Origin of the sequence: Microbacterium sp. str. 'China' (assembly GCF_002993305.1) — a bacterium.
GTDB classification, from domain to species: Bacteria; Actinomycetota; Actinomycetes; order Actinomycetales; family Microbacteriaceae; genus Microbacterium; species Microbacterium paraoxydans.
The window spans coordinates 3,310,772-3,364,791 of record NZ_CP027434.1; the positions used below are offsets into that span (position 1 = coordinate 3,310,772).

Annotated in this window: 60 protein-coding genes (2 of these 60 running past the window's edge); 20 read left to right on the plus strand and 40 right to left on the minus strand. The window is 70.7% G+C overall.

Annotated elements, in window-relative coordinates; translation table 11 throughout:
• A protein-coding gene (locus C6C15_RS16075) for an MMPL family transporter (protein WP_199787665.1) crosses the window boundary here: on the plus strand, nucleotides 1–675 show its final stretch. 1,395 nt of this gene lie to the left of the window's left edge; only the last 675 of its 2,070 coding nucleotides appear in the window; its start codon lies off the left edge, out of view; the stop codon is at nucleotides 673–675.
• Between the two features lie 24 nt (nucleotides 676–699).
• On the opposite strand, the gene C6C15_RS16080 is transcribed toward C6C15_RS16075, so the two are convergent.
• Genes C6C15_RS16080 through C6C15_RS16090 form a run of 3 tightly spaced genes read right to left on the minus strand, consistent with a single transcriptional unit; the run spans nucleotide 700 to nucleotide 2,721 of the window.
• On the minus strand, nucleotides 700–1,260 hold the full coding sequence (locus C6C15_RS16080; RefSeq protein WP_105950625.1) for a dihydrofolate reductase family protein: 561 nt from the start codon (nucleotides 1,258–1,260) through the stop codon (nucleotides 700–702).
• Entirely contained in the window at nucleotides 1,257–1,871 is a 615-nt protein-coding gene (locus C6C15_RS16085; RefSeq protein ID WP_105950626.1) for a DUF1684 domain-containing protein, read from the minus strand. Before C6C15_RS16085 ends, C6C15_RS16080 begins: the two co-directional genes overlap by 4 nt.
• 40 nt (nucleotides 1,872–1,911) lie before the next feature.
• On the minus strand, nucleotides 1,912–2,721 hold the full coding sequence (locus tag C6C15_RS16090) for a sugar nucleotide-binding protein (protein ID WP_105950627.1): 810 nt from the start codon (nucleotides 2,719–2,721) through the stop codon (nucleotides 1,912–1,914).
• A 50-nt stretch (nucleotides 2,722–2,771) separates the two neighbouring features.
• Between C6C15_RS16090 and C6C15_RS16095 the strand changes: the two genes are divergently transcribed.
• Nucleotides 2,772–3,797 (plus strand): FUSC family protein, encoded by a 1,026-nt coding sequence (locus C6C15_RS16095; RefSeq protein ID WP_199787666.1) that lies wholly within the window; start codon nucleotides 2,772–2,774, stop codon nucleotides 3,795–3,797.
• Nucleotides 3,798–3,853: 56 nt separating this feature from the next.
• On the opposite strand, the gene C6C15_RS16100 is transcribed toward C6C15_RS16095, so the two are convergent.
• Nucleotides 3,854–4,507: an MIP/aquaporin family protein gene (locus C6C15_RS16100; protein ID WP_105950628.1), complete on the minus strand. Its 654-nt coding sequence runs from the start codon at nucleotides 4,505–4,507 to the stop codon at nucleotides 3,854–3,856.
• 171 nt (nucleotides 4,508–4,678) lie between these two features.
• Here C6C15_RS16100 and C6C15_RS16105 point away from each other — a divergent pair, with 171 nt between their 5' ends.
• On the plus strand, nucleotides 4,679–6,034 hold the full coding sequence (locus C6C15_RS16105) for an APC family permease (RefSeq protein ID WP_060922932.1): 1,356 nt from the start codon (nucleotides 4,679–4,681) through the stop codon (nucleotides 6,032–6,034).
• Nucleotides 6,021–6,230 carry a hypothetical protein gene (locus C6C15_RS16110; RefSeq protein ID WP_062637928.1) on the plus strand — a complete coding sequence of 70 codons (210 nt, stop codon included), beginning with the start codon at nucleotides 6,021–6,023 and terminating at the stop codon, nucleotides 6,228–6,230. The genes C6C15_RS16105 and C6C15_RS16110 overlap by 14 nt, the downstream gene beginning before the upstream one ends.
• Nucleotides 6,231–6,246: 16 nt before the next feature.
• Here C6C15_RS16110 and corA read toward each other — a convergent pair whose 3' ends face one another.
• Complete coding sequence (gene corA / locus C6C15_RS16115) at nucleotides 6,247–7,263, minus strand: magnesium/cobalt transporter CorA (RefSeq protein ID WP_060922933.1); 1,017 nt, start codon at nucleotides 7,261–7,263, stop codon at nucleotides 6,247–6,249.
• Nucleotides 7,264–7,292: 29 nt separating this feature from the next.
• Entirely contained in the window at nucleotides 7,293–8,573 is a 1,281-nt protein-coding gene (locus C6C15_RS16120; RefSeq protein ID WP_105950629.1) for a serine hydrolase domain-containing protein, read from the minus strand.
• Between the two features lie 85 nt (nucleotides 8,574–8,658).
• Here C6C15_RS16120 and C6C15_RS16125 point away from each other — a divergent pair, with 85 nt between their 5' ends.
• Nucleotides 8,659–8,973, plus strand: coding sequence for a DUF2470 domain-containing protein (locus tag C6C15_RS16125; RefSeq protein ID WP_199787667.1), 315 nt, complete (start codon nucleotides 8,659–8,661; stop codon nucleotides 8,971–8,973).
• 57 nt (nucleotides 8,974–9,030) lie between these two features.
• Nucleotides 9,031–9,678, plus strand: a complete 648-nt coding sequence (locus C6C15_RS16130) for a biliverdin-producing heme oxygenase (RefSeq protein ID WP_060922936.1) — start codon at nucleotides 9,031–9,033, stop codon at nucleotides 9,676–9,678.
• Between the two features lie 12 nt (nucleotides 9,679–9,690).
• Here C6C15_RS16130 and C6C15_RS16135 read toward each other — a convergent pair whose 3' ends face one another.
• Nucleotides 9,691–11,100, minus strand: coding sequence for an ATP-dependent DNA helicase (locus tag C6C15_RS16135; RefSeq protein ID WP_199787668.1), 1,410 nt, complete (start codon nucleotides 11,098–11,100; stop codon nucleotides 9,691–9,693).
• A gap of 117 nt (nucleotides 11,101–11,217) precedes the next feature.
• Here C6C15_RS16135 and C6C15_RS16140 point away from each other — a divergent pair, with 117 nt between their 5' ends.
• Complete coding sequence (locus C6C15_RS16140) at nucleotides 11,218–12,288, plus strand: hypothetical protein (RefSeq protein ID WP_105950631.1); 1,071 nt, start codon at nucleotides 11,218–11,220, stop codon at nucleotides 12,286–12,288.
• Nucleotides 12,289–12,301: 13 nt separating this feature from the next.
• On the opposite strand, the gene C6C15_RS16145 is transcribed toward C6C15_RS16140, so the two are convergent.
• The 17 genes from C6C15_RS16145 to C6C15_RS16230 all read right to left on the minus strand — a co-directional run bounded on the left by C6C15_RS16145 (nucleotide 12,302) and on the right by C6C15_RS16230 (nucleotide 28,522).
• The gene (locus C6C15_RS16145) at nucleotides 12,302–14,314 is read right to left on the minus strand and encodes a cytochrome c oxidase assembly protein (RefSeq protein ID WP_105950632.1); all 2,013 of its coding nucleotides are present in this window, start codon (nucleotides 14,312–14,314) and stop codon (nucleotides 12,302–12,304) included.
• Between the two features lie 82 nt (nucleotides 14,315–14,396).
• Nucleotides 14,397–14,684 (minus strand): HU family DNA-binding protein, encoded by a 288-nt coding sequence (locus C6C15_RS16150; protein ID WP_017203554.1) that lies wholly within the window; start codon nucleotides 14,682–14,684, stop codon nucleotides 14,397–14,399.
• A gap of 326 nt (nucleotides 14,685–15,010) precedes the next feature.
• Entirely contained in the window at nucleotides 15,011–15,316 is a 306-nt protein-coding gene (gene rpsN / locus C6C15_RS16155) for a 30S ribosomal protein S14 (RefSeq protein WP_017829734.1), read from the minus strand.
• Between the two features lie 3 nt (nucleotides 15,317–15,319).
• Nucleotides 15,320–15,490: a 50S ribosomal protein L33 gene (gene rpmG / locus C6C15_RS16160; protein ID WP_017203558.1), complete on the minus strand. Its 171-nt coding sequence runs from the start codon at nucleotides 15,488–15,490 to the stop codon at nucleotides 15,320–15,322.
• Nucleotides 15,490–15,726 (minus strand): 50S ribosomal protein L28, encoded by a 237-nt coding sequence (gene rpmB, locus C6C15_RS16165; RefSeq protein WP_025102729.1) that lies wholly within the window; start codon nucleotides 15,724–15,726, stop codon nucleotides 15,490–15,492. Before rpmB ends, rpmG begins: the two co-directional genes overlap by 1 nt.
• Before the next feature lie 191 nt (nucleotides 15,727–15,917).
• On the minus strand, nucleotides 15,918–16,640 hold the full coding sequence (locus C6C15_RS16170) for a DNA-3-methyladenine glycosylase (RefSeq protein WP_267893818.1): 723 nt from the start codon (nucleotides 16,638–16,640) through the stop codon (nucleotides 15,918–15,920).
• A gap of 1 nt (nucleotide 16,641) precedes the next feature.
• On the minus strand, nucleotides 16,642–18,489 hold the full coding sequence (locus tag C6C15_RS16175) for a hypothetical protein (protein ID WP_234024172.1): 1,848 nt from the start codon (nucleotides 18,487–18,489) through the stop codon (nucleotides 16,642–16,644).
• Nucleotides 18,479–19,291 (minus strand): TIGR03943 family putative permease subunit, encoded by an 813-nt coding sequence (locus C6C15_RS16185; RefSeq protein WP_105950634.1) that lies wholly within the window; start codon nucleotides 19,289–19,291, stop codon nucleotides 18,479–18,481. Before C6C15_RS16185 ends, C6C15_RS16175 begins: the two co-directional genes overlap by 11 nt.
• On the minus strand, nucleotides 19,284–20,324 hold the full coding sequence (locus C6C15_RS16190) for a permease (RefSeq protein WP_060923446.1): 1,041 nt from the start codon (nucleotides 20,322–20,324) through the stop codon (nucleotides 19,284–19,286). Before C6C15_RS16190 ends, C6C15_RS16185 begins: the two co-directional genes overlap by 8 nt.
• Nucleotides 20,321–20,737, minus strand: coding sequence for a Fur family transcriptional regulator (locus tag C6C15_RS16195; protein ID WP_025102734.1), 417 nt, complete (start codon nucleotides 20,735–20,737; stop codon nucleotides 20,321–20,323). The genes C6C15_RS16190 and C6C15_RS16195 overlap by 4 nt, the downstream gene beginning before the upstream one ends.
• A 119-nt stretch (nucleotides 20,738–20,856) precedes the next feature.
• Complete coding sequence (locus tag C6C15_RS16200) at nucleotides 20,857–21,729, minus strand: metal ABC transporter permease (RefSeq protein WP_370670668.1); 873 nt, start codon at nucleotides 21,727–21,729, stop codon at nucleotides 20,857–20,859.
• Nucleotides 21,726–22,577: a metal ABC transporter ATP-binding protein gene (locus C6C15_RS16205; RefSeq protein ID WP_374206604.1), complete on the minus strand. Its 852-nt coding sequence runs from the start codon at nucleotides 22,575–22,577 to the stop codon at nucleotides 21,726–21,728. Before C6C15_RS16205 ends, C6C15_RS16200 begins: the two co-directional genes overlap by 4 nt.
• Complete coding sequence (locus C6C15_RS16210) at nucleotides 22,574–23,581, minus strand: metal ABC transporter substrate-binding protein (RefSeq protein WP_060923444.1); 1,008 nt, start codon at nucleotides 23,579–23,581, stop codon at nucleotides 22,574–22,576. The genes C6C15_RS16205 and C6C15_RS16210 overlap by 4 nt, the downstream gene beginning before the upstream one ends.
• Before the next feature lie 64 nt (nucleotides 23,582–23,645).
• The gene (locus C6C15_RS16215; RefSeq protein ID WP_105950635.1) at nucleotides 23,646–25,337 is read right to left on the minus strand and encodes a glycoside hydrolase family 13 protein; all 1,692 of its coding nucleotides are present in this window, start codon (nucleotides 25,335–25,337) and stop codon (nucleotides 23,646–23,648) included.
• A 37-nt stretch (nucleotides 25,338–25,374) separates the two neighbouring features.
• The gene (locus tag C6C15_RS16220; RefSeq protein ID WP_085605188.1) at nucleotides 25,375–26,253 is read right to left on the minus strand and encodes a carbohydrate ABC transporter permease; all 879 of its coding nucleotides are present in this window, start codon (nucleotides 26,251–26,253) and stop codon (nucleotides 25,375–25,377) included.
• Nucleotides 26,253–27,197: a carbohydrate ABC transporter permease gene (locus tag C6C15_RS16225; RefSeq protein ID WP_172400071.1), complete on the minus strand. Its 945-nt coding sequence runs from the start codon at nucleotides 27,195–27,197 to the stop codon at nucleotides 26,253–26,255. The genes C6C15_RS16220 and C6C15_RS16225 overlap by 1 nt, the downstream gene beginning before the upstream one ends.
• Nucleotides 27,194–28,522, minus strand: coding sequence for an ABC transporter substrate-binding protein (locus C6C15_RS16230; protein WP_199787669.1), 1,329 nt, complete (start codon nucleotides 28,520–28,522; stop codon nucleotides 27,194–27,196). The genes C6C15_RS16225 and C6C15_RS16230 overlap by 4 nt, the downstream gene beginning before the upstream one ends.
• 93 nt (nucleotides 28,523–28,615) lie before the next feature.
• On the opposite strand from C6C15_RS16230, the gene C6C15_RS16235 reads away from it, so the two are divergent.
• The gene (locus tag C6C15_RS16235; RefSeq protein WP_105950636.1) at nucleotides 28,616–29,830 is read left to right on the plus strand and encodes an ROK family protein; all 1,215 of its coding nucleotides are present in this window, start codon (nucleotides 28,616–28,618) and stop codon (nucleotides 29,828–29,830) included.
• A 337-nt stretch (nucleotides 29,831–30,167) separates the two neighbouring features.
• On the opposite strand, the gene C6C15_RS16240 is transcribed toward C6C15_RS16235, so the two are convergent.
• The 6 genes from C6C15_RS16240 to C6C15_RS16265 all read right to left on the minus strand — a co-directional run bounded on the left by C6C15_RS16240 (nucleotide 30,168) and on the right by C6C15_RS16265 (nucleotide 36,297).
• Entirely contained in the window at nucleotides 30,168–30,839 is a 672-nt protein-coding gene (locus C6C15_RS16240) for an ArsR/SmtB family transcription factor (RefSeq protein WP_199787670.1), read from the minus strand.
• Nucleotides 30,840–30,856: 17 nt separating this feature from the next.
• Nucleotides 30,857–31,480 (minus strand): flavin reductase family protein, encoded by a 624-nt coding sequence (locus tag C6C15_RS16245; protein ID WP_101847998.1) that lies wholly within the window; start codon nucleotides 31,478–31,480, stop codon nucleotides 30,857–30,859.
• A gap of 52 nt (nucleotides 31,481–31,532) precedes the next feature.
• Nucleotides 31,533–32,897, minus strand: a complete 1,365-nt coding sequence (locus C6C15_RS16250; protein ID WP_025102745.1) for a dihydrolipoamide acetyltransferase family protein — start codon at nucleotides 32,895–32,897, stop codon at nucleotides 31,533–31,535.
• A gap of 122 nt (nucleotides 32,898–33,019) precedes the next feature.
• Nucleotides 33,020–33,985: an alpha-ketoacid dehydrogenase subunit beta gene (locus C6C15_RS16255; RefSeq protein WP_105950862.1), complete on the minus strand. Its 966-nt coding sequence runs from the start codon at nucleotides 33,983–33,985 to the stop codon at nucleotides 33,020–33,022.
• 11 nt (nucleotides 33,986–33,996) lie between these two features.
• The gene (locus C6C15_RS16260; RefSeq protein WP_060922588.1) at nucleotides 33,997–35,124 is read right to left on the minus strand and encodes a thiamine pyrophosphate-dependent dehydrogenase E1 component subunit alpha; all 1,128 of its coding nucleotides are present in this window, start codon (nucleotides 35,122–35,124) and stop codon (nucleotides 33,997–33,999) included.
• Nucleotides 35,125–35,229: 105 nt separating this feature from the next.
• Nucleotides 35,230–36,297: a histidinol-phosphate transaminase gene (locus tag C6C15_RS16265; protein WP_060922582.1), complete on the minus strand. Its 1,068-nt coding sequence runs from the start codon at nucleotides 36,295–36,297 to the stop codon at nucleotides 35,230–35,232.
• 67 nt (nucleotides 36,298–36,364) lie between these two features.
• Here C6C15_RS16265 and C6C15_RS16270 point away from each other — a divergent pair, with 67 nt between their 5' ends.
• From C6C15_RS16270 to C6C15_RS16280, 3 genes are read left to right on the plus strand one after another with little or no spacing between them, the layout of a single operon-like run.
• Nucleotides 36,365–36,571, plus strand: coding sequence for a ribbon-helix-helix protein, CopG family (locus C6C15_RS16270; RefSeq protein ID WP_060922581.1), 207 nt, complete (start codon nucleotides 36,365–36,367; stop codon nucleotides 36,569–36,571).
• A 3-nt stretch (nucleotides 36,572–36,574) separates the two neighbouring features.
• A complete protein-coding gene (locus tag C6C15_RS16275) occupies nucleotides 36,575–36,958 on the plus strand; it encodes a type II toxin-antitoxin system death-on-curing family toxin (protein ID WP_082750084.1) in 384 nt (127 codons plus the stop codon).
• A gap of 34 nt (nucleotides 36,959–36,992) precedes the next feature.
• On the plus strand, nucleotides 36,993–37,397 hold the full coding sequence (locus C6C15_RS16280; RefSeq protein WP_060922580.1) for a phage holin family protein: 405 nt from the start codon (nucleotides 36,993–36,995) through the stop codon (nucleotides 37,395–37,397).
• 25 nt (nucleotides 37,398–37,422) lie between these two features.
• On the opposite strand, the gene C6C15_RS16285 is transcribed toward C6C15_RS16280, so the two are convergent.
• A complete protein-coding gene (locus C6C15_RS16285; RefSeq protein WP_105950637.1) occupies nucleotides 37,423–38,718 on the minus strand; it encodes a hypothetical protein in 1,296 nt (431 codons plus the stop codon).
• Nucleotides 38,715–38,969: a hypothetical protein gene (locus C6C15_RS16290; RefSeq protein ID WP_105950638.1), complete on the minus strand. Its 255-nt coding sequence runs from the start codon at nucleotides 38,967–38,969 to the stop codon at nucleotides 38,715–38,717. The genes C6C15_RS16285 and C6C15_RS16290 overlap by 4 nt, the downstream gene beginning before the upstream one ends.
• Before the next feature lie 165 nt (nucleotides 38,970–39,134).
• On the opposite strand from C6C15_RS16290, the gene C6C15_RS16295 reads away from it, so the two are divergent.
• Nucleotides 39,135–39,656, plus strand: coding sequence for a low molecular weight protein-tyrosine-phosphatase (locus tag C6C15_RS16295; protein ID WP_199787671.1), 522 nt, complete (start codon nucleotides 39,135–39,137; stop codon nucleotides 39,654–39,656).
• A gap of 14 nt (nucleotides 39,657–39,670) precedes the next feature.
• Nucleotides 39,671–41,053, plus strand: coding sequence for an adenylosuccinate lyase (gene purB / locus C6C15_RS16300; RefSeq protein WP_060922576.1), 1,383 nt, complete (start codon nucleotides 39,671–39,673; stop codon nucleotides 41,051–41,053).
• Nucleotides 41,054–41,057: 4 nt separating this feature from the next.
• On the opposite strand, the gene C6C15_RS16305 is transcribed toward purB, so the two are convergent.
• From C6C15_RS16305 to C6C15_RS16315, 3 genes are read right to left on the minus strand one after another with little or no spacing between them, the layout of a single operon-like run.
• The gene (locus tag C6C15_RS16305; protein ID WP_105950640.1) at nucleotides 41,058–42,491 is read right to left on the minus strand and encodes an MFS transporter; all 1,434 of its coding nucleotides are present in this window, start codon (nucleotides 42,489–42,491) and stop codon (nucleotides 41,058–41,060) included.
• Nucleotides 42,492–42,540: 49 nt separating this feature from the next.
• Nucleotides 42,541–42,900 carry a hypothetical protein gene (locus C6C15_RS16310; protein ID WP_060922574.1) on the minus strand — a complete coding sequence of 120 codons (360 nt, stop codon included), beginning with the start codon at nucleotides 42,898–42,900 and terminating at the stop codon, nucleotides 42,541–42,543.
• Nucleotides 42,897–43,547 (minus strand): acyl-CoA synthetase, encoded by a 651-nt coding sequence (locus C6C15_RS16315; RefSeq protein ID WP_105950641.1) that lies wholly within the window; start codon nucleotides 43,545–43,547, stop codon nucleotides 42,897–42,899. The genes C6C15_RS16310 and C6C15_RS16315 overlap by 4 nt, the downstream gene beginning before the upstream one ends.
• Nucleotides 43,548–43,837: 290 nt before the next feature.
• On the opposite strand from C6C15_RS16315, the gene C6C15_RS16320 reads away from it, so the two are divergent.
• Nucleotides 43,838–44,764: a hypothetical protein gene (locus tag C6C15_RS16320; protein ID WP_105950642.1), complete on the plus strand. Its 927-nt coding sequence runs from the start codon at nucleotides 43,838–43,840 to the stop codon at nucleotides 44,762–44,764.
• Here C6C15_RS16320 and C6C15_RS16325 read toward each other — a convergent pair.
• Nucleotides 44,752–45,591 carry a sulfurtransferase gene (locus tag C6C15_RS16325; protein WP_105950643.1) on the minus strand — a complete coding sequence of 280 codons (840 nt, stop codon included), beginning with the start codon at nucleotides 45,589–45,591 and terminating at the stop codon, nucleotides 44,752–44,754. The two genes, C6C15_RS16320 and C6C15_RS16325, sit on opposite strands and share 13 nt — an antisense overlap.
• 106 nt (nucleotides 45,592–45,697) lie before the next feature.
• Between C6C15_RS16325 and C6C15_RS16330 the strand changes: the two genes are divergently transcribed.
• From C6C15_RS16330 to C6C15_RS16340, 3 genes are all read left to right on the plus strand, one after another.
• The gene (locus C6C15_RS16330) at nucleotides 45,698–46,348 is read left to right on the plus strand and encodes a GTP cyclohydrolase II (RefSeq protein WP_105950644.1); all 651 of its coding nucleotides are present in this window, start codon (nucleotides 45,698–45,700) and stop codon (nucleotides 46,346–46,348) included.
• A gap of 16 nt (nucleotides 46,349–46,364) precedes the next feature.
• Nucleotides 46,365–46,835, plus strand: coding sequence for a MarR family winged helix-turn-helix transcriptional regulator (locus C6C15_RS16335; protein WP_105950645.1), 471 nt, complete (start codon nucleotides 46,365–46,367; stop codon nucleotides 46,833–46,835).
• Between the two features lie 62 nt (nucleotides 46,836–46,897).
• Nucleotides 46,898–47,248 carry a helix-turn-helix domain-containing protein gene (locus tag C6C15_RS16340; RefSeq protein WP_105950646.1) on the plus strand — a complete coding sequence of 117 codons (351 nt, stop codon included), beginning with the start codon at nucleotides 46,898–46,900 and terminating at the stop codon, nucleotides 47,246–47,248.
• Nucleotides 47,249–47,318: 70 nt separating this feature from the next.
• Here C6C15_RS16340 and C6C15_RS16345 read toward each other — a convergent pair whose 3' ends face one another.
• Entirely contained in the window at nucleotides 47,319–47,921 is a 603-nt protein-coding gene (locus tag C6C15_RS16345; protein ID WP_060922568.1) for a ClpP family protease, read from the minus strand.
• Nucleotides 47,918–48,532 carry a ClpP family protease gene (locus tag C6C15_RS16350; RefSeq protein WP_105950647.1) on the minus strand — a complete coding sequence of 205 codons (615 nt, stop codon included), beginning with the start codon at nucleotides 48,530–48,532 and terminating at the stop codon, nucleotides 47,918–47,920. Before C6C15_RS16350 ends, C6C15_RS16345 begins: the two co-directional genes overlap by 4 nt.
• 136 nt (nucleotides 48,533–48,668) lie before the next feature.
• Here C6C15_RS16350 and C6C15_RS16355 point away from each other — a divergent pair, with 136 nt between their 5' ends.
• Nucleotides 48,669–49,139, plus strand: a complete 471-nt coding sequence (locus tag C6C15_RS16355; protein ID WP_081811533.1) for an acyl-CoA thioesterase — start codon at nucleotides 48,669–48,671, stop codon at nucleotides 49,137–49,139.
• A 94-nt stretch (nucleotides 49,140–49,233) separates the two neighbouring features.
• Here the strand turns inward: C6C15_RS16355 and C6C15_RS16360 are convergent, their stop codons facing one another.
• Together C6C15_RS16360 and C6C15_RS16365 are read right to left on the minus strand one after the other, a co-directional pair.
• On the minus strand, nucleotides 49,234–50,661 hold the full coding sequence (locus C6C15_RS16360) for a hypothetical protein (protein ID WP_105950648.1): 1,428 nt from the start codon (nucleotides 50,659–50,661) through the stop codon (nucleotides 49,234–49,236).
• Nucleotides 50,662–50,811: 150 nt separating this feature from the next.
• Complete coding sequence (locus C6C15_RS16365) at nucleotides 50,812–52,050, minus strand: trans-sulfuration enzyme family protein (protein ID WP_060923526.1); 1,239 nt, start codon at nucleotides 52,048–52,050, stop codon at nucleotides 50,812–50,814.
• A gap of 112 nt (nucleotides 52,051–52,162) precedes the next feature.
• Between C6C15_RS16365 and C6C15_RS16370 the strand changes: the two genes are divergently transcribed.
• Together C6C15_RS16370 and C6C15_RS16375 are read left to right on the plus strand one after the other, a co-directional pair.
• Nucleotides 52,163–52,630, plus strand: a complete 468-nt coding sequence (locus C6C15_RS16370) for an Lrp/AsnC family transcriptional regulator (RefSeq protein ID WP_025102769.1) — start codon at nucleotides 52,163–52,165, stop codon at nucleotides 52,628–52,630.
• Nucleotides 52,631–52,672: 42 nt separating this feature from the next.
• Nucleotides 52,673–54,020: the 5' portion of an AMP-binding protein gene (locus tag C6C15_RS16375; protein ID WP_105950649.1), read on the plus strand. It continues 362 nt past the right edge of the window; only the first 1,348 of its 1,710 coding nucleotides appear in the window; it begins with the start codon at nucleotides 52,673–52,675; its stop codon lies beyond the right edge, outside the window.

Below are 54,020 nucleotides of genomic sequence, written 5' to 3' on the forward strand. Positions count from 1 at the left end.
GCGCCCAGCACCGACGAGAGCCTGGCTCAGATCACGGAGCTTCGGGACGCCGTGCACGATGTGCCGGGGGCGGGGGCGGTCGTCGGCGGCGCGGTGGCGACGGATCTCGACGCCCGCGCCGGGAACCTCGCGGACCTCGGCGTCGTGGTGCCGCTGGTGCTGGCGGTGAGCTTCCTGGTACTGGCGTTCCTGCTGCGGTCTCTGGTCGCGCCGCTGCTGCTGCTCGCCGTCAACGTGGCGAGCGCCGTGGCCGCCATCGGTGCCGGGGCCTGGCTCAGTCGCGTGCTGTTCGGGCAGCACGCGCTCGATCTCCCGGTACCGCTGCTGGCTTTCCTGTTCCTGGTCGCCCTCGGCATCGACTACACGATCTTCCTCGTCCACCGCGCCCGGACCGAGGCGGCGCTGCGGGGCACTCGGGACGGCATGGTGGAAGCGGTCGCCCACACCGGCGGGGTCATCACGAGCGCCGGGATCGTCCTCGCCGCCGTGTTCGCGGCCCTCGGCGTCCTGCCACTGGTCACCCTCGGGCAGCTCGGGCTGATCGTCGGGGTCGGAGTGATCGTCGACACCCTGGTGGTCAGGACCGTGATCGTCCCTGCGCTGTTCGCTCTCGTCGGCGACCGCATCTGGTGGCCGGGGCGACCGGCCTCCCGGCGCGTCGCTGACGCCGGCTGATTCATCGGGGCCGCTGTGCGTCGCTCACGCCACCGGACGGTACCGCTGCGCGACGGCGCCGGAGCGGAACTCCCGCCGCTCCACGAGTTCGAGCCGGAGACGTTCGTGCACGCCGTCGAGCAGCCGGGGACCATGCCCGGCGACGACCGGATGGACGACGAACAGGTACTCGTCGATCAACCCGAGGTCGGCGAGCGCCGCGGGCAGCGCCACTCCGCCGACCGACAGGCCCTCCCCCGGCTGATCCTTCAGCCCCCGGACCCTCTCCGAGAGATCGCCGCGCACGAGTTCCGCGTTCCAGTCGACGGCATCGAGCGTCGCCGACACCACGTGCTTCGGCATGCCATCGATGACCTCGGCGAAGGGTGTCTCCCATTCCTCCATCCAGTCCGGCCAGACCCCGGATTCCGGACGCCGCCACGCGGCCCGCATCATGTCGTACGTCACCCGACCGTAGAGCAGGGCGTCGGCGCGCTGCAGCTCCGCGGTCCAGAAGCGCATCGACTCCTCGTCGGGCGGGAGTCCGGCTTCGTGATGGCAGCAGCCGTCGAGCGTCACGTTGATCGCGTAACGCAGCGGTCTCATCGGAGCTCTCCGACCGGGATCGGCACCGTCAGCACGTTGCCGGGTGGCGCCAGCGGGCACGCCCACGCCGGGTCGTAGGCGCAGGACGGGTTGTACGCGAAGTTGAAGTCGAGCAGGAGCGTGCCGCGGCGCGGGTCGGCCCCGAGGTCGGCCCCCTTGATCGTGTCGATGAGGTAGCGCCCGCCGCCGTACGTCCCCCCGCTCTGTCCGGCGGAGGCATCGCGCACCGGCACGAACAGGCCGCCGCCGTAGGAGGCGAGCCGCCACACGTCGAGAGACCCGACATCAGGGATCTCCACGACGCCGACGCGCTCGAACGGCACGATGCCGTCCGTCCCCGTCGCGAACTCGAACGTGGCCGGATCCGTGTCGAGGATCGGGAGCTCGAACCGCCAGGCGGGGTCGTACGAGGCGATCGGGAGTCCCTCGAACAGTGCCCTGTCCTCCGGAAGGAGGGGCGTCGCCGGGTGCCGCAGCACCAGCTCGTCGCGCTCGATCCGCCACAGCTCGTGCGCCTCCTCCGGGGAGTCGGCCCGTCGCACCGCTTCGTACAGGGCGAACACCCGCCGCCGCCAGTCGACGACCTCGACGGCCGTCTGCGCATTCGTCATGCGCCCACGGTACGCCGGACGACGGACGCCTGGAATGCCCTCAGTCCCGGTCGATCATGTCCACGTAGCCGTTTTCGTACGTCGGATAGTCGAGCCTGCCGAGGACCGCACGCACCAGCGAGCCGTCGTAGACGAAGCCGCTCGGCGCACCGCCGTCGTCCGGCGGCACGGGCAGGCCGAGGCGGTCGGCGAGGAAGGTCACGACGTCTCCCAGCGGAGCGGGCGCCTGGTCGACGGCGTGCACGAGCGCCGGGGGCTCCGGCATCCGTAGCAGCAGGTCGAGAATGCGGACGAGATCGGTCTCGTGGATCCGGTTCGTGCGGCGGCGATGCGTGACGGGAGCGCCCTCCCTGACCTTCCGGAGGAGGAACTCGCGCCCGGGACCGTAGATGCCCGCGGGGCGCACGACCACCGCGTCGAAGAGCTCGACGGCCGCCTTCTCGCCGTCCCGCAGACCGCGGCCCCGGTCGGTGGTGGGCGCCGGCTCGACCCGCTCGGTCACGGGCTCGGCACTCCCGGCGCCGTCGAACACCCCGGTGGACGAGACGAAGACCGTCCGCGTCGGCGGGGCCGGCAATGCCGCTGCGAGGTGCGAGAGCGCCGTGCGATACGACGACACGTCGGGCCCGGGTGGCAGCGTCACCACGACGGCGTCGACCTCGGGCAGCGGCGCGGTGAGCGGAACGGTCAGATCGGCCGCGAGCGCCGTCACCCCGTCCGGCACGGGTCCGTCCGTGCGGCGGAGCGCCAGGACCTCACCCCCGTCCGCGAGGAGCAGCGGAGCGAGCCGGGTGCCGAGCTTCCCGAAGCCGACCAGGAGGGTGCGGCGCGGCGGAGGCGGAGTGGTCATCCCTCCCACCCTCGCACATCGCCGCCGGGCGACGGACGTAGGCTTGATCGGTGACGGAATCGCAGGGACGGGTGTGGACGGGAGTCCTCCGCGTCGGCCCGCACCGCGGGGATCACCGGGTCGCCCTGCGCGCCGCGGTCAGTGTCGCCGTGCCGCTCCTCGTGCTGTGGGCCGCCGGCCGGCTCGACCTCAGCATCTATGCGAGCTTCGGTGCCTTCGCCGCGCTCTACGGTCGGCACGACGTCTTCCGCGACCGGATCCGCATGCAGGCGAGTGCCGGTGGCGTGCTGCTCGGCGCGATGCTGATCGGCACGGCCCTGTCGGTCCTCGCTGCACCCGCCGTGCTGAGCATCGTCGTCGTCGCCCTCGTCGCCGCGGCCGTGACGCTGCTGGCCTACGTCCTGCAGTGGCACCCGCCCGGTCCGCTGTTCACGGTCTTCGCGACCGGGGCGTGCGCGACGATCCCCGCCACCGGCGCCTCCTTCGGCGCGGTCCTGCTCGTCGGCGGGGCGAGCGTGCTCTTCGGCCTCGCCCTCACCGCCCTGGTCGCCGTCGTCACCCGGACCACGGCGGAGGCGGCGCCGAAGGCGCGCCCGTCCGTCGGGCCGGTCGCCGCCGAGATGGCCGCCTCGGTCGCCGGCGCGATCGTCGGAGCGGGCGTCGTCGGCCTGCTCCTCGGCGGCACCCACTGGTACTGGGCGGCGGTCGGCGCGGTCGCGGCGGTCAGCGGCGCGCAGCTCAACGCCCGCGTGATCCGCGGCATCCAGCGCCTCGTCGGCACGCTGCTCGGCGTGCTTGTCGCCGCCGGGATCCTCGCCCTCGACATGCCGCCGCTCGCCGTGATCGCCGTCGTGGTGGTCCTGCAGGGGACGGCCGAACTGTTCATCGGCCGCAACTACGGCATCGCGATGGTGTTCGTCACCCCGCTCGCCCTCCTGATGGTGCACCTGGCCGCGCCGACTCCGGTCGCCGACCTGCTGACCGACCGCGTGCTGGAGACGATCATCGGCGTGGTCGTCGGAACGGTGGTGGCCGTCACGTCCGCGGCGCTGCGCCGACGGAATCGACGCCGCTGACGAGACGACGAAGCGCCGCACCCCGTTCAGGGATGCGGCGCTCCGAGGCGAGGCTTCTACTCGGCGTCCGCGGCGATCTTCCGCGCATCGTCGGCGTTGAGCACCCGGAACAGCAAAGCGGCGATGACGGCACCGACCGCGGGAGCCACGATGTACAGCCAGAGCGAGCCCCACGCGAAGTGCCCGCTGACCGAGAGGCCGAGGGCCACCGCCGGGTTGAATCCGCCGCCCGAGATGGAGCCGACCGTCGCCGCACCGACGAAGACGGTCGCACCGATCGCGAGCCCGTAGAACGAGTTGCCCGCCGTGTCCTTCGAGGTGGCGGAGTTCAGCACGACCCAGACGAGGATCAGGGTGAACAGCGCCTCGACGAGGAACGCCGGACCGACCTCGATGACCATCGCCTTCTCCCCCGCCGGCCACACGGCGAGGGCCACGAGAGCGGCGAGCGCCCCGCCGGCGAACTGCGCGACGAGGTAGGAGACGAAGTCGGCGACGCTGAGCCCGCCGCGCAGGAACACGCCCAGCGAGACCGCCGGGTTGAGGTGGGCGCCCGAGATGTGGCCCGTGGAGTACACGAGCACCATCAGTGTGAAGCCGATCGCGAGCGGGGTGAGCGGGCTTCCGCTGTTCACCGCCGCGATGATCGCGAGGACGAAGAGGAACGTGGCGACCGCTTCCGCGAGCGCCTTGCGAGGTGTACCGATCATGATGGTGTCCTTCTGTGGGATCGCAGGCGGCCCCCCGTCTCCCCGGAACGGCCCGGGCGACGACCCGCCTTGCGGCACCGAGGATAGCGCGCGGTCGGCTCTCGCTGGCTCATTGGCGGCGGAACTGTCAAGCCCGTCGCCCGCCGGAGTTCCGGCCCCTACCGTGCAAGGATGACCGTCCAGACCGAGCCGCGCGCCGAGACCCCCACCCGGCTGCGCCGCGCCATCACCGGCCCCCTGCTGTTCGCGTTCATCCTCGGCGACGTCCTCGGCGCGGGGATCTACGCGCTGATGGGCGTGCTGTCGGAGGACGTGGGCGGCCTCCTCTGGGCACCCCTCGTCCTCGCGCTCCTCCTCGCCATGCTCACCGCAGGGTCGTATGCCGAGCTCGTCACCAAGTACCCGCGCGCGGGCGGGGCCGCCGTGTTCGCCGAGCGGGCGTTCCGCAGCCCGCTGGTGTCCTTCCTCGTCGGCTTCAGCATGCTCGCGGCCGGCGTGACGAGCGCGGCCGGGCTGGCCATCGCCTTCGCGGGCGACTACCTCAGCACCTTCATCGACCTGCCGACCATCCCAGTCGCGATCGTCTTCCTCGCGATCGTCGGCCTGCTCAACGCCCGCGGCATCCGCGAGTCGATGGGCGCGAACCTCGTGATGACGGCGATCGAGCTCAGCGGCCTCGTCATCGTGATCGTCGTCGTCGCGGTGTTCGTCGGCGGCGGGGGCGGCGACCTGTCCCGGGCGACGCAGGTGCCGGAGGGGGCCAACGTCGCCCTGGCGGTGCTCTCCGGCGCGGTGATCGCGTACTACTCGTTCGTCGGCTTCGAGACCTCAGCCAACATGATCGAAGAGGTCAAGAACCCGCGGCGGACCTACCCGCGCGCATTGTTCGGCGCGCTCCTCACCGCCGGTGTCGTGTACGTGCTCGTCGGCATCGCCAGCGCCGTCGCCCTGCCGGCATCCGAGCTGCAGGAGTCCAGCGGTCCGCTGCTCGCGGTCGTCGAGGCCACCGGGGTCAGCGTCCCGTCCTGGCTGTTCAGCCTCATCGCGCTCATCGCCGTCGCCAACGGCGCCCTGCTGACGATGATCATGGTCAGCCGCCTCACCTACGGCATGGCCGAGCAGAACCTCCTGCCGTCGGTGCTCGGGCGCGTGCTGCCGAAGCGGAAGACCCCGTGGGTGGCGATCCTCACCACGACACTCGTGGCGATGGGCCTCACGCTGGTCGGAGACCTCGCGACCCTCGCCGAGACCGTCGTGCTGCTGCTGCTCGTCGTGTTCCTCAGCGTCAACATCTCGGTGCTGGTCCTGCGCCGCGACAAGGTCGAGCACGACCACTTCCGCGTGTGGACGTTCGTCCCGGTGCTCGGCATCGCGTCGTGCATCCTGCTGCTCACCCAGCAGCGCCCGCAGGTGTGGCTGTTCGGCGCCATCCTGCTCGCCGTCGGCGGCGTGCTCTACGCTGTCGCCCGGTGGACCCGCAACCGCTCGAAGACCGCCGACACGAAGGAGAGCCATGAGCACGCCTGACGACACCGCCGACGAGACGTTCGAGGAGAACCGTCACGACCAGCTGACCTCGGCGCCCGATGCCACGGAGGCCGACGCCGCGCCGCGCGTGGACGTCTCGGAGCACGACGGCAACACGCGCATCGACATCCGGGACGACGCCGAGGTGCGTCCGGGGCCCGGGCCCGGCATGCCCGAGGCCGACGGCGAGGACTGACCGTCGCCGTCGGGCGCTACAGCCAGCCCTTGCGCTTGAAGGCCGCGTACAGCCCGACCCCCATCGCGACCATGAGCAGTACCGCCATCGGGTACCCGAACGCCCAGTGGAGCTCGGGCATGTGGTCGAAGTTCATGCCGTAGACCGTGCCGACCAGTGTCGGGGCGAACAGGATCGCCGCCCAGCCGGAGATTTTCTTCACCTCGTCGTTCTGGCGGATGCTCAGCTCCGTCATCCGGCGCATCTCGTCGTTCTGCCGCCGCGCGACGATGGTCGACTCGACCGTGAGGGCGTTGTCGAGCACGGACCGGAAGGTGGCCGCCTTGTCGCTCACGCGCAGCGTGTGGTCGAGGACATCCCGCAGGTACCGCTGGAGCTCCTCGCTCACGCGGTACTTCTCGGATCCGCGCAGCAATGCCTCCAGCATGCCGGCCAGCGGCTGGGTCGCCCGTTGGAAGTCGATCACCTCGCGGCCGAGGTCGTAGATCCGCTGGGTCGCGTCGGCGTCCTCCTCGAAGAGCTGACCCTCGATCTCGTCGATGTCGTTCTCGAGGCCGGCCAGGACCGGGGAGTACTCATCGACCACCTCGTCGAGGATCGCGTAGAGCACCGCCTCGGGGCCATGGGCGAGCAGAGCGGGATCGGCCTCCAGCCGGCGACGCACGCGGCCGAGGTCGGGTGACTCCGCATGACGGATCGTCACGACGAAATCCGGACCGACCAGGACGTGCACTTCGCCGAACTCGACCTCCTCGCGCTCGTCGAGGTAGCGGGCGGGCCGGAGGACCATGAACAGGATGTCGCCGTACCGTTCCAGCTTGGCGCGCTGATGCCCGGAGAGTGCATCCTCGACGACAAGCTCGTGGATGCCGAACTCGTCGGCCACGGCTCTGACCTCCTCGGCACTCGGCCGGTAGAGGCCGATCCACCCCATGCCCTGTCGCTCCCGGATCCGCTCGAACGTGTCGTTCAGGCTGTCGGGATCGTCGGCGCGCACGCCGCCGACGTAGACGGCGTTGTCCACGATCGCCATACGGCCCTCCTGCTCGTCCGGGGCTCCGCTCAGCCGGCCGGAGGGACGCACACGAGCGCGGCGTCCGTGGTGGCCTTGTGATACTGCTCGGCCGTGTAGGGCAGACCGAACTCCGGGGCCGTCTCGCCGGATGCCGCGGGAGCCTTGGACGCGATCGCCGCCAGCTCCCAGGCGAGATGCTGGGCGAAGCGCGACCCACCGGTGGAGTCGTTCAGCACGACGGCCACGGTGAAACCGGTCGTCGGGTCCGAGTATGCCGCCGTCGCGTAGCCGGGCGTCCAGCCATGCTGACCGATCATCGAACCGACGATGTAGGCACCACCGGTCGCCTGGTACCACGACGGCGCCTTGTCGTAGGCGGGCAGCGGCGCCCCGAATCGATCCGGCTCGTCCTTGGTGCGCAGCACCTGCTTGGCCTCGGCCTGCATGTACCGGCCGAGGTCGGTGATCGTCGACACCGCTCCCGAGTCGGTGAACCCGGTGCTGGAGGACATCGTCGTGATGTCGACAGGCGCTGCGCAGTTGAAGCCGCCCTCGACCGCTCCCATGTAGTGCCCGCTGAGCGACGACCCCTCCGACGGCGGCGCCGCGGCGGGCGACGGCAGCGAGGTGTCGGCGAGCTCCAGCGGCTCGGTGACGTACTCGGCGATCAGCTCGCGCGCACTCATCCCCGAGGCGCGTTCCAACGCGAGGCCGAGGAGAAGGTAACCGGCGTCGGAGTCGCGGAACGTGGTCTGCGGAGCGATGCGCGATCGGCCGAGACCGTAACCCGCGAGTTCGAGGGGCGCCCAGACCCGCTCCGGGGTGTTCAGCCACGCGCTCTTGACCGTCGCCTCGGAGGAGCCGGCGCCACTGGTGCCGTTGCACAGGTCGACCAGGGTGACGTCGGACATGTCGGCGACACCAGAGACGTACTCCGGCACCGTCGCGTCGAGCTCGACGGTGCCCTCATCCGCGAGCGCGTAGAGGACGTCGCAGGTCATCAGTCGCGTGATGTCCGCGATGCGGAAGGACATGTCGGTCGAGAGCTCGCCACCCTCCGCCTTGTCCTGCGTGCCCGTGGCGGCGACCCAGGTGCCGCTCCACGGCACCCAGACCCCGACGATCGCCCCGCTGGCCCCGGAGGCCGCGAGCGCGTTGTCGACCGCGCCCTGCAGCGCCGCGACCGTGTCGTCGGGAAGCGTGGCGTCGACCTGCGCGGGCGGCGTATAGCTGAAGGAGCCCTCGGAGGAGCATCCGGTGAGGACGAGACCGAGAACGGCCGCCGTGGCCGCTGCGGCGCGCCACCGGCGCGACGAGAGAAGCTGCATGTGTGGGAACCCCCGAAGACGTGTCTCCTGAGTCTAGAACGCGGATGCTGAAAGTCGGCCCCGCGCGGCATCGTAGGGTGTCCCTGTGCCCCATGATTTCGATGCCGATGTGATCACCGCCGTCCTCCGCCACATGAACGGCGACCACACCGACGACAACCTCCTCATCGCGCGCGCCTTCGCCGAACCGTCCGCGGAGGCGATCGACGTGTCCGTGATGACCGGCTTCGACGGAGAGGTCGGGGTCTGGGAGATCTCCCGTGGCGGGATGACGTCAGAGCTCCGTGTCCCGTGGCCCGGCGGCCCGATCACCGAGCGCCGCGAAGTGCGCCGCGAGGTCGTGGCGCTGTACGACGCGGCCTGCGAGCGTCTTGGCGTCGAACCGCGGCCGCACGACTGAGTCGCCCTGCGGAGCTCGGACTTCCATCGAAGGTTAGGCTGCCCTTACACTGAAGCCATGCCCGAGATCCTGTCCTTCTCCGCCGCCCTCCGCGAGCGCTCCTCCGGTTCGCATTCCCGCAGCGAGACGGCGGGCTTCATGTCCGATCTCCTCAAGGGCGAGGGGTCGCGCGAGGACTACATCGCGCTGGTCGCGCAGCACTATTTCATCTACGACGCGCTCGAGGGCGCCGGCGAGCGCATGCGCCAGGACCCGGTGGCTTCCGTGTTCCTCAGCGACAAGCTCACGCGCCTCCCCGCGCTCGAGGCCGACCTCGCCTTCCTCCTCGGGCCCGAGTGGCGCGAGCGGATCGCCCCGCTGCCCACCACACAGCGCTATGTCGACCGCATCCGTCAGGTCGGCGCGACCTGGGCGGGTGGCTTCGTGGCGCACCACTACACGCGCTACCTCGGCGACCTCTCCGGCGGCATCTTCATCGGTCGGGTGATGGCGCGGCGCTTCGGCTTCGAGACGAACGGCATCGGCTTCTACCTGTTCGACGACATCGCCGACCCCTCCGCCTTCAAGGACGTCTATCGCGAGCAGCTCGACGCCGCCCCGTGGGACGAGGCCGAACGCGAGCGCGTCATCGACGAGGTGCTCCTCGCGTACCGCTTCAACACCGAGCTGTTCGAAGACCTCGACCGCGCCCGCGCCGCCGCCTGACGCGGTAGCACCTCAGGTCCTCGGCAGCTCAGGCGTCGAGGCGGCGAGCCACGCATCGCGCATGAACCGCCGCACGTCCTCGTCCACGCGGATGTCGCTCGGCCGCAGCGGACGCGAGAGGTACAAGCCGTCCAGCGACGTGAGGCGGCTCAGCGCGACGTAGGTCTGCCCCGGCGCGAACGCCCCGGAGCCCAGGTCGATCACCGCTCGATCATAGGTCTTGCCCTGCGACTTGTGGATCGTCACGGCCCAGGCCAGCCGCAGCGGGAACTGGGTGAACTCGGCGACGACATCACGGGAGAGCTTCTTCGTGTTCGGGTCGTAGGCGTACCGGAACCGCTCCCAGACGGCCGGCTCGACGTCGACCTCCTCGCCGTCGATCTCCACGCGCACTGTCCCCCCGAGGATGCGGGTCACCGTGCCGATGGTGCCGTTCACCCAGCGCGGCGGCTCTCCGGTCATCGCGGTGTCGTTGCGCAGGAACATCACCTGTGCACCCACCTTGAGCTTCAGCTCGGACTCGGCCGGAAGGGAGGCCTCGCCGCGGCCGAAGTCGCCGTTGACCTCCGCGCGTGCCGTCTGCTCCTTGCCCGGAAGCGCGGCGAGATGCCGGCTGTTGATGCTGTTGACGATGTCGTTGCGGGTGGCGAGGGTGATCATCGGCACCTCGCCCGGCTCGGGGTCCGGAGGGGTTCGCGCGCCCTGAGCGTTGAGGATCCCGGCGATCTCCGCCGTGACGCGTCCATAGCGGACGGCGTTGAGCATGGACTTGAAGCCGTCGTCCGACTGACGGTGGATCTGCACGAGCTCCCGCACGTGCAGCTCGGCCCGGGTGTCGACCTCGAACAGCGCCCCTTCGCCCCCTTGGGCCCCTGAGCCTGTCGAAGGGCCTGTCGAAGGACCTGCCCACACCTTCGCATCGAAGAACCAGAACGACCGGTAGTGGTCCTTCACGTACCGTGCCTCATCCCCGCGCGGAGGGACCGGAGCCAGCTGGTACGGGTCGCCGAACATGACGATCTGCACGCCGCCGAACGGCTCGCCCCGCCGCCCGCGCGCTTGGCGCAGCGACCGGTCGATGGCGTCCATGAGGTCGGCGTTGACCATCGAGATCTCATCGATGACGAGAGTCTCGATGGCGTTGAGGATGCGGCGGGTCGCGTCGTTCTGATCGATGTCGCCGTCCCCGATGAGCCCGATCGGGAGGCGGAACAGGGAGTGGATCGTCTGCCCCTCCACGTTCAGCGCGGCCACGCCGGTAGGGGCGCAGATCGCGATCTGCTTCTTCGTGTTCCAGGCGAAATGCTGCAGCAGCGTGGACTTGCCGGTGCCCGCGCGTCCGGTGATGAAGACGTGCTCCGCGGTGTCCTCGATGAGCCGGAACAGCTCCTGCTGCTCCTCGGACAGGGCGGGAAGGGACACGGTTCTCACAGGGCTGGCGGGGCGGACACGGGATGCTCCCCCATGCTACGTGCCCCGTCGGGCACGGGTCCGCCGACGCTCGGCGTCCCCCCAGGACGCCCTCCTAGACTGACCGGCATGGAGCGGGCCGGGACGCGCGCGCCCCGGCGGTCGCGCCTGGGCGCCGATCTGGCGATCCTCGGGCTCATCGGCGTCCTCCTCCTGGCCGCGATCGGCGCGGGAGGTGCGACCCTCTACCGGCAGTTCTACGGCCCGTCGGCGTTCGTGGTCCGTTATCTCGATCTGCTCGCTGAGGGGCGGGCCGCCGACGCCCTCCGCGTGCCCGGCGTCGCGATCGACCGGGAGACCCTCGATGAGGCGGGCATCGACCCCGCCGCGTCCGAGGCGATGCTGCGACGCTCGGCCCTCGGTCCGCTCAGCGACGTCGAGGTCGAATCGGAGGAGCCCTCCGGCGACGGCACAGCGGTGACCGTCAGCTACCGCGCCGGCGGCCACTCCGGCACGAGCACCTTCCACGTCGCGCAGGACGGCTGGGCCGGCATCACACCGAACTGGCGGTTCACGACCAGCCCCCTCGCGGTCGTCGAGCTCACGGTGCGCGGGGCCGACCGGTTCGCCGTGAACGGGTTCGAGGTCGACCGCCGCCAGATCTCCGCCGCCGGGGCCGCGGCGCAACCCCTCGAACCTCTGCCCCTGCTGGTCTTCACCCCGGGGCTCTACTCCGTCACGGTCGACACCGCGATCGCGGAATCCTCCGGGCACGGCGTGCTCGCCGACGAGCCGCTCGCCGTGACCCCTCTCGATGTGCAGGCCGAGCCGACGGAGGAGTTCGTCGACGTCGTCCAGGAGCGGGTCGAGGAGTTCCTGACCGCGTGCACCACGCAGGAGGTCCTGCAGCCCACCGCGTGTCCGTTCGGCCTGCGTGTCGAGAACAGGATCGCTGCGCCACCGAAATGGTCCATCGCCCAGCAGCCGGAGATCATGGTCGCGCCGTCCGACGACGGCCACTGGCAGATCCCGACCACCGCAGCCATGGCGCACGTCGAGGTCGAGATCCAGTCTCTCTTCGACGGGTCCGTGGAGCCGGTCTCCGAAGACGTGCCCTTCCGGGTCAACGGCTCCATCGCCATCCTCCCGGACGGCTCGGCCTCGATCCGGGTCGGCTCCCCGGACGACCCGGTGCAGTGAGCCCGGGGGCTGGTCAGCGGCGCTGGCGCTCCGCCGCGCGCTGATCCCGGGCGGCGAGGTCGGCGAGCCGCGCGTTGTACTCCTCCAGCTCGGCATCGCCGGTGCGATCGGCGTGCCGGTCTCGGCGTCGCTGGAGCTTGGTGTCGCTCCGGCTCCACTGGATCGCGACGGTGATGGCCAGGATGAGGGTCGGGATCTCTCCGATCGACCACGCGATGCCACCGCCCACGTACTGGTCGGTCATCGGGTCGGCACCCCAGTCGCGACCCATCGCGCCGAACCAGTCGGCGACCATGAGCCCCTCCTGCATCATGATCGCCATCCCGAAGAACGCGTGCATGGCCATCACGGCGATGAGGGTGATGAGCCGGCCGGGATACGGCAGACGGTAGGGCACCGGGTCGGCGCCGATCAGACTCATCACGAACAGGTAGCCCGAGATCAGGAAGTGGGCGACCATCCACTCGTGCCCGAGGTGCTCGAACATCGACCAGCGCACGAGGTCGGTGAAGTAGAACGCCCAGAGCGAGAGGATGAAGATCGCCGCCGCCACGATCGGGTGCGTGACCACCCGCGCGAACGGCGAGTGGACGGCCCACATGATCCATTCGCGACCGCCGCGCGTGCCGTCGTCGCGTTTGTGGATGGCGCGCAGGGCGAGGGTGATCGGCGCCCCGGAGACGAGCAGCAGCGGGATCGCCATCGAGAGCATCATGTGCCCGAGCATGTGCACGCTGAAGAGGTACTCCTGGTACGCGTTGATGGGACCGCCGGTCACCCACACCAGCAGCAGCAGGCCGAGCACCCAGAACACCGTGCGGTGGATCGGCCAGCGGTCGCCGCGCAGCCGGAGTCGGCGCACACCCGCGAGATAGAAGAAGAGTCCGAAGCCCGCCGCGACGAGCCACAGCACGTCGATGTCCCAGGCCGTGAACCAGCGCTCCAGCGTGAGCTCGGGCGGCAGCAGCGATCCCGTGAGGATCTGCGCCGGGGTCTGCGCGAACGCCGCGACCTCGCCGGTGGGCGGGGGCGTGCGCGCGAGCGCGGCCGCGGCACCGGAGGCGAGTCCCATCAGCGTCACCTCGCCGAGGACCAGGGCCCAGAACCAGCGGGACGCGCGCGCTCCGCTCAGCTTCGGAATGAGACGTGCGCGGTACCAGGCGCCGAGCAGCCCCATTCCGAGGAGCAGGATGGCCTTGACGACGACGATGAGCCCGTAGGGGGTCGTCCACACGGCCTCCCAGCTCCCGACAGCAACGATCGACCGGGTGAAGCCGGAGACCGCGACGACCGCGAAGGCCGCGATCGCGAGGGAGGAGTACCGGCGGACGAGCGTGGGCAGATCGAGGCCCTGCTGCCCGCGGAGGAGCACGAGGAGGAGCAACCCGCCCAGCCACACCGCCGCGCCGATCGTGTGCAGGAGGATCGAGTTGACGGCCATGTTGTGCCCGTCGAGGTCGCCTGCGTGCCCCTGCGTCGCGAGCGGCAGGAACGACACCGCGGCCAGCAGGGCGGTGAGCAGCGTGGGCGTCCAGGTGCGCCAGGCGAACGCGAGCACCGTGATGACCGCGCCCAGGATCGTCGTGATCAGCCAGGACTGCCCCAGCGGGAGCTCGAGCAGGAAGCGCCCGAGCTGCGAGCCGAACTCGCGCTCGATGCTGAGCTGCGGGTTGAAGGCGGCCATGAAGGAGAAGAACCCGGCGAGTCCCGCGGCAACCGTGAAGACGGCGGCGCCGACCGAGGCGATGTTCAGGGCCGTGTCGAACGTGCGCTCTCCCGCTCGCAGTCCGAACAGGGCGAGCACCAGCGATCCGAGCATGAGCGCGCCGGCGAGGTTCATGACGAGCTTCGCGAGCGGTGTGCCCCACAGCACCACGGGTCCGGGGTCCTGCAGCAGCGGCGGGTTCGCCCCTCCTCCGACGAGCAGCGCCCAGACGAGGGCGACGCCGGCGGCGGCGAGGAGGATGACGATGCCGGCGAGACGGTACGCCGACGTCGAGCGCGGCGTCTCGGTGCGGGAACTCACCCCTCCAGCCTAGGCGCGCCCAGCAGGGAGGATGCACGAAGGCCGCCCCCGGAGCGGGGGCGGCCTTCGAAAGGGTGCGGTCTTACTTGACGGCAGCCTTGAGCTTGGAACCGGCGGTCACCTTGACGCGCTTGCCGGCCGGGATCTTGATCTCGGCGCCGGTCTGCGGGTTGCGGCCCGTGCGGGCGGCCGTGTCGACCTGCTCGAACGAGATCCAGCCCGGGATGGAGACCTTGCTGCCCTTGGCGACGGCGTCGGAGACCGTGGCGAACAGCGAGTCGAGGACACCGGAGACGGTGGCCTGGCTCTGGCCGGTGGCGGAAGCGATGCTCGCGACGAGCTCGGTCTTGGTGATGGACTTGTCAGCCATGTCATCCTCCAGCGACGAAGGACCGTCGCATCGTGTGTGTGGGTACGAGGAGCGGGTGCTCCCCGTTGGTCGTGTGACCGCCTCGAATGTACCAACGGCCACCCGGATTTCCGCGTCATTTCGCGGGTTTCGACCTATTTCCCGGCGTGTCGCGTCACATTGGCCACTCGTGCCACAGGTTTTCGGCCGCACGCTCGCCGGTTCAGGCCCCCGCGCGGGATCAGGCACTCCCTGACATATGCGCCTGATCCGGCGTGATCGCCTGCGTTCCCGGGCATGCAAAAGGGGCGAGGATCCGAAGATCCCCGCCCCTTCTCGCTGGGTGCTTACCAGCTCGACTTGGTCACGCCGGGCAGCTCGCCACGGTGCGCCATGTCACGGAAGCGGACACGCGAGATGCCGAACTTCGTGAGGACACCACGGGGGCGGCCGTCGATGACGTCGCGCGAACGCACGCGAGCCGGCGACGCGTTGCGCGGCAGCTTCTGCAGGCCGACGCGGGCGGCCTCGCGGGCCTCGTCGGTGGCGTTCGGGTCGACCAGGGTCTTCTTCAGTTCGGCACGACGCTCGGCGTAGCGCTCGACGATGACCTTGCGCTGCTCGTTGCGCGCGATCTTGCTCTTCTTAGCCATGGATCAACGCTCCTCTCGGAATTCGACGTGCTGACGGATGACCGGGTCGTACTTCTTGAGCACGAGGCGGTCGGGGGTGTTGCGGCGGTTCTTCTTGGTCACGTACGTGTAACCCGTACCCGCCGTCGAACGCAGCTTGATGATCGGACGGACGTCCTGAGCCTTCTTGGCCATTAGAGCTTCACACCCTTCGCCTGGAGGTCCTTGACGACGTTCTCGATGCCGCGCGCGTCGATCACCTTGATGCCCTTGGCGGACACGTTGAGCGTGATCTTACGACCGAGCGAGGGCACGAAATAGGTCTTCTTCTGCACGTTCGGGTCGAAGCGGCGCTTCGTCCGGCGGTGCGAGTGCGAGACGTTGTGACCGAAGCCGGGAACAGCTCCGGTCACCTGGCACACTGCTGCCATGATGATGACTCCTTCATTACCGTGAGACCGGACGGCCTCACCCAAGATCCCTTGTCTGCACGCCGCCCCGCATGCCGATCTCTCGGCGGAAGAAGGGGGAGCACACGAACTGCGCACAGGAGCGTGCGCAGACGAAGAGTCAGTCTAGCACGGCCTCGGCCGGCCGTTCGAATCGCCTGAATGGTCCCATCTCAGGCCGAAAAGCCGCCATTCGCGCGATTCGAAGCGTCGGCGGCGCCCCGCCCCCACCGGAAGGCCGAGACCGTGGGGTCGCCGGGGATCCAGAAGCGCCAGGGGAAGGCGTCCGTCCCGGCGATGCCCGCCACCCCCACCCGCGGACCCTGGGCGACGTCCGCCATGGGAGAGCCGAGCCACAACTCCGCCCTGGCGCCGTTCTGCTCCTCGCCCGTGATGGCGTCCAGGCCATCGTGCAGGGAGTGCCGCAGCCCCGCGGCCTGTCCGAGCCGCCCTGGTCCGCGCGCGAGGTCCCGGAGAGCGGTGCGGCCGAGCGGCGGGACCGCACGTCGTCGCCGGGCCGCCGCCTCCACGCCGGACACGATCTCCCCGGCACGCAGCAGCACCCCGTCGCCCTGCCCCTCAGGGCCGCAGGCCACGTTGACGCAGGAATGGATGCCGTGGCTCAGGTACACGTACAGATGCCCGGGCTCGCCCCACATGGTCGCGTTCCGGGCGGTGCGCCCCATGCGGGCGTGAGACCCCGGGTCGGCCACCGCCCCCGTGCCCTGCCCGTGATACGCCTCGACCTCGGTGATGCGCACGCGCACCTCGACCGGGAGGCCGTCCTCGATGACCACGGTCCGCAGCTCCGCGCCGAGGAGGGTCGGCGCCACCTCGACGGCGGAGCTCATCACGTCGTCGCGGGTCGCGCGCCGCAGCGTCACGGGCTCCGTCACGTCAGAACCGCGGCGCCGTCTGGCACCAGGACGCATCGAAACCGGTCAGCGCGACGATCTCGTCCCCGGTCTTCATGTCGATGAGGTGCGTCTCGAGCTTCTCCGGCAGCGGCAACAGCATGCCGTCGTACGGGTTGTCCGCCATGTCCGGCGCGATCACCACGGCGGCGTACTGCCCGCTCGGTGACGCGCAGGCCTGGAGGATCGAGTCGGCCGCACTCACTTCGACGAGCGGCGTGGCGGCTCCGGAGTCGTCGACGCGGATCACGGCCTGCCCCACCGGGAGGCCACCCTCATCCCGGGCGACGACGTGGCGCAGCGTCCCGCCGGGGAACGGGGTGATGGAGGTGGCGGTGCCGTAATCCGGCTCGGACGCGGCGAGCGGCTCCTCGGATCCGTCCGCGAGGTCGAGCTCGACGACCGACCCGTCCAGCCGCTCCACGATGGCGGTGTAGGTGCCGCGGGAGATGCCCTGGATCGTCGTCGCGAGGCCGAGGGACTGCACACCGGAATCGGTCGACTGGTCGACGAGGGACAGTGCGCCGTCGAAGTCGATGAAGAGGACGGCCGCACTGTCGGGCACGAACTGCCACACGAAGACGCTCACCTCCTTGTCGCCGACCTCGACGATGCGGGGTTCGTCGTCGCCGCTCAGCGACTGGGTGACGAGCACGCTCGCACGCCCCTCGGTGTCGCTGAGCTCGCGATCGGAGTAGCTGTAGCCGACGAGGTTGCCGCGCTCGGACACCTGGATCGCGCCGACGTAGCCCTCGCCGGGCAACGCGAGCTCGCGCTGGTCGGAGCCGTCCCTGTCCATCACGAGGAGCCTCGACTGGTCGTCGTCCTCGACAGCGGCCACGAGCTGCGTGGACGTGGCCCGGAAGTCGTCGATGCGGGGGTGGGAGAACACCGGCTGCGCGTTCTCGCCGCTCAGGTCGGTGCGGAAGATGATGTCGTCGCCATCCGGGTCGCGGCGCAGGAGGAAGATCGACGACGCCGGCGTCTCGAAGGACGTCGTCAGGTCTGCGGTCGGGCCTCCTCCGGCGCCCGTCACCCCGGCGACGGTCACCGTATAGGTCGTGTCGTCGTCCAGCGGCACCGTGAACCGCACGCCCACGCCGCGACCGGCGGCATCGACCGTGAACGGCACCGACGGTTCGACCGTGACCTGTTCGGGATCGATCGCGGAGAGCGGCTGATTCGCCGTGAGGATGACACGGCTCCCTGACGACTCGATGGCCTGTGCGGCGTCGACCTGCACGTCGGTGACCCGGGGGCCCTGGAGGAGGCTCACGATTCCGAGGCCGGTGCCGACGAGCACGAGCACTCCGACGACGGCGCCGATCGTGACAAGGAACCGGCGGCGGGACCATGGGGCGCTCCGCGGCGCCTCGTCGTCGGCGGGGAGGTCGGTCGTGGGCGTCCAGCCCGGCTCCGCCGCGTCTTCGACGACGCCGTCTGCTCGGGAAGCGGACGTCGGGCCCGCGGAGGTGAACACCGGTTCGGGCGCCTGCGGGATCGCGGGGATTCCGGCGGCCGGCTCCTCCGGAGCACGTGCGGCGGCTTCGCGCTCCGCTGCCGCACGCTCGGCCGCTTCGCGCTCGGCCGCTTCGCGCTCCGCTGCGGCTTCCCGGTCGACGGCTGCCTGCTCGGCGGCGACCTCCGCCGCCATGCGCTCCACGGCCGCTCGCTCCTCTGCCACCAGCTCCGCGTCGGCCTGTTCGGCTGCCGCGCGCTCCGCCGCGGTCTGCTCCTCCGCAGCGCGCTCCGCGGCCTCCCTGGCAGCACGCAGCTCGGCGCGGGTGCGTGGGACGTCGGGCGACTCCGGCCGCTCGTCGTCAGTACTCATACGGGTCCTTCGGCTCGTCGATCGCCACGACGTCGGTCGGCTCGATGTGCAGGGAGCCGTCTTCGTCCGCCCGCACCGTCCCGGTGACCTCGACCCACTGACCCGTCTTGTACGCGTCGGCATCCACACTCACCGGCAGCGCCGCCGTCTGGGCGTCGATGACGCAATGGGTGATCACGAGGCGTGTGAGGTTGACGTCGTCCCCCTCGCCGGGCGTGACGAAGCCCTGCAGCGTGACGGCGGCTCCGTCGTACGCCGTGGTGTTGGTTGCGGCGGCGAAGACGCTCGCCCAGTCACCCACACCGAACGTCGACGTGTCCGCGACCCCGAGGGCGACGGTGTCGGCGCCGGCGAACAGCGCGCTCTCCTCCCCGGCTCGGGACATCGCGAGTTCCACCGAGAGCGAGGCGGGAGGCAGGACGAGCGCGGAGACGACGACGCCGGTCGCGACCACACCGCCGGCCAGCGCACCGGCTCCCGCGAGACGCCGGCGAGACGGCCCGGAGGAGTGCGCGGTCTCGTCGGACGAGGACGCCTCCGGCTCGGCGGAGCGCGAGGCCGCGGGGCCATGGTCGTGCCCGTGGTCCTCCTCGGCACCCAGCGGCAGTGTGCACGACCAGACGGCCCCGGCGAGCGTCACGACGGCGGCGGCTGATGCGAACCACACCGACTCCGGGCTGATGTAGAGGCTGAGGCGGTCGGTCACCGCGAGGCCGAGGGTGACGACGGCGACGACCGAGGCGAGACCGATCCCCAGCCACCGGGTGGCGAGGGCGCGGGAGCGGGCGGAGAGCTCAGGCAAGGACGTTCACCCCGATCCCGATCGCGAAGGCCGACGCGAGCACGACGGCGGTGATGCCGACGAGCGTCCTGGTGGTGAAGGTCGTGCGCATCAGCGCGAGCATCTTGATGTCGACGAGAGGCCCCACGAGGAGGAACGCGACCAGCGCCCCCGAGGAGAAGGTGGACGCGAACGACAGCGCGAAGAAGGCGTCGACGTTGGAGCAGATCGCCACGACGATCGCGAGCAGCATCATCGCGACGATGGACAGCACGGGGTTGGCGCCGATCGTGAGCAGGACGTCGCGCGGGATGAGCACCTGTACGGCCCCGGCGAGCGCGGAGCCGATCACGAGCGCCGGCATCACGGCCCGCAGCTCCACGAGGAACTGCGTGAGACTGCGGCGCACGGGGGTCCCCGGTTCGTGCGTGACGCGCTCGCACGTGTCGACGAAGCGCTGTGTGAGCAGCGACTCCGGCGAGGGGTGGCGGCTGTAGATCCACCCGATGAGGTTCGCGATGAGGTAGCCGCCGACGAGACGCGCGACGAGGATGCCGCCGTCCCAGCCGAACGCGGCGTGCGTCGTGAGGATCACGATCGGGTTGACGATCGGCGCCGCGATGAGGAAGGTCAGCGCCTCCGCGGGGGCGAGTCCGCGCATCATGAGCCCGCGGGCGAACGGGACGTTTCCGCACTCGCAGACCGGGATGAGCATGCCGAGCAGGGAGAGCACGGCCCGGCGAGCCCACGCCCGTCGCGGGAGCCAGCGGTGGATGACGTCCGCCGGGAGCCAGACCTGAACGACGATCGACAGCAGCACGCCGAGCACGACGAACGGCAGCGCCTCGATGAGCACGCTGAGGGCGAGCGTCAGACCGTCCTGTGCCCGGGTCGGCAGCGAGGCGGGGAAGAGGGTGGGGAGGAAGGCGTCGATGAGGAACAGCGCCGCGACGATCACGGCGCCGATGCCGACGGCGATCCACGTCGAGCGCGGCGAGGGCGCTCGACGGTGCGTGTGGCCCGGACGGGTGGCCGTTCGTGCCGGGGCGGTCACGCTGTCGCAGCCCTCTCCGCGTCGCGCTTGTTCGCGCAGGGGGTGCAGAGCCCGAAGATGTCGACCACGTGGGCGGCTTCAGTGAACCCGTGCAGGGCGGCCGTGCGATGCGCCCACTGCTCCACGTCCTTCGCCTCGATCTCGACCGTGAGGCCGCAGGATCGGCAGATGAGGTGGTGGTGGTGGCCCTGAGTGGTGCACGCCCGGTAGAGCGCCTCCCCCTCAGGACTCTGCAGCGAGTCGGCGTCGCCGGCGGCCGCGAGCCCGGCGAGAGCGCGGTAGACCGTGGCCAGGCCGATCCCGGTGTTGTCGTCGCGGAGCGTCGCGTGGAGGCTCTGTGCGCTCACGAAACCGCGCGCGTCGGCGAGCGCTTCGCGCACGCGTTCGCGCTGCCAGGTGTTCCGTTGAGCCATGCCTTCGATTCTAGGCCGGGACGGTTGGCGAGGGCTGGGAGCGGCCCTCCCCGCTTCGAATCGCCCGATTGGCGGCATCCCCGGCCGAGATGGAGCAAAGTGCGCGATGTGAAGCGGGGTCAGACCCGGGTGACGCGGGAACGGACGCGCTGCACGATCCAGCACACGACGTAGATCGTGAAGGACAGGGTCGTGATGTAGGGGCTCACCGGGAGGGTCCCGGCGAGCGCGAGCAGGATCCCGCCGACGGCCGACACGAACCCGAACACAGCCGCCAGCACCGGCACCGCGACAGGGCCGGCCGTGATCCGCATGGCCGCGGCCGCCGGCGTCACCAGCAGCGCCATCACCAGCAGCGCGCCGATGATGTGCACGCTCACCGCGACGATGAGCCCCAGCAGCACCATGAACAGCAGGCTCACGGTGCGGGTGGGCACCCCGCGGGCGGCCGCCGACTCCGGGTCGAGCGAGTCGAAGCGCAGCGGGTTCCACATCACGAGCAGGCCGAGCAGCACCACGAGGCTGATGCCGATGAGCCAGCCGAGGTCGGGGCTCGAGACCGACACGATCTGCCCCGTCAGGAGGCTGAACCGGTTGGCGCTGCGGCCGTCGTACAGCGACAGGAACAGGATGCCGAGACCGAGCCCGAACGGCATGAGCACGCCCACGATCGAGTTGCGGTCCCTGGCCTTGGCGCCGAGGACCCCGATGAGGATCGCCGCCACGAGGGCTCCGCCGAGGGAGCCGAGCACGACGCTGCCGCCGAACAGCAGCGCCGCCGCCGCTCCCGCGAAGGAGAGCTCGCTCACCCCGTGCACCGCGAAGGCCAGATCGCGCTGCATGACGAAGACCCCGATGAGGCCGCCGACGAGGCCGAGCACGGCACCCGCGATGATCGAGTTCGAGAGCAGGGCGACGAGCTCGCCGTAGTCCTGGAACGAGAAGATGTCGTCCCAGCCGACCATCGGGACGAGGGCGGACGCGGCGGTCATGCGGCGCCCCCGTGCTCGTGGTCGTGATCGTGGTGCGGCTCCGCATCGGGGACGCCGACCACGACGAGCCGGTCGCCGGCGCGGAGCACGAACACCGGGGTGCCGTAGAGGTCCGTCAGCACGCGGGTCTGCAGCACCTCCTCCGGAGTCCCGAGGAGGAACCGGCCCCCGGCGATGTAGAGGATGCGGTCGACGCGGTTCAGGATCGGGTTGACGTCGTGCGTGACGAAGAGCACGGCGGCCCCGCGCTCCCGACGCTGCCTGTCGATGATGTCGGTGACGGCGACCTGGTTGGCGAGGTCGAGGTTCGACAGCGGCTCGTCGCAGAGGAGCAGCGCGGGCTCGTCGGCCAGCGCCTGTCCGACCCGGAGGCGCTGCTGCTCCCCGCCGGAGAGCAGGCCCACCCGGCGATCCGCATACGATGTCGCCCCGACCGCGGCCAGCAGCGCGTCGACCTTCGCCCGGTCGCCGCGGTGCGGGACCGGGAAGCCGAAGCGGCTGCCCTGCACGCCGAGGGCGACGAGGTCGCGGGCCCGCATGCTCGTGTCGGGCGCGAGCGCGCGCTGCTGCGGGATGTACCCGATGCGGGCGTTGCCGCGGTGCACGGGCTCGCCGGCCACGCGGATGCTGCCGCGGGACAGGGGCTGGAGTCCCAGGATGCTGCGCAGGAGCGTCGTCTTCCCGGAGCCGGACGGACCGAGGACCGCGATGAACTCGCCGGGCTGCACCGTGAGGTCGAGTCCCGACCAGAGCTCGCGGTCTCCCCGCTGCAGGGCACCGTCGGCGATCTCGAGGACCGGACCGGTCTCCCTCGCGGGTCCCTGAGCCTGTGAACGGGCTCCGCTCACGACTGGACGGCGGCGGCGAGGCTCTGGATCGCGTCACTCATCCACTCAGAGTACGACGATCCGTCCTCGAGCAGCTCCGTGAACGCGACCACGGGCACCCCGGCGTCCTCCGCGGCCTTCTCCACGCGCTCCGTCTCCGCGCCGCCGGTCTGGGCGTTGGTGAGCACGGCGGTCACATCGCCGGACCCGACGACCTGCAGCGCCTCGAGCAGCACGGCGGGCGCGACATCACTGCCCTCCTCCACCGACTCCGCGAAGCCCTCGGGGGTGACGTCGGTGAGCCCGGCGGCCGTGGCCAGGTATCCGGGCAACGGCTCGGTCATGAACACCGTCGCACCGGCGGCGTCCGCCTTGATCGCCTCGAGGTCGCTTTCGAAGCCCTCCAGCTCCGCGACGAGATCGTCCGCGTTCGTGCGGAACGTGTCGGCACCGTCGGGGTCGATATCGGTGAGCTCGTCGGCGATCGCCTCGACGACGTGGATCATCGTGTGCGGGTCGAACCAGACGTGCTCGTTGAAGCCCTCGATGTGGTCGTGGCCGGCGTGGTCCTCCCCCTCGGCCTCGTGATCGTGCGCCTCGTCCGTCGCGGACTCGTCATCGGCGTGATCGTGGTCCTCGCCCTCGTCGTGACCCTCGTTGCCCGGGTAGTCGTGCGAGAACTCCACCGCGGTGACGACGTGCGGGTCCTGCGCATCCTGCAAGAGGCTGTCGATGAACGCGTCGTAGCCGCCGCCGTTCTCCACCACGAGGTCGGCCTTCTGCAGCGTCAGGCGGTCGCGAGCGCTCGCCTCGTAGGAGTGCGGGTCCTGGGTGGCCGAGTCGATGATCGAGGTGACGTCGACCCGGTCTCCGCCGACCTGCGCGGCGATGTCGCCGTAGACGTTGGTGCTGGCGACGACCGTCACCGCGCCGTCGTCCTCCGCCGCGCCCGAGGTCGACGAGCATCCGGCCAGGGAGAGGGCGGCGACCGAGGCGAGCGTGAGGGCGAGGGCGGGCTTCTTCATGGGTCCCACTCTAAACGCTAATGAGAACCATTATCAAACCGGCCCTCGCCCCATCGATCCCGCCTCAGCTCGCGAGCGCCACCGGGGCGACCCACACCGTGGCCTCGCCCGGCAGCTCGGATCCGTCCAACGCGACGGTCGACAGCACGGCGTCGTCGGCCGCAGCGCCCAGATCGAACGGCGCGGTACCGAAGTTCGTCACGACCTCCCACCCGTTCGGGCGGCGGAACCGCAGCACGTCCTCCCGACCCGTGTCGATCCACTCGAGCGTCTCCCCGGTCTGCAGCAGTCGCCGCAGCCGCAGCGCCTCGCGGTACAGGTTGAGGGTCGAGCCGGGGTCGGCGTCCTCCACCTCGACGGCATGCTCCGCGAACCAGCCGGGCTGCGGCAGGTGCGCGCCGGCGGCTCCGAAGCCGTACGAGCTGCCGGACGCCGTCCACGGCAGAGGCACGCGGCAGCCGTCGCGGCCGAGGCCGTCGAAGTCCGCGCCGCGGAAGAACCCGGGGTCCTGACGCTGGTCGGGCGCGATGTCCGCGACCTCGTGCAGGCCCAGCTCCTCGCCCTGATAGAGGTAGGCGCTGCCGGGCAGGCCGAGCAGCAGCAGCGTCGCGGCGTGTGCCCGGCGCAGGCCGCCCTCGCGGTCGAGGCCCTCCTCCGGGCCGCCGGCGCGCACCCACTCGGTGCCCTGCTTGACCGCGCGGCCGCGCAGCGGCGGCAGGCCGTAGCGGGTGGCGTGCCGCGTCACGTCGTGGTTCGAGAGCACCCAGGTGGTCGACGAGCCGGCGGCCTGCGCCTGCGCGAGGTTGTCGGCGATGATGCGCTGGAAGTCCGCCGCATCGAAGTCGGCGACGAGCAGGTCGAAGTTGAACGCCTGCCCGAGTCCCTCCGCGGAGGCGTACTTCGCGCGGCGCTCCGGGGTCTCCACCCACGCCTCGGCGACCGCGGTGCGCGGCGGGTCGTACTCGTTGAAGACCGCCCGCCACTGGGCGTAGATCTCGTGCACGTCGTCGCGGTCGATCATCGGATGCGTACCGGAGGTGCGGTCCATCGCGTCGAGCTCGGCGCGCGACGGCAGCGGCTCGGTGAGGTCCTTCGTCAGCATGTGGGCCACGTCGATGCGGAAGCCGTCCACGCCGCGGTCCGACCAGAAGCGGAGCGTCGTGAGGAAGTCCTCGCGCACCTCCGGGTGGTCCCAGTTCAGGTCGGGCTGCTCGACGGCGAAGTTGTGCAGGTACCACTGGCCGTCCTCGACGCGCTCCCAGGCGCTGCCGCCGAAGACCGACACCCAGTCGGTGGGCGGCTCCGCGCCGTCGCGGCCGGTGCCCTCACGGAAGATGTAACGCTCCCGTGCGGCGGAACCGCGGCCGGCGGCGAGCGCCTCCTGGAACCAGGCGTGCTGGTCGGAGGTGTGGTTGGGGACGATGTCGACGACGACGCGGATGCCCCGCGCGTGCAGTGCCTCGACCATGGCGTCGAAGTCGTCGAGCGTGCCGAGACGGGGATCCACGTTCCGGTAGTCCGCCACGTCGTACCCGCCGTCGGCGAGCTCCGACGGGTAGAACGGGCTCAGCCACACCGCGTCGATGCCGAGCTCGGCGAGGTAGTCGGCGCGAGACACGATGCCGGGGATGTCGCCCAGGCCATCGCCGTCGGCGTCCGCGAAGCTCCGCGGATAGATCTGGTACACGGTGGCCTGGCGCCACCAGGTCGCGGTCTTGTCGTCTTCGCGGGTCGCGGTGAGCAGCGAATCGGTCATGAGGAAGAGGCTCTCCTTGTTTCTTGCGGGGGTCGGGTCAGCCCTTGACGGCACCCTGCGTGACGCCCTCCATCACCCAGCGCTGAGTGAAGAGGTAGGCGACGATCGCGGGCGCCATGGCCATCAGGTACGAGGCGAAGGCGACGTTGTAGTTGTTGCTGAACTGGTTCTGGAAGAGGTTCTGCCGCACCGGCAGCGTCTGCAGCGCCGGGTCGGAGATGATCAAGGACGGCATCATGAAGTCGTTCCAGGCGTAGAGGAAGGCGAAGATGCCGACCGTGGCGCTCATCGGCGCGAGCAACGGGAAGATGAGCCGCCAGAACGTCTGCCAGGTCGTGGCACCGTCGATCCGCGCGCTCTCCTCCAGCTCGATCGGGATCGAGCGCAGGAACGCCGTGAACAGCAGCACGCTGAAGCTGAGCTGGAACATGGTGGCGAGGATGATCACGCCGAACGGGTTGTCGAGACCGACGCGCCCGGTGAGCTGGATCTGCGGAAGCGCCACGACGGGGAACGGGATGAACATCGCCGCGAGCAGGTAGAAGAAGGAGTACCGGAACAGCCGGCGGTCCCAGTTGCGCACGATCGCGTACGACGCGAAGGCCGCGAGGACGATCGTCGCGATGACCGTCCCCGCCGTGACGAGCAGCGAGATCGCGGCGCCGACCGGGAACTTCGTCAACGTCCACGCCTGCACGAAGCCGTCGATGCTGAACGGCGCCGGCAGCGAGAACGCGTTGCCGTCGACCGCCTGGCCGGTGGTCTTGAACGCCATCGAGATCGTCACGTACAGCGGGATGAGGATGGTCGCCGTGCAGAGGATCAGGATGATGGTGCCCGACCAGTTGACGCGCTCCATCTTCTGGCGCTTCCGGCGTCCGTCCGCGGGGATGGTGGTGAGGGTCTCCGTCGACATCAGAACGTGTTCCTTCCGCGGGTCAGCGAGAGCTGGAGGACGGAGATGAGCACGGCCACGATGAAGAAGATCGTGGCGTTGGCCATCTGGTAGGCGTAGTCGCCGCCGTTGAAGCCCGCGATGATCGTCATCGCGACGCTGCGGGTGGCGGTGCCCGGGCCGCCGTTGGTGAGGCCGACGATGATGTCGTAGGCGTTGAGGAAGCCCTTGAAGCCGAGGATCACGTTGATGACGACGTATCCGGCGACGAGGGGGATGGTGATGCGGGTGAGCTGCTGCGTGCGGCTGGCGCCGTCGATGCTCGCCGCCTCGTACACCTCACCCGGTACCGACAGGAGCCCGGCGATGTAGATGAGGAGCGTGCCGGGGACCGCCTGCCAGGCGGTGACGATGACGATCGCGACCCAGGCGAGGTCGGGGTTGGCGAGCAGGCTCGTCTCCAGCCAGGGGATGCCGGTGGCCGCGCCCGCCGCGGGGATCGAGTTCGAGAACAGGAAGTTGAAGACGTAGGCGATGATGATGCCCGAGATAACCATCGGGATCACGAAGATCGTCCGCAGGCCCGTCTTGAACCGGATGCGGGACGTGAGGCCGACCGCCAGCAGGAAAGCGATGACGTTGACGACGATCACGGTCGCGATCGAGAACCCGAAGGTGAACAGGTAGCTCTGCAGGATGGCCGGGTCGCTGAACAGCGCGATGTAGTTCGTCAGCCCGTTGAAGCTCCACTCGCCGATGCCGATGGAGTCGGTGAAGCTGAAGAAGATGCCGATCACGCCGGGGACGGTGATCGCGAGCGTGAAGATCACGAGGGTCGGCAGGAGGAACAGGTAGTAGATCGGCTCGACGCGGCGCGTGTGGCGGCGGATCTTCCGCGGCCCGCCGGTGAGGATCGCGGTGGTGCTCGTCCCGGCGTCGGCGCCGGTGGTCGTGGTCGTGCTCATGGCGCGGACTCCTCTGTCTCGCCCGATGCGGAATCCTCGGAACTCGGGATGGGGGCGCGGAAGGCGATGCGAGCCCAGTCGGCGTCCATGGTGCGGAGGATGGACGACGGGGCGGCGCCGAGGACCATGGCCTGCGCGTAGTTGAAGATCGGGAGGGTCTTCGGGACGAGCACCGAGGGGCCCTGGTAGATCCGGCCCTCGTCGTAGTACGGGATCATGCCCTCGATGCGCGGGTCGTCCGGCGGCGCCGCGTCGGTCGTCGGGGTGAACCCGAGCTGCGACGCGTTGTACTCCTCGATGTTCTCGGGAAGGTAGAGGTACTCCAGGAAGTCGCGTGCGGCCTCTTGGTGCTTCGACTCCTCCGGGATCATGACCGCGAGGTCCATGTTCACGCGGACCGCGAGGTCGGCGGGGTCGTCCGTCATGGGCAGCGGGAAGGTGCCGAGGTCGAGGTCGGGGTCGGTCTTCGCGATCTCGCTGAACGCCCACGGCCCCTGCAGGTACATCGCGGCCTCGCCCTTCGCGAAGGCGAGGTTCCCGTCTCCGTACGCCCGGCTCGCGGCGTCCTCGTTCGTGTACTCGTCCGCGAGCACCATCATCTTGTCCATCGGCTCCGCGAAGTCCTTCTCGAAGGAGACCTCCGAGTCCGGGCCGACGTCGGTGCCCTCGGCGGCGAGCGCATCGAAGAACGCCAGCACGTCGAGCGAGCCGCCGACGGCGTAGTCGTACCACCCCTGCCCGACCGTCCAGTCGTCCTTGAAGGTGGCGTAGAACGGGTCGATCCCGGCCTCACGGAGGCTGTCGCTGACTGCGAGGAGCTCATCCCACGTCTGCGGCACCTCCAGGCTCTGCTCCGCGAAGATCTGCTTGTTGTAGATGACCGAGGCGGCCATGACCGAGTACGGCAGGGCGCTGGTGCGGCCCGCGCAGGAGCCGTACTGGTCCATGAGCGGCTGCAGGTCGTCGCGGATCCCGGCGGCGGCCTCGGTGTCGGAGAGGTCGGTGAGCGCGCAGCGCTGCACGAACCGGGCGACCTCGTAGTTGTAGTTGGCGAGCATGATGTCCGGCGGATTGCCCCGGACGAAGCTCGCGGAGACGACGTCGACGCCGGACGTGTCGATCTCCACCCGCACGTCGTCCTGCGACGCGTTGTACTCGGCGACGAGCTCCGTCATGAACGGGATGGCCTCGCGCTTGCTGAACGTGAAGCGGATGGTCTCCGCTCCACCGCCGGCGGCGCAGCTCGTGAGCGCCGTGCCGGTCAGCACGAGGCCGAGCGCTCCGGCGGCCCAGCGCACCGCCCGTGATCGTGTGGCAGACACCATCGTCCTTTCGTAGATCCGCGGAGTAAATCTAGTGAGCGAATTTAGTCCGTCTAGAGGTACTGTCTCATCTGGGCGACAGAAAGGTCAAGGGGAGTGGCAGAGGTCTCGACAGGACTCGGCACCGGCCGCGCGAGTGTGAGCGCGGTGCTCGACTTCGCCTGGACGGCCGGCGAGTTCACCGCCACCGAGGCGATGGCCGGCACCTCGCTCACCCGCTCCACGGCCATCGACGCCATCGACACGCTCGTCACCGCCGAGGTGCTGCGCGAGCTGCCGAACGCGCGCGCCATCGGCGACTACCGCTCCGGACGCCCCGCGCGCCGCTTCGCCCTCGCGGCGGACCTCGGCGTGGTGATGGGCATCGACGCCGGCGACACGCACCTCGCGGTCACCGTCGCGGATCTGCTCGACCGCACGCTCGTGCATCATCGCGTGGAGGTCGACCCCGCGCAGAGCGCCGACGACCGTCGGACGACGATCCTGCAGCACCTCGCCGCCGCGCGCGACGAGGCCGGGGTGCCCGCGGAGCGCGTGCTCGCGGTGTGCGCCGGTGTCGCCGCCCCCGTGAACCGCGACGGCATCTCACCCCCGCACCCCGACGGCTTCTGGGAACGCACGAACCCCGGCCTCGCGGACGCTCTGCGCGACTGGGCACCGGTGGTCGAGGTCAAGAACGACGCCCAGCTGGCCGCGATCGCCGAGGGGACGCTCGGGGTCGCCGTCGACTGCCGCGACTACGTGGCCCTGCTCGCCAGCGAGCGCTTCGGCGGCGGCGTCGTCGTCGACGGGCATGTACTGCACGGCGCCCACGGCGGCGTCGGCGAGGGCGTGGTGTTCGACCACATCGTCGGCGTCGGCTCGGCGGTCGGGCTGCGGCACGCGCTGGAGGAGCACGCCCGGGCCGCCGTCGCGGACGGCGAGGCTGCCGCCGCCGGACCCATCGGCCGGCTCGTGGCGGACGGGCCGGTCGATCCCCGGCTGGTGCTGACGCTCGCCGCCTCCGGAGACCCCGACGCCCTCCGCGTCGCCGAGCGCGTGGGCGCCACCCTCGCCCGCGTCGTCGGCGTGCTCGGCAGCATGTACGACCCCGCCCGCGTGATCATCTGCGGGGCCGTGGCGGAGAGCATCGAGCCTGTGCTGGCCGCCGCCCGCCGGATCCTCCCGGACGAGCTGCACCTGCCCGCGCCGGAGATCCTCGCCTCGACGCTCGGCGCGGAGGTCGTGTCAGCCGGGGCCGTCGCGACCGCCCGGAAGGCCGCCCGGGAACGGGCCGTTCCCCGCCTCGCGGAACAGCGCCTCACCGCCTGACCCTCTCCCTCTCCCTCTCCCTCCCCCCGCCAGAACAGGCAAGCACGCGAGTTCAGGCTCTCCCACCCCTAGCAGCCTGTTCCCGCGCGAACGCCTGTGTCGCGGTCCGCTGTCGCGAGAACAGGCCCCCGCGCGCACTCAGGCGAACGCGGGGGTTCAGGCTCTCCCACCCCTAGCAGCCTGTTCCCGCGCGAACGCCTGTGTCGCGGTCCCCTGTCGCGAGAACAGGCCCCCGCGCGCACTCAGGCGAACGCGGGAGTTCAGGCTCTCCCACCTCTGGCAGCCTGTTCCCGCGCGAACGCCTGTGTCACGCGTCGCACGGACGGGGTGGTCGCGGTCAGGACAGTGTCGGCGGAATACCGAAGAGGCTGTGGAAGGCGGCCGTGCCGGCGGGAGAGATCGTCACGGCGCGCGAGGTCTGCTGAGCGTGGATCCAGCCCCTGTCACGCGCGGCGCGGAGGAGGACGGCTCCGAGGTGGCCCGAGAGATGCGAGCGCCGTTCGGTCCAGTCGAGGCAGCTCCGCACAAGAGGGCGACGAGACGACGGCACCAACGCGTCCGGCCCCGCGATGCTCTCGAACAGGTCGCGCCCCGTCGCGGTCACCGCGAGGTCCGGCGTGAGGTGCCCCCGCTCGACGAGCGCGTCGAAGAGGGCGACCCCCAGGCGACCGGCGAGGTGGTCGTAGCAGGTGCGGGCCAGGGCCATGCCGTCTCGCTCCGTCGCCGAGCGAAGGCTCGAGACGGGAGCCGCCTTCCCGACGTATGCCGTCGCGGCCTCGATGATGTGCGCGGCGTCGGGAGACGCGAGGGTGACGTAGGAGTGCCGCCCCTGTCGGCGCAGTGCGACGAGCCGGACGTCGAGGAGCGTCGTCAGGTGCTCCGACGCCGTCGACCTCGACACCCCGGCGGCACGCGCGAGCTCGCCGGACGTCCATGCCCGGCCGTCGAGGAGCGCCAGACACATCTGCACCCGGGTCGGGCTGCTGAGCGCGTGTCCCAGCTGGGACACGGACGAGGGATCGACGATCACGCCACGACGGGGTCGTCGAGGAGCGGCGCGCGGAAGTTGGAGCCGACCCGAGGCCCCTGGGCGAAGTAGTGGCGGAAGGCGTAGGAAAGAGGGTCCCACTTGTCCGTGTCGATGCGGTCCGGTCCGTGCGCCTTCAGGATGTCCTCGTGCACGTGGACCTGCAGGACCTCCGCTTCGACCGCCAGTGCGTCGCCGCCGTCGATCGGGATGATCTGCGCCACGCGCGCTTCGATCTGCACCGGACATTCTGCGATCCGGAAGGGGATCACCGCGTCCGACGGGACAGGGGTGAAGCCCCCGAGACTCCACTTGTCCGGCTCATGCCGGTACGCGGGAACCTTCTCGGCGGGAACCGGCGAGCGGCCGGTGGTCGGCGCGATCGCCTCCACGGCGTGCACGAGGTCGGCGGAGGGGAGGTTGATGACGAGGTCCCTGACCCGTTCGATGTTCGCGGCCGCCTGCCCTTCGGCACCGAGCCCGAGCATGTACCGCGTCCCCAGCGCCCATGCGGACGAGATCGGGCTGATGTTCGACGACCCGTCGGGGTTGACCGTGGTGATCAGCGCGACGGGAGTCCCGAAGTACAACACCGGCAGGTCGACGCTCCGCGTGGTTCTCATCCGTCCATTCTCGCCACCCGATCGTTCGGGCCGCGCCGAAGTGTGGACTCCCTCAGTCCACCAGGAGCGCGGGCTCCTCGAGGATGGAGGCGACGTCGGCGATGAAGCGGCTCATGCCGTCGCCGTCGATCACGCGGTGGTCGAACGAGCCGGCGACCGTGGTCACCCAGCGCGGGCGCACCTCGCCGTCGACGACCCAGGGCTTCTGGCTGATCGTGCCCATGGCGACGATGCCCGCCTCCCCCGGGTTGATGATCGGCGTGCCCGCGTCCATCCCGAACACGCCGATGTTCGTGATGGTGATGGTGCCGTTCTGCTGGTCGGCCGGCGGGGTCTTGCCCTCGCGTGCCGTGAGCGTGAGCCGGTTCAGGGCGCGGGCGAGGTCCTTCATGCTGAGGTCCTGCGCGTCCTTGATGTTCGGCACGAGCAGACCGCGGGGCGTGGCGGCGGCGATGCCGAGGTTCACGTAGTGGCGCACGGCGATCTCGGCCCCGGCTTCGGTGTCGATCCAGGCCGCGTTGACCATCGGCGTCCGGCGGACCGCCCAGATCACCGCGCGGGCCATGATGAGCAGTGGCGAGACCTTGATGTCGGCGTAGTCGGGCGAGGCCTTGAGGCGCTTGACGAGCTCCATCGTGCGGGTGGCGTCGATCTCCTTCCACACCGTCACGTGCGGGGCGGAGTACGCGCTCTGCACCATCGCCGACGACGTCGCCTTGCGCACGCCCTTCACGGGGATGGACTCGGTGCGGTCGTCCCCGGCCGCCGACGGGCGCACCGGCGCGAGGCCACGCGCCAGGCCGGACGGGGCCTGCGGGGCGGGGACGGTCTCCTCGCGCACGCTCCCCCACTCCGGGGTCTCGATGTTGCGGAAGACGCTGGCCTGGGAGGCGTGCTTCATGACGTCGTCCCGGGTGACCTCGCCGTCGGCACCCGTGGGCGTCACGCTCGTGAGGTCGACGCCGAGGTCGCGGGCGAGCTTGCGGATCGGCGGCTTCGCGATCACGCCGACCGACGACCGCACGGGGCGCTCGGCCGGGCGCTTGCGCCGCGAGGTCGCGCCGCTTCCGGAGCCGTAGCCGACGAGCACCGACCCGCCGCCCTCCTCGGGCGCGGGCGCCTCCGCCGTCGCGACGGTGCCGGGGGCGACCGAACCGGTCCCCGAGCCGGCCGCAGGGTCGGTCACGAAGGTGATGATCGGGGTGCCGACCTCGACCGTCGCCCCCTCGTCGACGAGCAGCTCGCCGACCACGCCCGCGTGCGGGGAGGGCAGCTCGACCAGGGACTTGGCGGTCTCGATCTCGCAGATGACGTCGTTGATGGCCACCCGGTCGCCCGGGGCCACCTTCCACGCGACGATCTCGGCCTCGGTCAGCCCTTCGCCGACGTCCGGAAGGGGGAAGTTCTGCGTGCTCATGACGGGTCCTTTCGTGGGCCGCGTTCACAACTCAGGAGACTTGAACCGGTGCGCGCCCCTGCGCCCGCGCTGGACGGGTGAAGGGGGCGGTTGTCCTGAGTTGTGAACATGGAACGTCGGTGTCAGTAGGCCAGGGAGCGGTCGACGGCTTCGAGGATGCGGTCGGCATCCGGCAGGTACGCGCCTTCGAGCTTCGCGGGCGGGAACGGGGTGTCGTACCCGGAGACGCGCAGCACCGGAGCCTCGAGGGCGTAGAACGCGCGCTCCATGACGGTCGCGGCGATCTCGCTGCCGAGGCTCGTGAATCCCGGAGCCTCCTGTGCGTAGACCATGCGTCCGGTCTTGCGCACCGACCCGAGGATCGGCTCGTAGTCCACCGGCGACAGCGAGCGCACGTCGACGACCTCGCAGCTCGTGCCCTCGGCCTCGGCGAGCGCGGCGGCCTGGAGCAGCGTCGTCACCATGGCGCCGTGTCCGACGAGCGTGACGTCGGTTCCGGTCCGCACCACCCGCGAGGAGTGCAGCGGGACGGCGGAGGCGTCGAGCTCGACCTCGCCCTTCGGCCAGTACCGGCTCTTCGGCTCCAGGAAGATCACCGGGTCGTCCGAGGCGATGGCCTCCTGGATCATCCAGTAGGCGTCGTTCGCGGTGGACGGCGACACCACGCGCAGACCGGGGGTGTGCGTGAAGTAGGCCTCCGGGCTCTCCTGGTGGTGCTCGACCGCCCCGATGTGCCCGCCGTACGGAATGCGGATCACGACGGGCAGCCGCAGCGACCCCTCGTGCCGGTTGGTGAGCTTGGCGAGCTGGGTGGTGATCTGGTCGAACGCGGGAAAGACGAAGCCGTCGAACTGGATCTCGACGACGGGACGGAATCCGGCCATCGCGAGGCCGATCGCGGTGCCGACCAGGGCCGACTCCGCGAGCGGGGTGTCCAGCACGCGCTGCTCCCCGAAGTCGCGCTGCAGGTGCTCGGTGATGCGGAACACGCCGCCGAGCTTGCCGATGTCCTCGCCCATGAGGATGACCTTCGGGTCGTCCTCCATCGCCTTTCGCATACCGGCGTTCAGCGCCTTGCCCAGCGGCATGGTCTCCCGGGTCACTGGCCTTCTCCTTCGAACGACGCCTCGTAGCGGGCGCGCCAGGCTTTCTGCTCCTCGATCAGCGGATGCGGCTCGCTGTACACGTGGTCGAACATGAGGTCGGCGCGGGGCGGGCCGAGCTGCACGGTGCGGGCGCGGAGGTCTTCCGCGGCATCGGCGGCCTCGGCGTCGACCTCGGTGAAGAAGCTCTCCTCGGCGCCGCGGTTCTCCAGGAACGCGCGCATCCGGACGATCGGGTCCCGCCCGGCCCACGCGAGCTCCTCGTCGTCGCCGCGGTACTTCGTGGGATCGTCGCTGGTCGTGTGCGCACCGAGCCGGTAGGTCACGGCCTCGATGGCGCGGGGTCCGCCGCCGGCGCGCGCCTCGTCGAGGGCCACCCGGGACACCGCGTAGCTGGCGAGCACGTCGTTGCCGTCCACGCGGACGCTCGGGATGCCGTACCCGGCGCTGCGCTGCACGAGCGGCACGCGCGACTGCGTGGTGACGGGGACCGAGATCGCCCAGTGGTTGTTCTGCAGGAAGAACAGCGTCGGGGCCTGGTAGCTGGCCGCGAACACCATGGCCTCGTGCACGTCGCCCTGGCTGGAGGCGCCGTCGCCGTAGTAGACGACGACCGCCTCGTCGCGCTCAGGGTCGCCGGTGCCGGTGCGCCCGTCGAACGTGAGGCCCATCGCATAGCCGGCGGCGTGCAGCACCTGCGAGCCGAGGACGAGCGTGTAGAGCCGGGTGTTGCCGTTCTTCGGGTCGGTCGGGTCCCAGCCGCCGTGGGAGACGCCGCGCATGAGCTTGATGATGTCCACCGGGTCCACGCCGCGGATCCGGGTGACCGCGTGCTCGCGGTACGAGGGGAAGATCGTGTCCTGCGCGCGGGCGGCCCGACCGGAGCCGACCTGCGCCGCCTCCTGTCCGCGGCTCGGCGGCCATAGGGCGAGCTGGCCCTGGCGCTGCAGGTTGGTGGCCTGGGTGTCGATCGCGCGGATGCCCACCATGTCGCGGTAGAACTGCGCGAGCTCGGCGTCGGGGATGGCCTCGATGAGCGGCAGGTACTGCTCCGCGGCGGGCGTCGGGGCGACCTTTCCGGTCTCGTCCAGAACGCGCACGAGGGGGGTCTCAGAGGTGCTCACGGTCCCCACGCTACCCGCGTCGGCATGCCGGGTCACGCATACCTAGGACGCCCTCGTATCTCCCCGGAACCCCGAGATTCCGCGGTTCGCAGGGCGGTGCCGCGCTCAGCGGAGGGTCGCCGCGACCTCGAGCACGCGGGCGACGGCCGCCTCCTCGCCGACGGAGATCCGGATGCCGTCGCCGGAGAACGGACGCACGATCAGGTCGGCGTCCACGAACGCCGCCGCGACCTCGTCGGTGCGCGCGCCGGTCGGCAGCCAGACGAAGTTGCCCTGGGCGTCCGGCACCTCCCAGCCCTGCGCTCGGAGCCCCTCGACGAGACGGGCGCGACGTTCGACGATCACGGCGACGCGCTCCAGGAGTTCGGCTTCGGCGTCGAGGCTCGCGATGGCGGCGTTCTCGGCCGCGGACGTGACCGACAGCGGGATGCCGGTCGTCCGTGCCGCGTCGAGCACCTTCTCGTGGCCGATCGCGTATCCGACCCGGAGGCCCGCCAGACCATAGGCCTTGGAGAACGTGCGGAGGACGACCACGTTCGGGTGCGTCTCGAACACGCGCTCGGCCAGGCCGTCGACGGCATCGGGGGCGATGACGAACTCGGCGTAGGCCTCGTCGAGGATGATGAGCACGTCGGACGGCACACGGTCCACGAACGCCGCGAACTCGGCAGAGGTGACGACGGGTCCGGTCGGGTTGTTCGGGGTGCAGACGATGATCGCGCGCGTGCGGTCGGTCACGGCGTCGGCCATCGCGTCGAGGTCGTGGCGGGAGTCGGCCGTCAGCGGCACCTGCACCCCTGTCGCGCCCGCGACCAGCGGCAGGCTCGGGTACGCCTCGAATGACCGCCAGGCGTAGACGACCTCGTCGCCGACCGAGGCAGTGGCGAGGACGAGCTGATGCAGGATCGCGACACTGCCGGAGGCGACATGGACCTGCTCGGGCTCGACCCCGTAGCGGGCCCCGAGCCGCGCACGCAGGCGGCCGGCGGTGGCATCGGGATACCGGTTCATCGGCGTCGTGTGCTGCAGCGCGTCGAGGACCGAGGGCAGCGGGTCGAACGGATTCTCGTTGCTGGAGAGCTTGAAGGCCTCGGGACCGGCCTGCTTGCCCTGGCGGTACGGCGCGAGGGAGGCGATGGCGGGACGGATGCGGGGCAGGGTCGGCTCGGTCACGCGTCGAGTCTAGGACGTGCGGCCCGCCACCCTTTCGAGGCCGAGGGCCCGGTGATACCATTCTGGTATGGCTATGACGGTGCGACTCCCTGAGGAACTCGATGCACGGCTCGAAGACATCGCACGAGCCCGGCACGTCTCCAAGCACGCCGTGATCATCGAGGCGGCCACCCGGTTCGCGGACAGCGAGTCCAAGACCGATCGAGTTCTGGCGCTCGCGGACGAGGTGACCGAACGCTACGGCGACGCCATCACGCGCCTCGAAGACGCCTGATCGATGGCCACCGAGTACATCGAGCCCGAGCAGGCCCTCGCGCTGATCGCGAAGCTCGGCCTGCATGTGCGCGACGAGGGGCTGCTCTTCTCCGCTCTGGCGCGACCCGCCGCCGGCATGTTCGGCGTCGATGCGTATCCGACGTTCGCGGAGAAGGCGGCGGCCCTGATGAGCTCCGTCGCCCAGAATCACGCACTGTTCGACGGGAACAAGCGCACAGCGCTCTATCTCACCTTCATCTTCATCCGGCTGAACGGCTACGACATCACCTTCACGAACGACGAAGCCTTCGAGTTCGTCATCGATGTCGCGCAGAGCCGGATGGATCTCGGGGAGATCGCCCAGGTTCTCGCCGCCCACATCCGTCCGGTGGACGACCGCGGCTGACACCGCGGGCCCCTCGTGGGAGACTGAACGCATCATGCGCTTCATCATCCGGGTCGTCGTCAACGCGTTCGCCATCTGGGTCGTCACGCTCATCCCCGTGCTCCAGGTCACGGTGCGCGCCTTCCCGCCGGGCGAGACGCTCCAGCTCGTCCTGACGCTGCTCGCGGTCGGAGCCCTCTTCGCGCTGGTGAACACCATCATCGGCACGGTCGTGAAGATCGTCGCCTTCCCGCTGTACATCCTCACGTTCGGCCTCATCGGCTTCCTCATCAACGGCTTCCTGCTCTGGCTGACCGCCTGGATCACCAGCAGCTTCGGGTGGGGTCTGACGGTCGAGTCGTTCTGGTGGGGCGTTCTCGCCGCCCTGATCATCTCGATCATCAACGGCATCTTCGGCTTCATCCTGCGCCCGCAGAACAAGCGCTCCCGCCGCGACTGACCCGCCTGCGGACGGCGCGTGCGGCTCACGGATCGGGGAGCACACGCTCCGCGCGGTACTCGGTGCGTTCGACGGTGACGGCGCGGTCGAGGTCGGCCCAGTAGGCGTCGAGAGCCACCGCTCGCGGGTCGGCGGAGGCGTCCACCATCGCCGCGGTCTCGATGTAGTTCTCCAGCGAATGCGTCTCGAGCGCGAGGTCCTGGCGACCGGCATCCGGATCTCCCACCCGACTGGCGGTGAAGCTGTCGGCGGACCCCGTGCCCTCCCTCGCCCCTCCTGCGGCGAGCGCGGACACCGCGTCGTCGGTGTGCCGGAGCTGCACGAGCGTCTGGTCGGTGGGGAGCATCGGCTCGACCGGGCTCCCGGCGGTGATCTGGGTCGTCACCGTGAACGCGCTCTCCATCGACAGGTGCGCTGCGATCATGCCGCCCTGCGAGTGCGCGACGACGTCCACCCGATCCCCGGGTCTCGCACCCGTCGCGACCAGCGCGTCGAGGGTCGCCTGATACGACGCGGACCGGCCCCCGGTGTAGAGCTCGATGTTCGACTTCATGTCCCAGGCCTCGGGACCCCCGCCCTCGCGCAGCGACATCGAACGGCTGCCCGAGACGTAGACGACGTAGCGCGGGGACTCACCCGGAACCGTGTACTTCTCGATCGCCAGCTGCGCGCCGCCGGCAGACGGCATACGGCGGAAGGCGCTCGCCAACCCGCTCGGCGCCCCGGCCGGACGCGAGTGGGAGGTTGCGGATACCCGCACCGGATCCGCCGTCGCACCGAGCACCATCCCGGGCCGCACGCGCCCCAGCCCCGACGTCACGCCGACGACGGCGCCGCCCAGGAACATCGGCGGGAGCAGCCCTCCGGCGTCGAACTGATCGCCCAAGCCGCGGAAGCGTCGGTCGTCCGCTGTCCGTTCCTGCGCGTCGGCCAGCGCGGCCAGACGCTCGTCGGCGGCGAGGAGCAGCCGCAGGCGCCCCTCCACCGCAGCGGCCGCAGCCGTATCCGTCCGCGCCAGTGCCTCCGCCTGCGCCCGCAGCTCGACGACCTCGTACACCTCGGCCATGAGGTCGAGATCGGCGGCCGTCTCCTCGACACGCGCCGCGAGCGCCTCCAGCGCCGTCACTGCGGACCGCAGGGACCACGCCGCCGACGCCAGCGCTGTCCATGCTGCGGAGCCGAGCAGCGCCTCGACACGCCCCACCGCGTTCTGCACCTCCGCACACACCGGCACGACACCCCGCACCCGCGCCGCGAGCTCGCGGAGCTGCGCCGTGTCCACCGCGATCGCGCCGCCGTGGTCGATGTTGAGCCCGCTCATGCACCCGCGACCTCCCCGCGGCACGCCTGCAGCATCCGGCGCACCGTCGCCGTGTCGTCCGACAGCCGCCAGAGGGCCCACCGCAGCGCCTCGACGCCATCGGACTCCCAGGCGCACGCGTCACGCAGAGCCGTCAGCGTGGAAGCCAGATCGTCGAGCCCCGCGAGGGCGGCGTCCAACTCGGACAGCACCCGAGCCCGCAGCGCAGGATCGACACCGGGAGAGAGGGCGGTGAGGGCGAAGAACGACATGGACCCAGCCTCCAGCTCAGGCCGTGTCCGTTGCGGCCAGGGCCCCCTCGGACGGCCGCGACCAGTGGAGAGCCGGTTCTCCCCCAGGGCCGTGCAGGAGGGTCGAGCCGCACCACGATCCGATGCCCGCTGTGCAGGAACGGCATCGACCGGCAGAATGGATCCGTGACAGCCCGAGATCCCTTCCGCGTGATCTTCGTCTGCACCGGCAACATCTGCCGCTCCCCCATGGCGGAGGTCGTGTTCCGGGACCTCGCGGAGCGGCAGGGCCTCGGCGCCCAGATCGTCTCGCGCAGCGCGGGCACCGGGGACTGGCACCTCGGAGAGCGCGCCGACCACCGCACCATCGACGCCCTCGCCCGCCGCGGATACGACGGCTCGCTGCACCGCGCCCGCCAGTTCACCGCCGCCTCCTTCGCTGAGAACGACCTCGTCGTGGCCCTGGACCGCACGCATGAGCGCATCCTCCGCGAATGGGCCAGGGACGAGGATGAGGACGGCAAGGTGACCCTCCTCCTCGCTTTCGACCCCGACGCCTCGACGCATGACGTCCCCGACCCGTACTACGCGGGCCCGGAGATGTTCGATTCGGTGCTCGGTATGATCGAGACGGCGACTCGCGGCTTGTTCCGCCAGCTCGAACCCGCCCTGCGCCTGCCCCGCACGCCCCGAGCCTTCGGGGCCTGATCAGGAGGATTCCCCTGACTTTCCAGCCTTCGCTCCCGCCCCAGCCCCTCAGCCCCCTCGACGGCCGCTACCGCGCCGCCGTCACCGGGCTCGCGGACTTCCTCTCCGAGGCCGGACTCAACCGCGCCAGGGTCGAGGTGGAGGTGGAGTGGCTGATCGCCCTCACCGACCGTTCGCTGTTCGAGACGACCCCGCTGTCGGACGACGACAAGGAGCGCCTGCGCGCGCTGTACCGCGACTTCGGGCAGGCCGAGATCGACTGGCTCGCCGAGAAGGAGGCCGTCACGCAGCACGACGTGAAGGCCATCGAGTACCTCGTGCGCGACCGGCTCTCGACGCTCGGCCTCGACCACATCGCCGAGCTGACGCACTTCGCCTGCACGAGCGAGGACATCAACTCCGCGTCCTACGCCCTCACGGTCAAGCGCGCGGTCGAGGAGGTCTGGCTCCCGGCCCTCGACACCGTGATCGCGAAGCTGCGCGAACTCGCGGTCGAGCACGCCGACGCCGCCATGCTGTCCCGCACGCACGGCCAGCCCGCGACACCCTCGACCATGGGCAAGGAGCTCGCGGTCTTCGCCTGGCGCCTGGAGCGCGTGCGCAGCCAGATCGCCGGCTCCGAATACCTCGCGAAGTTCTCCGGGGCGACCGGCACCTGGTCCGCCCACCTCGCAGCCGACCCCGATGCGGACTGGCCGACCATCGCCCGCGAGTACATCGAGGGCCTGGGTCTCGGGTTCAACCCGCTGACGACGCAGATCGAGTCGCACGACTGGCAGGTCGAGCTCTACGACCGCGTGCGTCACGCCGGCGGCATCCTGCACAACCTGGCCACCGACATCTGGACCTACATCTCGCTCGGCTACTTCGCGCAGATCCCGGTCGCCGGGGCCACCGGCTCCTCGACGATGCCGCATAAGATCAACCCGATCCGCTTCGAGAACGCCGAGGCCAACCTCGAGATCTCGGGCGCCCTGCTGGCGTCGCTCGGCCAGACACTCGTCACCAGCCGCCTGCAGCGCGACCTCACGGACTCCACCACACAGCGCAACATCGGCGTCGCGTTCGGGCACTCGCTGCTCGCTCTCGACAACCTGCGCCGCGGCCTGAACGCGATCTCGCTCTCGCGGGACGTGCTTCTCGCCGACCTCGACGTGAACTGGGAGGTGCTGGCCGAGGCGATCCAGACGGTGATCCGCGCCGAGGTCGTCGCCGGCCGGTCGAGCATCCAGGACCCGTACGCGCTCCTCAAGGAGCTCACGCGCGGTCACCGCGTCGGTGCCGCCGACCTCGCCGAGTTCGTGGAGGGCCTGGAGATCGGCGACGCGGCCAAGCAGCGCCTCCTCGCGCTGACCCCCGCGACCTACACCGGCATCGCGGAGCGCCTCGCCCGCTGAGGAGCTAGGAGCCCGACTCCCCGGAGTGCTCGTCGACCCTGTCCTTCGGCATGAACGACGCCGCCAGGAGGGTGAGAACCGCGGTCACGGCGACCGCGACGAAAACCCACACCGACGCGTGGACGATCGTCGCGGGGTCGTCGGGTCCCGCGCCCTGCGCGATGACCGCGTTCGAGATCGCCCCGAACACCGCCACACCCACGGCGCTTCCCGCTGACCGCGCGAACGCGTTCATCCCGGTCACCGCTCCGCGCTCTCCCCAGCCGACCGAGGCCTGTGCGGCGATGAGGGTCGGGGCCGCACTCCACCCGAGCCCGAAGCCGAGGAGGAACGCGATGCCGGCGACGACGAACGGGTTCGGCCAGGAGGCGACGGCGGCGAGCGCGACGGCCGCGACGGTCGTGATGCTCATGCCGATGAGAGTGGTACGACGGAAGCCGATGCGCAGGTACAGCCGTCCGGCGTTCGCGGCGGCGAGCGGCCAGCCGAGTGTCAGAGCGGCCACCGCCAGACCCGACAGCAGCGGGGCGATCCCCAGGGACCCCTCGAGGTAGGCCGGGGCGAAGCTCGTCACGCCGAGCATCAGGGCCCCGATGCCGAGCGAGACCAACGTGGTCGTGAGGATGAGCCGACGGGTCACGAGGCGCAGATCGACGATCGGCTCCGCCACCCGGCGCTCGACGAACCCGAAGGCGACCAGCGCGACCGCCCCGATCCCGAAACAGAGGGCGCTCGGCACGGACAGCCATGCCCAGGCGTTCCCGCCCTCCAGCATGCCGAGGATGAGCGCCGTGAGTCCGATGGTGAGCAGCACCGCTCCGCCGTAGTCGATGCTGTGGCGCTGGGTCTGCTTCTGCTCCCTGTACGTGCGCAGCAACATCCATCCGGCGATCAGGCACAGGGGCACGTTGATCCAGAAGATCCAGCGCCAGGCGTCGAGCTGGGCGAAGATGCCGCCGAGTGCGGGGCCCACCACCGAGGAGACGGCCCAGACGCTGGCGACGTATCCCTGCACCTTGGCGCGCTCGGCGACCGTGTAGATGTCGCCGACGATGGTCATCGACATCGGCGCGACGGCACCGGCGCCGATGCCCTGGATGATGCGGAAGACAATCAGCGCCGGCATGCTCCAGGCGAAGCCGCAGAGGACGGATCCGAGCAGGAAGAGGGCGATGCCGAGCAGGATGATCGGCTTGCGGCCCACGGTGTCGGCGAACCGCGAGTAGATCGGCACGCTCACGGCCTGCGCCAGCAGATAAACGGAGAACAGCCACGGGAACTGCTGGTAGCTGCCGAGGTCGCGCACGATGCTCGGCACCGCGGTCGCCAGGATCGTGGCGTCGATCGCGATGAGGCCGGTGGCGAGCATGAGCGCGCCGAGGATGGGTCCCCGCTCCGACCGGAGTCCGATGGAGGCGCGGTCGACGGAGGCAGTCACTCCAGAGACAAGCGGAACGACCTCACCGATATTCCGCCCGATCTCCGCGTCACGACGAGGCGGGGCGTCCCGGCTCGTCGGTGGTGCCGTCGCTCGCGCCCTCGTCCTCCGCGTCGTACAGCACGGGGCGGTCGACGGTCTTCGTGACGTCGGCGGGATCGACCGCGAGCATGAGCATCGCGAGGATCAGAAGGGTCGCGATGAAGGCGCCGCCGCCCACGACGAGGCTCAGCGCCACCGGGGTGAGGCCCTCGTAGGTGCCGTTCGCGATGGCGGTGTTCACGCGGAGGGTGAAGGCGCCGGTGGAGACGAGGGTGACCACCATGGCGAACACGCCGCAACCGAGCGCGATGCCGAGCAGGTGGAGGGGCCGCAGGATGTCCCGTCGGGTGGGCTTGTCGTCGCTCATCGCTCTCCTCCGTGCTCCACAGGAGCCGCATCGTTCTCGGGGGCGGCAGCGACGTCATCGGCGTCCGCGCGCTTCGGGGTGAGGCCGGCGATGCCGAGGAAGACGGCGACGATGGCCGCATACCCGCCGAACATCCCCACGCCGAGGATGATGCCGGACAGCTCGAACGTGCCCGCCTTCTCGATCGTGTACTCCTGGACGAAGCCCGACGGGATCAGCAGCAGGACGACCGCGAGGAGCACGCCGAGCGCGCCGACCGTGATCGCGTCGGTGGCGAGCGCTCCCCCGACGCGGCGGGCGCGGATGCCGGCGAGCAGCTCGAGGCCGCCGCTGAGCACGCCCCAGGTGATGAGCACGATGAAGAACATGTCGTCCGTGCGCCAGGCCGGCACGCCGCCGGCCATGCCGGCGATCGCGCTCACGACCGCCAGGAGGATCGCCGACCAGCGCGACCCCGACGGGAGGACGAGCCACGCGGCGAGGATGTGCACGAGGGCGGTGACCAGCGCGAAACCGCTGAAGACGGCGAGACCGACCGCCGCGGAGTGATCCGAGGAGAAGGTGATCATCAGGGCCGCGACGGCGGCGAACAGCGCGCGCAGCAATTGCACGTGGCGCATGGTGAACGCGCGAGCAGGGACAGACATGACGGCCAGATCCTCCGGGGTTTCCCCACCAGTCTACGCGGGGCCAGGAGCCGGAAGCGCCCGGGGATGCTCGTGAAGCCCGGCGGATCTCCCCAGATCGATTGCCGGGCTTCACGACATACGCAGCAAGGGGGGCATCACTGCGTCGGGCCACTGCCGCAGGGTCGGGCACCCTCCCCGCGACATCGCAGCCCCGTGACCCACTTGCTCACCTGGTCCCCTGAGGTGTGCGCGTGCGGTCGTATGCTCACTCTAGAGATGTGTTCTTCACATACCGGGTGGGGGCTGTGATGGGTTTTGGGGACGGCGAGAGAAGAGGGGCGACGCCGGACGCGTTCGCCGCGGCACTGCGAGATGCGATCAACGCGAGACCGGTGACGCTGTCGTGGTTGCAGCGGCAGCTCCGCGACCGGGGCAACCGCGTCTCCATGGCCACGCTGAGCTACTGGCGGTCCGGGGCCCGCCGCCCGGAAGGACCGCAGTCGCTCGCCGCTCTCGCCGACATCGAGGATCTGCTGTGCCTCGACAGCGGGGCGTTGAGCCGGCTCCTGCGCCCGCACCGCACGGGGCCGCTGGGCCCGCAGGGGTTCCCGCTGGAGCAGGTCGACATGGAGCGGGCGGTCCGTGAGGTCTACGCCGCCCTCGGCGCCACCTATCCGGACACGTCGCGGGAGCTCACCGTCCATTCGGTCACGGACGTGGACGCCGACGGCGAGGTGTCCTCGTGCCTCACCCGCAGCATCGTGCAGTCCACCACCGGGGTCATCACGGCCATCCCCGTCCTCGACCTCACCCCCGGGGTCCCCGGACCTCCGCCGCTCCTGACGGCCGTGGCGGGCGGACGGGTCACGGCCCGCTACTCCCATCCGAACGGCGAGGCGCACGGTGCGCTGATCGAGCTCGACGTGCCCCTCGCGGCCCCGGACACCGCGGTGGTCGAGTGGTCGGTGCAGTACGAGCCCGGCCACCCCTCGGATCGGGAGACCGGGCACGCCCTCTCCCGGCAGGCTCGGGAGCTGCTCGTGTGGACGCGCTTCCACCCCGATGCCGTCCCCGACTGGTGCGACGAACTCGTCGAGACCGCCGGAGGCACCGTCGTCACCGCGCTCCCCCGGCCTCGCGGCACGTCGGTGCATCAGGTGCGCCGGGCGTTCGGTCCCGGCGCCCTCGGGCTGCGCTGGGGGTACGGTCCTCGCGAGGGTGATCAGCCCGGCTGATCGCCCGTCGCGACCGGCCGCCCCGGCGTGTTCGACCACTGGCTCCAGGAGCCGGGGAAGACCTTCGCCGGGATGCCCACCTCGTGCAGGACCAGAGCCGTGTGCGCCGCCGTGATGCCCGATCCGCAGTAGGCCGCGACCGGCGTCTCCGCGGTGATCCCGATCTCGGCGAGCGTCGCCCGCACCGTGTCACGGTCTCGGATGCGCCCGGTCTCGTCGAGGTGCCGCGTGGTGGGGAGGTTCCGGGCACCGGGGATGTGTCCGGCGATCGGGTCGAGCGGCTCGGTCTCGCCGCGGTAGCGCTCCGGGGCGCGCACATCGAGCAGGACCCCGGTCTCCGGGAACGCCGCCGCCTCGTCGATCGAGAGGGCGTCCTGGCCGGGATCCGCGAGGACGACGTCACCGGTCTCCGGCACGACGTCGTCGGTCGCCAGGTCGTATCCGGCCGCGGTCCAGGCGCGCAGCCCGCCGTCGAGCACCCGGACGTCGACCCCGGCCTGCCGCAGCAGCCACCACGCCCGGGCCGCCGCGAGTCCCTTGGTGTCGTCGTAGGCCACGACGGTGTCGCCCTGCCGCACGCCCCAACGCCGGGCCGCCGCCTGCAGGGTCTCCGTCGACGGGAGCGGATGCCGACCCTCGGTGGGCGCTCCGGGCGTGGAGAGCTCCTGATCCAACGACGCGAACACCGCGCCGGGGATGTGACCCGAGCGGTAGTCGCCCGGGCCCGCCTCGGGACGATCGAGGCGCCAGCGCACGTCGACGACCCGGATCGGGGCGCCGTCGTCGAGGAGGTCGTGGAGTTCGGTCGCGGAGACGAAGTGGCTCATGGTGCGAGGCTACCGAGTGCGCGTCGCCGCGCTTCCGTCGCCGTCACGGACGGACATGGTGCTCGCAGCCCGGGAATAGCCACGCGTCCCCGGCGTTTCCCCTCACATGATTGAAACTTCAACGGTCGCCGCGGAGCGTACCCGCGTGCGGGTACCCCTGCGCTTCGCGGACGGCTTCACCACGACGGCCGACGTGGTGACCTTCGACGGCCTCGTGGACGGACGCGAGCACCTGCTGCTCGGCCTCGGCGACTGGCAGGCGGCTCTCGCCCGCTCCGCCGAAGGCGGGGACGCCCCTCTCGTCCGCCCGCACAGCGAGTGCCTCACGGGAGACGTGTTCGGCTCGGAGCGCTGCGACTGCGGACCGCAGCTGCGGGAGGCCGTGGAGCGGATCGCCGCGGAGGGCGGCTTCCTCCTGTACTTGCGGCAGGAAGGCCGCGGCATCGGGCTCTACGCCAAGCTCGACGCCTACGCCCTGCAGGACGCGGGCCTCGACACCTACGAGGCGAACGTGGCCCTCGGCCGCGGCGAGGACGAGCGGGACTACACCGTCGCGGCGCAGATGCTGCGAGCGCTGGGGGTCGAGCGCATCCGCCTGCTCAGCAACAACCCCGACAAGGCCGCACAGCTCGACGGCCTCGGCATCCATGTCACCGAACGGGTGCGCACCGAGGTGCACCTGTCGGAGGCGAACTCGCGCTACCTCCAGGCGAAGCGCGACCACACGGCGCACACGATCGACCTGACCGCGGCGTGACCCCGAGGAGCACGACATGAGCGAGACGCGGCACCCGCGGCGGCTCGACGACGACGAGCTCGCGACGTGGCTGCCGATCATCCGGTTCGTCCAGCTGCTGCCCCAGGTCCTCGACCGGGCACTGAAGGACGAGGTGGGCCTGAACCACGCCCGCTACGCGATCCTCGTGACCCTCGCCGGGCAGGGCGAGGACGCCGTCACCATGACCGAGCTCGCGCGCATCGCCGGACTCAGCCGATCGCGGCTGAGCCACGCCCTGGACTCCCTGGAGGAGCGCGGGTGGGTGGAGCGGACGTCGTGCTCCACGGACAAGCGCACGCTCTCCGCGACGCTGACCCCGGCGGGCCGGGAGATGCTCCGGGTGGCCGCGCCCGTCCACGTCGCCCAGATCCGCGAGCTCATCCTCGACCCGCTGTCCGCGGAGGATCGGCAGCGGCTGCAGGACATCCTGGGCGCGCTGCTTCCCGGCGTCACGGCGGCGCTGTGAGCTGCGTTCTGCTCTGAGCAGAACGTCTCGATCGCCGCACAGACGGCGGCTTATCGTGAGGCATGGCCGACATCGTCCCGTTCCCCCGCGCCCCGCATCCCGTCCGTCCGCCGTCGAGCGGCCCCGAGCCGCTGTGGCGCGACCTGCTCGGGGATCAGCTCCGGCGGCGTCGTCATGACCGCGGGGAGACCCTCAGCGAGACCGCGGAGAAGGCCGGGGTCTCGCCCCAGTACCTCTCCGAGGTCGAGCGCGGTCGGAAAGAGCCGTCCAGCGAGATGATCGCCGCGATCGCCGGGGCCCTGGACGCCACCCTCGTGGAGCTCACGAGCGCGGTCGCCGAGGAGCTTCGTCAGGCCGCGCCCGCTGCGGCGGCGGTGACGGCCTCCCGCGGCGCCTTCGCCCTCGCCGCCTGACCCGTTCCATCTGCACGACCGGAGTCCGGGTGCACGACGGACTCCGGGAATCCGTCGTGCACCCGTCACCTCATCGTGCCTCCGGATCACGGGGACCGAGCACGGTGTCGATGAGGCCGTAGTCGAGGGCGGCGGCGGCGGTGAAGACCCGGTCCCGGTCGGTGTCGGCGCGGAGCTCCGCGAGGGAGCGGCCGGTGTGCCGACCCAGGATCGTCTCCATGTCCGCGCGCACCCGTACGACCTCGTCGGCCGCGAGGATGAGGTCCGGGATGGCTCCGCGCGACTGACCGGCCGGCTGATGCAGCACGATGCGCGCATGGGCGAGGGCCGCCCGCTCCCCCGGCGCTCCCGCCGCGACGAGCAGGGCCGCCGGACCGATGGCCTGCCCGACGCAGGTCGTCGCGATCCGCGGACGGATGTGCTGCATGGTGTCGTAGATCGCCAGCGCGGCACCGGGGTCGCCGCCCTCGCTGTTGATGTAGAACTGGACGCCGGTCTCCGGGCTGTCCGCGTCGAGGTGCAGGAGCTGCGCGATGAGGGCGTTGGCCACCCCCGCGTCGATGCCGGTGCCGAGGTAGATGACGCGTTCGGCGAGCAGATGCGAGTACACGTCCATGACCCTCTCGCCCCGCGGATGCTGGGCGATGACGTTCGGGATCGTGTAGCCGCTCATGCGTCCACCCCCAGTCCCACGCGCGCACGACGACGCGGCATGATCTCCGCCGTCGACTGCACGATCTCGTCGACGAACCCGTAGTCCTGCGCCTCGGCCGCGGTGTACCAGCGGTCGTGGAGGGAGTCCTCGAAGATCCGGGCGAGGGGCTGACCGGTGTCGTCGGCGATGAGGCCGAGGACGGTGTCGCGCATGTGCCGGAGGTCGTCGGCCTGCGCCTCGATCTCGACCGCCGATCCGCCGATCCCCGCCGAGCCCTGGTGCATGAGGATCCTCGCGTGCGGGAGAGCGCGCCGCTTGCCCTTCGTCCCCGCGGAGAGCAGGAACTGCCCGGCGCTGCAGGCGAGGCCGAGGGCGAGGGTGGAGACGTCGTTCGGGATGAGGTGCATGAGGTCGCGGATCGCCAGCATCGATGGCACGGACCCGCCCGGCGAGTGGATCCAGAGGGCGATGTCGGCCGCCGGATCCTCGGCGGAGAGGCCGAGGAGCTGCGTCATCAGGAGGGTGCCGTTGTCGTCGTCGAGGGCGCCGTCGAGGACGAGCACCCGCTCGTGGAACAGGGCGCGCCGGGCTTCGGGGCCGAATTGCGGGAGGGGCTTTTCTTCGCTCATGTCCCCAGCATCCGGCTCCTCCGACGCTGGGGGGAGCGAATCCGCCCGGAGCAGATCCGCTGTGAGCGGCGGAGTGTGCACCCGCCGGAAAACGCGACGTAACACCGCCGACGCACGACCCGCCTAGCCTCGGGGCATGGCGAAACAGAAAGCACCGGCATGGCAGTCCGAGGACGGCCTGAACTTCCGCACCCGCAAATGGGTGCGTCCGGAAGACCTCAACGCGAACGGCACGCTGTTCGGCGGAAGCCTGCTGAAGTGGATCGACGAGGAGGCCGCGATCTACGCGATCGTGCAGCTCGGCAACTACCGCGTCGTCACCCGGCACATCTCCGCCATCACGTTCGAGGCGTCGGCTGTGCAGGGCGACCTCATCGAGATCGGGCTGCAGGCCACCCGATTCGGCACCACCTCGCTCACCATGCGGGCCGTCGCGCGCAACATGATCACCCGCAAGCGCATCCTCACCATCGACGAGATCGTGTTCGTCAGCATCGGCGAGGACGGCCTGCCCACCCCGCACGGCTACGACGAGATCACCTACGATCGCGACCGCATGCCCACCGAGCGCATCGCCACCGGCACGATCCCCCTCCCGAAGCGCTGACCCTCATTCGCCGACCCACCCCCTTGCGGTCGACCCACCCCCGAAAGTGCGTCACTTACGGGGGTGGGTCGCGCGGAAAGGGGTGGGTCGACGGTCAGGCGAGGGCGAGGACCGCGCGCCGGTGGGTGACGCGGTGGCCGATCCAGAAGCCGCTCGCGATCAGGCCGACGAGACCGATCCCGAGGATCCACGGGAGCAGGGAAGGCGCGGCGCCCGCGGTGGCCGTCGCGAGCGTGCCGGAGCCGTCGGCGATGCGCCCGTTGCCGGCCGCGAGGTCCGCGGCGCCCGCGTCGAGCTTCGCGCTTCCGGCCGCGAGGGTGCCGGAGCCCTCGGCGACTGCGTCGGCGCCGGTGCGGAGTTCGGTCATCCCGGACCGGAGGTCGCCGGCACCCGACTGCAGCGCGCTGACGCCCGTGGCCAGAGACCCGGCGCCCTCGTCGAGCCGCGCCGCGCCGGCGCTCAGCTCCGCGGTTCCGGTGTACAGCGACGATGCTCCGGTCGAGAGGGTCTGCAGCCCGGACGAGAGATCTGCCGCGCCTGCCGCGAGACGGGAGGTGCCGTCCTGCAGCGTCTGCGCTCCGGCCACGAGGGCGGGAGCGCCCTTCGGGGAGACCAGCACCACGGTCCCCGGCCACCCCTTCGAGGGGTCGCCGTTGATGAGCGCACCGACGCCGGCCGTGACACGAGCGGAGCCGTCGGCGGCGCCGATAAGTCCCTGTGCGAGGCCCGGAGCAGCCGCGGCGGGAGCGGCCAGCGCGCCGACCTGCTTCTCGACGCCGGCGGCGAGCGCCGCGAGCTGCTGGAGCTGCACATCGGCGGGGTTCGCAGCGAGGAGACCCTGCAGACCGGCGGCGAGAGTCCGCGCGTTGCCGGGAGCGCTCGTGGCGACGCCCGTCAGCAGCGTCTGCGTGTCCGGGTGAGCGAGTTTCTGCACGTCGGCACTCACTCCGGCGCGCAGGGTGGTGCTGAGGGTCGTCGCGCCCTCGAGCACGCCGTTCGCGTACCGGTGCGCGCCGTCGACACCGGCGGCGAGAGTGGTCACGCCGTCGACGAGCTGCCGGGCTCCGGCGTCCGCCGCCGCCATCTTCGACGCGAGCTCCTGCGATCCGGCGAGCGCCGTCTGCGCTCCGCCGCTCACCCGTCCCGCACCGTCGAGAGCGGTGGCGGCTCCTGCGGCGAGGGTACCCGCGCCCTCGGCGAGCGTCGTGGCACCTGCGGCGGCGGTCGTCGCGCCGTCACTGAGCTTCACCGATCCCTGCTGCGCCGTCGCGGTGCCTGCCGCGAGATCCTGCGTGCCCGCGGCCAGCTCGTCGGCTCCCGCGGCGAGGTCGGCTGCTCCTGCGGCGAGGTCCGAGGATCCCCCCTGCGCGGTGGTCGTGCCGTCCGCGAGTTCCGAGGCGCCCGCGGACACCTTGCTCATCGTGGCGAAGAACAGCAGCACCATCGCCGCCAGCAGAAGGCTGAGGACGATCACGGCGATGCGCATGCCGAGGCCGTGCGCGTGGGTCTTTTCACTCGTCATTGAGGACTCCCGAGGTCAGTGGCGTCGTTGCCACCCGCGACTGTAGGCCCGCCCTCTCCCCGACCCCTCGGTTTTGCCGTCAGATACCAAGTCCCACCTCTGCCGGGACTCAGTTTCTTGTCGTCCTCGCACAATCGCCGACCCAGCCCCTTATGTACGAGCCACCCCCATATGTGACGCACTTTCCGGGGTGGGAGGCACGGAAAGGGGTGGGTCGGCGAGAGCGGCGAAGGCGTGCGCGAGGTCGGCGAGGAGATCGTCGAGGTTCTCAAGGCCGATGGACAGACGCAGGACGTCGGCGGCGGGACGCGCCTCCGCGGGGACCGGGCGGTGCGTGAGCGCGGCGGGGTGCTGGATGAGGGAGTCCACACCCCCGAGCGACACGGCGTGCGTGAAGAGGCGGGTCCCCCCGGCCACCGCCGCCGCCGCTGCATAGCCGCCGCGCAGCCGCAACGCGATCATCGCCCCCGGCCCGCGGAGCTGCCGTTCCAGGATGCCGCGCGGATCCCCGTCGAGCCCGGGATAGAAGACCTCGGCGACCTCGGGCCGATCGACCAGCCACTGCACGATGCGACGAGCGCTCTCCTGCTGGTGCCGCACGCGGACCGGCAGGGTCGTGAGACCGCGGTGCAGCAGGTACGCGCCGAGCGGGTGCAGGAGCCCCCCGGTCACCGCACGCACGCGACGCAGCGCCTCCGCGGTCGTCTCGTCACAGGCGACGACGCCGGCGATGACATCACCGTGGCCGCCGAGGTATTTGGTGGCGCTGTGCAGCGACATCGCCGCGCCGTGATCGATCGGGTTCTGCAGCACGGGGGTCGCGAACGTGTTGTCGACCACGACCGGCACGCTCCCCGCCTGCCGCACGACCTCGGCGATGTCCGCGACCTCGAGGGTCGGGTTCGCCGGCGTCTCCACGACGACGAGTCCGGTGTCGGCGCGCAGCGCGGCGGAGACCTCGTCGGGACGGCAGTACGTCGTCTCCACGCCGAGCAGACCGGACCCGAGCAGGTGGTCGGTCCCTCCGTAGAGCGGACGCACCGCGACGACGTGCCGCGCTCCCGTGGCACCCGTGTGCGCGAGGATCACGGCGGTCATGGCCGCCATCCCGGAGCCGAAGGCGACGGCGGCCTCGGCGTGCTCCAGCTCGGCGAGCGCATCCTCGAAGCGCGCGACCGTCGGATTCCAGAGGCGGGCGTAGACCATGCTGCCGTCCTGCGGCGGGCGGCCCCCGGTCGCCATCGCCTCGTACGAGTCACCGCCGCGCTCGACGTCGGGCAGCGGATTCGTCGTGGAGAGGTCGATCGGCAGGGCGTGGACCCCGAGCGCCTCGAGGTCGGCACGGCCGCTGTGGACGGCCACGGTGTCGGGATGCAGCGGTGCGGTCATCCCTCCACGCTGGCCGAATCGCGAGATTCTCGCTGGTCTTCGACAGAACACCTCACTGAATCCGGGATCCTCGCTATTCTGTGCAACATCCGGCCGTACCGAGGAGGACACGTTGGCGAAAGCGCAACTCGACGAGATCGACCTGGAGCTGCTCGCCGCCCTGAGCCGCGATGCGGCCGTCACCAACAAGGCTCTGGCCCACCGCCTCGGACTCGCGGAATCCACCTGCGCCCACCGGATCCGCGGCCTGCGTGAGCGCGGAGTCATCCGCGACACGCGCGTCCGCCTCGACGGCTCCGCGCTCGGCTACCCCCTGCAGGCGATCATCAAGGTTCGCCTCGCGCATCACACCGGGCCCAAGGTCACGGCGCTCTTCGACGCGCTCGTCGCGATCCCCCGCGTGCTCCAGGTGTTCCACGTCGCCGGGGTGGACGACTTCCTCGTGCACGTCGCCGTGCAGGACGCGACCGCTCTCCGCGACATCGTGCTCGAGCACATCACCGTCCACCCCGTCGTCCGCGGCACCGAGACCCAGCTCGTGTTCGAGCTCCGCGACGGCACGGGTTTCCTCCCCCGCTGAACGAGGGGGCAGGATGGAGGGACGCCGTTGCAAAGGAGCACCATGAGCCGTCGTGCCACCCCCGCCACCGAAGCGATCCGCGGGATGAGGGACCTCCTCTTCACGCACGCCACGGACTACGACGCCGCACGCCGCGAGTTCGCCTGGCCCGACCTGACCGCCTTCAACTTCGCGCTCGAGTGGTTCGACGTCATCGCCGGGGAGAACCCCGACCGTCCGGCCGTGCAGATCGTCGAGGCCGACCTCAGCCTCCGGTCCTGGACGTACGGGGAGCTCTCCGCCCGCTCCGACCAGGTCGCCGCCTGGTTGCGCAGCCTCGGCATCCGCCGCGGCGACCACGTGATCGTCATGCTCAACAACACGATCGAGCTGTGGGAGGTGATGCTCGCGATCACGAAGCTGGGCGCGGTGTCGATCCCGACCTCGACGCTGCTGTCGGCCTCCGACCTCGCGTACCGCATCGAGCACGGCCGCGCCGGCGCCGTCGTCACCCTCGGCGCCCTGGCCGACCGCCTCGAGGGGATCGACCCCGACGTCCTGCGCATCGGGGTCGGCGCGTCGCTGCCTGCCGACTGGAAGCGGTTCGCGGATGCCGACGCGACCACGGAGGAGTTCGTTCCGGACGGCCCGACGCCCGCCGGCGACACGGCCCTGCTGTACTTCACGTCCGGCACGACGAACCGCCCGAAGCTCGTGCAGCACACCCACGTCTCCTACCCCGTCGGTCACCTCTCCACCATGTGGTGGCTCGGCGTGCGCCCGGACGACGTGCACCTCAACATCTCCTCCCCCGGGTGGGCCAAGCACGCCTGGTCGAGCTTCTACTCCCCCTTCCTGGCCGAGGCGACGGTGTTCGTCTACAACTACGACCGCTTCGATGCGAACACGCTCATGGAGGTCATGGACACCCACCACGTCTCGACGTTCTGCGCCCCGCCCACGGTCTGGCGCATGCTCATCCAGGCCGACCTCTCGCGGCTCGCGCACCCTCCGCGGGAGCTCGTCGGCGCCGGCGAGCCGCTGAACCCCGAGGTCATCGACCGGGTGCGCGAGGCGTGGGGCGGCACGATCCGCGACGGCTTCGGGCAGACGGAGATGACCGCCTGCATCGGCAACTCCCCCGGGCAGACCGTCAAGGTGGGGTCGATGGGCCGTCCGCTGCCCGGCTACCCGGTCGTGCTGCTCGACCCGTCGACGGGCGAGGTCGTGGAGGACGAGGGCGAGATCGCGCTCGACCTCGCACAGCCGCCGCTCGGCCTCATGGCGGGGTACTACGACGATCCGGAGAAGACCGCGGAGTCGCGGGCCGGGGGCTTCCACCACACCGGGGACATCGCCGTGCGCGACGCCGACGGCTACCTGACCTACATCGGGCGCTCCGACGACGTGT

Excerpts from the sequence above, each read along its gene's own strand:
- C6C15_RS16230 (WP_199787669.1), bottom strand. The coding sequence starts at position 28,522 with ATGGTGTCTGCCACACGATCACGGGCGGTGCGCTGGGCCGCCGGAGCG.
- C6C15_RS16320 (WP_105950642.1), top strand. The coding sequence starts at position 43,838 with ATGGGTTTTGGGGACGGCGAGAGAAGAGGGGCGACGCCGGACGCGTTC.
- corA (WP_060922933.1), bottom strand. The coding sequence starts at position 7,263 with ATGGCGATCGTGGACAACGCCGTCTACGTCGGCGGCGTGCGCGCCGAC.
- C6C15_RS16315 (WP_105950641.1), bottom strand. The coding sequence starts at position 43,547 with ATGTCTGTCCCTGCTCGCGCGTTCACCATGCGCCACGTGCAATTGCTG.
- C6C15_RS16245 (WP_101847998.1), bottom strand. The coding sequence starts at position 31,480 with ATGAGAACCACGCGGAGCGTCGACCTGCCGGTGTTGTACTTCGGGACT.
- C6C15_RS16175 (WP_234024172.1), bottom strand. The coding sequence starts at position 18,489 with ATGAGTACTGACGACGAGCGGCCGGAGTCGCCCGACGTCCCACGCACC.
- C6C15_RS16225 (WP_172400071.1), bottom strand. The coding sequence starts at position 27,197 with ATGAGCACGACCACGACCACCGGCGCCGACGCCGGGACGAGCACCACC.
- rpsN (WP_017829734.1), bottom strand. The coding sequence starts at position 15,316 with ATGGCTAAGAAGAGCAAGATCGCGCGCAACGAGCAGCGCAAGGTCATC.
- C6C15_RS16345 (WP_060922568.1), bottom strand. The coding sequence starts at position 47,921 with ATGAGCGGCTACACGATCCCGAACGTCATCGCCCAGCATCCGCGGGGC.
- C6C15_RS16275 (WP_082750084.1), top strand. The coding sequence starts at position 36,575 with ATGGCCACCGAGTACATCGAGCCCGAGCAGGCCCTCGCGCTGATCGCG.
- C6C15_RS16215 (WP_105950635.1), bottom strand. The coding sequence starts at position 25,337 with ATGACCGATTCGCTGCTCACCGCGACCCGCGAAGACGACAAGACCGCG.
- C6C15_RS16120 (WP_105950629.1), bottom strand. The coding sequence starts at position 8,573 with ATGCAGCTTCTCTCGTCGCGCCGGTGGCGCGCCGCAGCGGCCACGGCG.
- C6C15_RS16080 (WP_105950625.1), bottom strand. The coding sequence starts at position 1,260 with ATGAGACCGCTGCGTTACGCGATCAACGTGACGCTCGACGGCTGCTGC.
- C6C15_RS16105 (WP_060922932.1), top strand. The coding sequence starts at position 4,679 with ATGACCGTCCAGACCGAGCCGCGCGCCGAGACCCCCACCCGGCTGCGC.
- C6C15_RS16130 (WP_060922936.1), top strand. The coding sequence starts at position 9,031 with ATGCCCGAGATCCTGTCCTTCTCCGCCGCCCTCCGCGAGCGCTCCTCC.
- C6C15_RS16210 (WP_060923444.1), bottom strand. The coding sequence starts at position 23,581 with ATGAAGAAGCCCGCCCTCGCCCTCACGCTCGCCTCGGTCGCCGCCCTC.
- C6C15_RS16090 (WP_105950627.1), bottom strand. The coding sequence starts at position 2,721 with ATGACCACTCCGCCTCCGCCGCGCCGCACCCTCCTGGTCGGCTTCGGG.
- C6C15_RS16340 (WP_105950646.1), top strand. The coding sequence starts at position 46,898 with ATGGCCGACATCGTCCCGTTCCCCCGCGCCCCGCATCCCGTCCGTCCG.
- C6C15_RS16110 (WP_062637928.1), top strand. The coding sequence starts at position 6,021 with ATGAGCACGCCTGACGACACCGCCGACGAGACGTTCGAGGAGAACCGT.
- C6C15_RS16285 (WP_105950637.1), bottom strand. The coding sequence starts at position 38,718 with ATGAGCGGGCTCAACATCGACCACGGCGGCGCGATCGCGGTGGACACG.
- C6C15_RS16355 (WP_081811533.1), top strand. The coding sequence starts at position 48,669 with ATGGCGAAACAGAAAGCACCGGCATGGCAGTCCGAGGACGGCCTGAAC.
- C6C15_RS16140 (WP_105950631.1), top strand. The coding sequence starts at position 11,218 with ATGGAGCGGGCCGGGACGCGCGCGCCCCGGCGGTCGCGCCTGGGCGCC.
- C6C15_RS16365 (WP_060923526.1), bottom strand. The coding sequence starts at position 52,050 with ATGACCGCACCGCTGCATCCCGACACCGTGGCCGTCCACAGCGGCCGT.
- rpmB (WP_025102729.1), bottom strand. The coding sequence starts at position 15,726 with ATGGCAGCAGTGTGCCAGGTGACCGGAGCTGTTCCCGGCTTCGGTCAC.
- C6C15_RS16270 (WP_060922581.1), top strand. The coding sequence starts at position 36,365 with ATGGCTATGACGGTGCGACTCCCTGAGGAACTCGATGCACGGCTCGAA.
- C6C15_RS16360 (WP_105950648.1), bottom strand. The coding sequence starts at position 50,661 with ATGACGAGTGAAAAGACCCACGCGCACGGCCTCGGCATGCGCATCGCC.
- C6C15_RS16290 (WP_105950638.1), bottom strand. The coding sequence starts at position 38,969 with ATGTCGTTCTTCGCCCTCACCGCCCTCTCTCCCGGTGTCGATCCTGCG.
- C6C15_RS16085 (WP_105950626.1), bottom strand. The coding sequence starts at position 1,871 with ATGACGAATGCGCAGACGGCCGTCGAGGTCGTCGACTGGCGGCGGCGG.
- C6C15_RS16335 (WP_105950645.1), top strand. The coding sequence starts at position 46,365 with ATGAGCGAGACGCGGCACCCGCGGCGGCTCGACGACGACGAGCTCGCG.
- C6C15_RS16200 (WP_370670668.1), bottom strand. The coding sequence starts at position 21,729 with ATGACCGCCGCGTCCGCCCTCGTCCCGATGGTCGGCTGGGACGACATC.
- C6C15_RS16310 (WP_060922574.1), bottom strand. The coding sequence starts at position 42,900 with ATGAGCGACGACAAGCCCACCCGACGGGACATCCTGCGGCCCCTCCAC.
- C6C15_RS16150 (WP_017203554.1), bottom strand. The coding sequence starts at position 14,684 with ATGGCTGACAAGTCCATCACCAAGACCGAGCTCGTCGCGAGCATCGCT.
- C6C15_RS16350 (WP_105950647.1), bottom strand. The coding sequence starts at position 48,532 with ATGAGCGAAGAAAAGCCCCTCCCGCAATTCGGCCCCGAAGCCCGGCGC.
- C6C15_RS16100 (WP_105950628.1), bottom strand. The coding sequence starts at position 4,507 with ATGATCGGTACACCTCGCAAGGCGCTCGCGGAAGCGGTCGCCACGTTC.
- C6C15_RS16325 (WP_105950643.1), bottom strand. The coding sequence starts at position 45,591 with ATGAGCCACTTCGTCTCCGCGACCGAACTCCACGACCTCCTCGACGAC.
- C6C15_RS16220 (WP_085605188.1), bottom strand. The coding sequence starts at position 26,253 with ATGTCGACGGAGACCCTCACCACCATCCCCGCGGACGGACGCCGGAAG.
- C6C15_RS16195 (WP_025102734.1), bottom strand. The coding sequence starts at position 20,737 with ATGGCTCAACGGAACACCTGGCAGCGCGAACGCGTGCGCGAAGCGCTC.
- C6C15_RS16255 (WP_105950862.1), bottom strand. The coding sequence starts at position 33,985 with ATGCCGCTGGGCAAGGCGCTGAACGCCGGTATGCGAAAGGCGATGGAG.
- rpmG (WP_017203558.1), bottom strand. The coding sequence starts at position 15,490 with ATGGCCAAGAAGGCTCAGGACGTCCGTCCGATCATCAAGCTGCGTTCG.
- C6C15_RS16330 (WP_105950644.1), top strand. The coding sequence starts at position 45,698 with ATGATTGAAACTTCAACGGTCGCCGCGGAGCGTACCCGCGTGCGGGTA.
- C6C15_RS16250 (WP_025102745.1), bottom strand. The coding sequence starts at position 32,897 with ATGAGCACGCAGAACTTCCCCCTTCCGGACGTCGGCGAAGGGCTGACC.
- C6C15_RS16280 (WP_060922580.1), top strand. The coding sequence starts at position 36,993 with ATGCGCTTCATCATCCGGGTCGTCGTCAACGCGTTCGCCATCTGGGTC.